Raw genomic sequence first — 57,671 nt, 5'->3', positions numbered from 1 at the left:
TGTGCGATGTCAAGTGTGTCACTTGGTGTTTGTTCCACCGGCTCATCGATTGAGTGCGGAGCGTGAAAAAGCGTTCTATGATTTACATGAAAATAATCCTCATGATTTAGGATATCGTCGTTTTTTATCTCGGCTCTGTGAACCGATGTTAGAAAGACTAAATCCTCAATCTGTTGGGTTGGATTTTGGTTGTGGTCCGGGGCCAACATTATCACTTATGTTGGCAGAGGCGGGGCACAGCGTTGCGTTGTATGATCATTTTTTTTATCCAAAGCAAGAGGTGCTTCATACGCGCTATGATTTTATGACTGCCAGCGAAGTGATTGAGCATTTGCATGATCCTCACACTATCTGGCAACAATGGCTGAATTTAGTTAAGCCAGGAGGCTGGATTGGTCTCATGACCAAACTGGTAAAAAACGTGGATGCGTTTGCTGGGTGGCACTACAAAAATGATCTCACCCATGTGAGTTTTTTTAGTCGTGAAACCTTTCAGTTTTTGGCTGAGCGGGATAAGCTCGAACTTGAATTTATCGGTAGTGATGTAATTTTACTGAGGAACCCCCAGTAATGTCTCGAGAAAAGAAAACCAAAACAGGTATTAACGGTGACCTCGTTTTTGCTCGTAAACATAATCGTACGAATGCAGAAATGGAAGGCCGTGAACGTAAGAAACAGAAAAAACGTAAAGGACTAAAAAGTGGTAGTCGCCATTCTGATGGCAGCTCTGCTAGCCAAGGAGCGGGGACTCAAGCGCGAGATCCTCGTTTAGGTAGTAAGAAAAAAATCCCATTGGTGGTGGAAACCAATAAAAAAGCCAGCAAACAGGCTCGCCGTTTGGACGCAGAGCAAGAACTGAAGCAGTTAGAGAACGATGCTCAGCTGAATGTTTTGCTTGATCGCTTGGATAATGGTGAAAAGCTTGGTGCAGGCTTACAAAAGTATGTCGATGAAAAACTGGATCGAATTGAGACCTTAATGACTCAACTTGGCTTATTGGTTGAAGAAACGGAGGAGGAGGTTGAACCGGTGGCAGTACCAACGAAATCAGAGCGACGTAAACCAACCTCAGATGACGATTTACTGGCTCAATTTGAAACCTTGGACCTAGACGACTACAAAGGATAGGGCAAACTCATGAATGGGACTTTACTAGCCGTTATTGGCGCTACGATTATTTTCGCTCTGGCAAGTTATGCTGCTTACTTATTGTGGAAGTTGAGAAGGCAAACTCAACTGCAGCAGCAACACCAGACATTAGCCATAGAAAAACGTAACGCAAATATTTTTGAGAGCGTAAATACGCTCTGTTTGGCTGGTATTCAAGGCCAATGTGATTTGTCTGAAATCGCCATTCGTGTGTACTGCATTATGGATTATGTTCAAGGTGAAGCGCGGGTGGATTTTGAACAAAGCTACCCAGCGATCACCGAGCTGTATCATATTGTCAAAGATATGCCACGCGGAGAAGCTCGGCAGAATATGCTTAAGCAAGAGCGGATGCGACAAAATTTGACTCGGCAAAAAGCAGAAGTTCGTTTAAATGATGCGATTGTTTCCGAGCTTACATTACTCCGACAACATATTCAGCCATTGAATCAGCAAATCCATATTCAAATGCTTTAGCGGCGGTTTGCGCTCAAGAAGAAGTGATCCGGCTAGCAATTTAGAATATTTTATCCGCAAATTGTCTTTTGCCACCCGACCTTATTCGGGTCGTGTGGCAAACTATCGCGTTACAAATTCATCACGGGAAGAGTCACTATGTTGTCGAAAGTCGTACCCAGTCAGCAAATCGTATGGGATCAAGCCATTTTAGACAAGTACAACTATTCAGGGCCTCGTTACACTTCCTATCCGACGGCGGTGGAATTCCATGAAGCCTTTACCATTGCCGAGTATGATATGGCGTGTACCCGTTATCCAGAACGACCGCTTTCGCTGTATATTCATATCCCATTTTGCCATAAGCTTTGTTATTACTGCGGCTGTAATAAAATTATTACTCGTCACTCTCACAAAGCCGATGAGTATCTTGATGTCCTTGAGCATGAAATTCGCCAACGGGCTTCACTATTACAAAATCGTCAAGTTTCTCAATTGCACTTTGGTGGTGGTACACCTACTTTTTTGACGCATAAGCAAATTAGTCGCCTAATGAGTTTGCTACGCGAAGAGTTTCAGTTTCAGGTTGATGCTGAGATTAGCATTGAGGTTGACCCACGCGAAATTGAGCTTTCCATCTTGGATCATCTTTATAGTGAGGGGTTTAATCGGGTTAGTATTGGGGTTCAAGACTTCAATAAAGAAGTACAGCAGTTAGTTAATCGTGAACAAGATGAGCAATTTATTGTTGATTTAGTCGCGCGAGCTAAGCGGCTGGGCTTTCGCTCAACCAACCTAGATTTGATTTATGGCTTACCTAAACAAACAGTATCCAGTTTTCATCAAACATTAACACAAGTGCTACAGATGAAACCGGGGCGGTTATCCGTTTTTAACTATGCTCACATGCCACAGTTGTTTGCTGCACAACGAAAAATCAAGCAAGAAGAATTGCCTGCTGCCGAAGAGAAAATGGCAATTTTACAAGATAGTATTAATACCTTAACCACCGCCGGTTATCAGTTTATTGGTATGGATCATTTTGCGCTACCTGATGATGAATTAGCGATAGCCCAGCGTGAGGGGGTTTTGCATCGAAATTTTCAAGGTTATACCACACAAGGAAATTGTGACTTAGTTGGATTTGGTGTATCGGCGATTTCGATGATTGGGGATGTGTATGCACAGAACCAAAAAGAGCTAAAGCGTTATTACCGCCAAGTTAACGAAATGCGGCACGCATTATGGAAAGGCGTATCTCTTGACCGTGATGACTTGGTGAGAAGAGAAGTTATCAAACAGTTAATTTGCAATTTTAAACTTGATAAAGCCATAATCGAAAAACAGTTTTCGATTCAGTTTGACCATTATTTCCAACTTGATTTATCGTTACTGCAAACCTTTATTGATGATCAATTAGTGGTGGTCGATAACCAATCGATCCAAGTGACGTTACGAGGTCGATTACTGATTCGAAATATCTGTATGTGTTTTGATAAGTATCTCCGTCAGCGTGCGCGTCAGCAACAGTTCTCTCGTGTCATTTAATCTGCGCCATTCCTCCCTAGCTGGCTTCAGCTAGGAAGGCGTAACTTTTATTTATTGCTCATGCAGGATAAGAGAGTGTTGATTATTCTTTTGCTTAGTAAACAGTGATAAAGCCTTCCGTGCTACATCGTGGGCGGCTTGTGGACGATTTTGTTGATCTAAAACTTCAGCTAAATAAGCGTAATCAGATGCGTCAGGGCGAATCGATAACGCTTTTTCCAGATGTTGCTGAGCGTCTTGCCACTGTTGAGAGCGTAACAAAAGCTGACCTAAGGCACTATGCAGATCCGGATTGTTGCTATCTTGACGTAACTGCTGCTGTAGAAAAGCAGTGATTGGGTGATGATCTGGAATATTTAACTGCGGAAGCAGGGCGTATAGCTCAGGTGATGGCTGTTTTTTTAGTCCTTCTTTGATAAGAGTGAATGCTTGATGATCCGCTTTACGCTTCATCAGCTGTTGAGCTAATGTCGCCACCATTGCTGGCTGGTTTTTGAGTTTTTTAGGTAGCCCTGACCAGTACGTTAATAAACCCTCGCTGCCTTTTTCGCTCGCAACCGTCGTGAGTATGCCTTGCTGAGCGGTTAAAGTGAGTTGCTCTGCCTCTGAACGGGTAAGCAATTGTGCTTTGACCAGCTTAGGAAGTAAATCGAGCAGCGGTTGCCATTGTTCGAGCGCGAGATAAACTTGCTTCAGTAGTTTTATAATCATCAGATGGTCAGGATGGTCACGATGTAACTGGGTGAGAGTATCAAGAGCAGCAGACCAGTTTTTTTCGCTCAGTTGTTGCTTAGCTCGAGTTAATTCCACCGCTAAAGCCGCGTCTTTTTGTTGAGCGGCTAAAGCCAGATAATGATCGCGTTGTTTGGTCTTACCCATCCCGTGAGCGGCTTCGGCGGCAATGAGATAACAGAGTTGTGGCATATCATGGTAGTTAGCCCAACGAGTGACTTTACGTTCAGCTTGTTTCCAATCGCCTTCTAATAATTTAACAATGCCTTCATTAGTATAACGTCGTGAATGACGCTGTTTGCGAACACTGAACCAGTTCCAAGTCGTACTACTGGCGCGCAGTAGTTTTTTAATAAGATACTCGAGGAAAAACAACCCAGCGAGGGTGGCTATCATCAAAATAACGAGTGTCGTAACACTCATTTCTAGGGTTTTGTTGGCAATGGAAATCAATACGTACCCTTGTTGACCGGCATACTGAGTTCCTGCAAATAATCCCAACCCCAATACGATAAAGAGAAATAGTAGGCGAATCATTGGGCTTTCTCCTCCGTGGTGATGGATGAGACTGAACGACGTAAGCGTTCTTGAATGATATCCGTAAGCGGTTGTTGACTTGTGAGCGTTTGTGGATAAGTCACGGTAATCGTTTTTTCTGACAGTTGAGCCAGAGTACGATTGAATGCGTTGACCTGATTGTCTTGTAAATTAAAAAAGGTTTCAGACCACTGTTTTGCAGAGATGAGCGAGGTGTGGTAGATCGTGGTCTGCTCGTCGTAGACGGCTTTGATGGCGGTTTCTAATTTTGCTTTTAGGTTTTCGCGTAAATAAAAGTGTTGTTCAGGCGACAATAATGGAACGGCTTGTCCATCTCGAGTGCGGAACGTAATAAAATTATCACTAAATGCTTTAAGTGAGGCCATTAAGTTACTTTGCCAGTCGCCAAGATTGTCTGAAACCGTGACTGGTTCAGTTTGTGTCGCTTCGGGCAGAATTGCATTCGCTAATGGCAGTTGCTCTACCACTTGCTGCAAACTGAGCAGGGTTAAGACTAACCCTTCTTTATCAAGTAAAGGAATCGCTTTGAGGGTCGTAATGTCATGGGCCATCGCTTTACGTAGTGGCGCTAAGCTGGGATCATTGAGCTGCGCAATTCGTTGATCGGCGCTTTCCATCAACAGTGTGGCACTTTCAATATCTTGCTCTAAGAATAATTTACGGCCAGCTAATTTTACTAAATAATCCGCTTCTGCGAGCAGCCAATCGTTAGGGCGGCGTCCTTTAATATCAGCAATGGCTAATTGTAAGCTTTCGATACTTTTGTGTTGCTGGTTGAGTTCTACTTCTGAGCGAGTGGCGATCTCTGTGGCAGCGTTTATGGCGGCATTTTTGATGGTATCTAGTTCAGTGTGTAAGCCCTGGCGTGTTTGATTAAGCTCAGCGCGTAGCGCACTTAATTGGGTTTGATACAAGGCCTGTTGTTGCTGAAAGTGTAAGGTGAGTCCGGCACTAAATAAAATGGTTAACACGATGGCGATGGTGGCTAATTTCGTTCCTCGCTGAGTGGTGGGTTTTATTTCCGTAGGCTGAACGGTTGTGTTCGATTTCGAGTGTGATGATGAAGCGGAAGACGCCATTTTTTTCCGTTCCTTGTGGTTATGTGTGCCCTGAGGTGTGACATCAGAGGAAGCTGAGGCATTGGGTTCTAAATTGTCAGGTTCCTGCTGTGGATTGTTTTTTTTATCTGTCATGGCTAGAGTCCTGTGTTAAGGCTGGAGAGCCGCCACGAGGTCGTGGTTTGCTGCACTTCCTGTTATCACAATATGTTGAAAGCCGAGAGTGATTGCTTCACGGCCAATGCGTTCACTGGGAACCAGTAGCCGCAGTTGACAGGCCCAAGCTTGCGCGTGAGCGGTCAATTGCGACATGAAAAATGTTAGTTGGTGGAGACTGGTTATAATTAAGGTATCCACGTTTACTTGCTGCCAACGTTGTAACATTGGCTGCCAATCAAATGGCAGTTCAACACGACGATAGACTTCACGACACCAGACTTGTGCGCTTCGTTGGGTGAGCGTCTGTGAAATGAGTTCTCGTCCACCATTTCCCCGCAGAATGACCATTCGTTTTTGGTGGACTTCCTGTAAAACCGGAAGTTCCAATAAATGCTCACTGTCGCTGATCTCTGGGTAGTGTACTGGTTGTTGGCATGCCTTGCTTAAAACTTGTGCGGTTTTTTGACCAATGGCAAGATAAATCGCATTAGTTGGCCAAGGTAGCCCTTGTGCTTGAAGCCCTTGCTGAGTCAGACTGACGGCTGATTGGCTGACAGCCATGATGAGGTCGTATTGAGCCAGTTCGACACAGAGTTGCGTCAATTCTCTACCTGCGGTAATGGTGATGAGTGGATGATGAAGTGCCTTATATCCACGCTCTGTTAAGCGGTGACAAAGTTCAATACCGTCTTCGCCGGGACGTGTAACGAGTATGGCCATGGTTTACTGGTGCTCAGAATACAACTTAGTTAAGATTTCTCTCGCTCCTTGTTCAAGCAGTTGATTAGCGAGTTGAATACCTAGCTGCTCGGCGTGCTGACGATCACCCCGAATTTCTCCTCGGATGATGTGCGAACCATCTGGTTCACCGACTAACGCTCGCAGCCAAATTTGCTTACCTTCCAAGACGGTATAACTACCAATAGGCACTTGACAGCCACCCTGCAAGGTTAAATTCATCGCGCGTTCGCAGCGGACGCGATCCGCCGTATCTAGGTGATTAAGTGGCTCAAGCAGTGTGAGTAGGCGTCGATCATTTAAGCGACATTCAATACCAACCGCTCCTTGACCAACGGCTGGCAGCGATTGTTCGGGTTCAAGAAAGCTAGCGATCCGATCTTCGAGCTTCAAGCGTTTAAGCCCTGCGGCGGCTAGTACGATAGCATCAAATTCTCCGGCATCCAGCTTTGCTAAGCGAGTACCGACATTACCGCGCAATTGTTTGATGGTAATATCTGGGCGAGCTTCTTTGATTTGGCATTGGCGGCGTAAGCTACAAGTACCTACAATTGCACCATGAGGAAGCTCATCAAGAGAAACATAGCGGTTCGAGACGAAAGCATCTCGAGGATCGTCACGTTCACAAATTGTCACTAAACCTAAGCCATCGGGAAAGTCGACCGGGACATCTTTCATCGAGTGAACGGCTAAATCGGCCCTGTTTTCCAGTATAGCTAGTTCTAACTCTTTGACAAAAAGCCCTTTTCCTCCGACTTTAGCCAGGGGAGTATCGAGTAACACATCGCCTCGGGTGACCATGGTTACTAGTTCCACTTCCAACCCCGGATGCGCTGCTTGTAAAGCATCTTTGACAAAATGTGCTTGCCATAAAGCCAGTGGGCTTTGGCGGGTAGCAATACGAATCGGCGTAGTGGTCATAATCATCCCATAAAAACAGTCAACAATAACAGTATCCTAACATTGTGGACGAGAAAGTCTTACTACTAGATAGTCAGTCGGCGTTTTTGTGATTAAATTGAACTGAATTGACTAAAAGAATGTGATTAATCTCTCGTTTGTTCGCGGACTGACTAGGAGAAAACGCGTCTTCTCGCACACACTGATGGCCTATTTTATTTGGAGCAGAACGCTGGCAATATAGAAGAGAAATGGTCGTGAACCGCACGACTATGCAGCGAAAGTTAGCTAACATGCTGATTTCTTCACGATGGTACAACTTTAGTCGAGTGATAAAGGGAGATAGCTTTACCCAGTCCGATTAAAGTGTTAAATTGATCACGTTTTGTTGGCGCTTTCGCGTAAAACATAACCAAAGCGCGCATTAATGTTTCAACCAAGGAACCAACCTTGCAGGCTTACACCACGACCTTAATTCAACGACTGGATAATCTCAACCGGCAACGAACTGAACGGGCGCTGGCGCTTATGGATTTACAAGGTCAACGTGTTTTTCAATTAATTCCTGCATTGCTGCATTACAACCATCCGTTAATTCCTGGCTATTTAGACCAGCAAGTTCCCCATGGTATCGACAATTTTGAGATGAATGCGGTTCAGCAGCAATTAGTCGAAGATACCGAACTGGCGTTAGGTCAGCCGCTTCATGCTCCTAAACAACCGATGATTTTAGGGCTTTACACGATGGGGAGTACCTCATCCATCGGGCAAAGTTCATCCAGTGACTTAGACATTTGGGTCTGTGTATCGGCGTCGATGGATTGTGATGATCGAGAAAGTTTAAGCAATAAGTGCTTGCTCATTACTGATTGGGCGAAAAATCAAGGCGTGGAAGCGAACTTTTTTATCATGGACGAGCAGCGTTTTCGGCATAACCGTTCTGATAAAATGACCGGTGAAAACTGTGGTTCCTCACAACATTTGCTGTTATTAGATGAATTTTATCGTTCGGCAGTTCGGCTAGCCGGTAAACGGTTGCTGTGGCAAATTGTCCCGCCAGAGATGGAAGAGTGTTACGAAGAATATGTCGAGCAGCTTTGTGCTAACCAATATATTGATTGTTCAGAGTGGATCGATTTTGGTCGCTTAAACCGTATCCCTGCCGAAGAGTATTTTGGTGCTAATTTATGGCAACTGTATAAAAGTATTGATTCACCGTATAAATCCGTACTTAAAGCCACGCTGTTGGAGGCTTATTCATGGGAGTATCCTCATACGCAACTGCTCAGTATTGATACCAAGCGCCGCTTTTTTGCTCATGAGCCTGATTTGTATGGGATGGATGCCTACTATTTGATGCTTAAAAAAGTGACGCGCTATCTCCTTCAGATCGGTGATCATACTCGACTCGATTTAGTTCGACGTTGTTTTTACTTGAAAACTCATGAAAAGCTCTCACGCGAAGCGCAAGTCGATTCGGTTGCGTGGCGACGGGAAGCTTTGCAACATATGGTGCAAGAGTGGCAATGGGACACGGCAACCCTGCAAGAATTAGATAACCGTCGGCATTGGAAAGTGGAGCAAGTAAAAATCGTTCACCATGCTTTACTTGATGCGTTAATGCTCAGTTATCGTAATTTGATTCAATTTGCCCGTCGTCATGACATTACTTCGGCAATCAGTCCGCAGGATATTTCGATTTTAGCGCGTAAGCTGTATGCCGCATTTGAAGTTTTACCGGGTAAAGTGACCTTATTAAACCCCCAAATTTCGCCAGATTTACATGAAACTGACTTAACATTTATCGAAGTCCCAACGGGGCGAATAAATCCTTCCGGTTGGTATTTGTATAAACAACCACCAATTGCACAACGCATGATGGGGCAGCGTTATTTAGAACATAATGAATATTTAAGTAAACTGGTCGCTTGGGCTTTTTTTAATGGATTAATTACCGAGTCAACCAATTTGCATTCGGTCGTTCGTTGTGCTCAGTTGGATCTTGATAAGTTTTATCAAATGGTGAGCGATTTACGCAATACTTTTTCTCTGCATAAACGACGCCCTACAATGGCGGCATTGGCTAGCCCATGTGAAATCAGCCAACTGGCAATGTTTATCAATTTTGAAAGTGATCCCACGGTGCAACTTGCTGGTAAATCGTTAAAAGTCGATTTAAAAACGTTGGATATTTTTAGTTTCGGCTCTCAACAGCAGTGCTTAGTGGGTAGTGTTGATTTGGTTTATCGCAACTCATGGCAAGAAGTACGTACACTGCATTTTAAAGGAGAAACGGCGATCCTTGATGCCCTAAAAACGATATTGGGTAAAATGCATCAAGATGCACTTCCTCCTGAATCGGTCGATGTTTTTTGCTACAGTAAAAATTTACGTGGTGTGATGCGTAATTTGATTTATCAATTGTTGGCAGAATGTATCGATCTGCGTCTTAAACCGGTGGAACAAGAAAAACGTCGTCGATTTAAAGCGTTACGTCTCGGAAAACAGATGTATGGATTGTTTTTTGAACGACGCGGTGTGTCTGTTCAACGGTTAGAAAACTCGGTTGATTTCTATCGCAGTATCTCCAGTAATAAGTTGAAAGGGTCACCGTTGCTGATGCTAGATAGAGAGCAGGATTATCAGCTTCCAGAGGTCGTCGATGGATTTGCCAGTGAAGGGTTAGTACAGTTCTTTTTTGAAGACACCGAAAAAGGATTTAATATTTATGTGCTAGATGAAGCCAATCGGATCGAAGTTTACCATCAGTATAATGGTGAAAAAGATGAGATGATTGCCAGTGTTAATAGCTTTTATACTTCAGTTCGCGATGATAATAAAATTGCCTCGAAATTAATTAATTTTAACTTACCCCAATATTATCAGATCATTCATCCCGAGGAAGGAGAAAGCTACGTGGTACCTTATCGTAACGACTCGGTACTCTATTCTCGGCCCTCTAAAGCGGTTCATGGTTATTGATGAAACATGGTTACTGATGAAAAGAGCATCGAAATGCTCCTTCGCAACGCAGTGATGATTAGTCAAATTGATCATGTAACGAGCATAATCTAAGCCCAATCAATTGGTTCTCCGGCGTGTTTTTCACATTCTTGTTTGACCATGTCCAATAGTTCGATACCTGTTTTCGAGCAAAGCCAGTGCTCGTTTTGCCACTGAAAATGAAATCCACCAGATTTTGATGCCAGCCAAATTTCTTTCATCGGTTCTTGGCGGTTGATAATAATTTGGCTACGGTCATCAAACTCTAACGTCATCACGTTACCAGATGTCTCATAATCAATATCAGCTCCTGTCTCATCAATCAGTTGTTCAATGAGTTGCATTTGAGTTTCCGCTTGCTGATGAAATTCAGTTTCGTTCATCGTATCTATCCTATTGCTTTTCTTTATTGTGGTGCGATTATAGGAGGCATTGATTCAATAATCACGATATGCAAAATGAAAAAGTCTGTCACCGCACTGTTTTTGTTGTCTGTACTCGCATTAGCGGGGTGTGGACAAACTGGCCCATTGTACCTGCCTGATGATACTCAGCAGAGTGAACAAAGTCAGTAGACTTAAGCAATTAGATTAAGGGAAAGAATTTTGGATTACTTCAATTATCAGGACGATGGTCAACTGTGGGCAGAAAATGTGGCTTTGTCACATTTGGCTGAGCAATACGGCACGCCACTGTATGTTTATTCTAGAGCGACACTGGAGCGTCATTGGCGAGCCTTTGATCATGCGTTGGCTGGGCATCCTCACCTTATATGTTACGCGGTTAAGGCAAACTCTAATTTAGGGGTGCTTAATACTTTGGCTCGGTTGGGATCGGGATTTGATATCGTTTCTGGTGGTGAACTGGAGCGTGTTATTGCTGCAGGGGGCGATCCCAGTAAGGTGGTCTTCTCTGGGGTTGGTAAAACAGCACAAGAGATGAAACGGGCATTAACGCTGAAGATAAAATGCTTTAATGTTGAGTCGGAACCGGAGCTTGAGCGGCTTAATCAGGTTGCTGGTGAGTTAGGCGTAACCGCGCCGGTTTCTCTACGTATTAATCCTGATGTCGATGCAAAAACCCACCCTTATATTTCCACCGGATTACGTGACAATAAATTTGGTATCGCCTTTGAGCGTGCACCTGAAGTTTACCGTTTAGCACAGCGCTTACCGAATATTGAAGTGCGTGGAATCGACTGCCATATCGGTTCACAGTTGACGGAAATAACCCCTTTTATTGATGCGACGGATCGTTTACTGGCTTTAATTGATTCATTGCAGGCCGAAGGTATTACGATTGGGCACCTTGATGTAGGTGGGGGGCTTGGTGTGGTTTATCGTGATGAGCATCCTCCTCAGCCTTCAGATTATGCTAAAGCACTGTTGGCGCGTTTAGCCAATCATCAGCATTTAGAGTTGATCTTTGAACCTGGACGCGCAATTGCTGCCAATGCCGGTGTTTTGTTGACACGGGTTGAATTTCTTAAACATACCGAACATAAAAACTTTGCCATTATTGATGCGGCGATGAATGATTTAATGCGGCCAGCTTTGTATCAAGCTTGGCAAAATATCGTGCCTGTTGTCCCGCGTTCAGGGGATGCGATCAAGTATGATTTGGTTGGCCCTGTATGTGAAACGGGTGATTTCTTAGGGAAAGATCGTGCCTTAGTGCTAGCGAATGGCGATCTATTAGCGGTACGATCGGCAGGGGCTTACGGCTTTGCAATGTCGTCTAACTACAATACCCGCACTCGCGCGGCAGAGGTTATGGTGGATGGCGACAAAACCTACCTCGTTCGTCAGCGGGAACCTCTTTCCAGCCTGTGGGCCTTGGAAAGTCTTTTGCCAGAGTAAAGTGATTTCTTATGCATTTCCATTTTTCTAAAATGCACGGTTTGGGTAATGATTTTATGGTCGTTGATTGTATTACCCAGAACGTTTTCTTTTCCCCCGATTTGATTCGGCGTTTAGCGAATCGGCATACTGGTGTTGGTTTTGACCAATTGTTGGTGGTGGAAGCACCGTATGATCCAGAAACCGATTTTCATTACCGCATTTTTAATGCCGACGGTAGTGAAGTTGAGCAGTGTGGCAACGGTGCGCGTTGTTTTGCTCGTTTTGTACGCATGAAAGGATTGACCAATAAGTACCAACTGAGTGTGAGTACCAAAAAAGGTAAAATGGTGCTTTCCATCGAAGAGGATGATCAAATTACCGTCAATATGGGGGTGCCAGAGTTTGAGCCGAATAAAATACCATTTCGTGCTAAACAGGCAGAAAAAACCTATATCATGCGTGTTGATGAGCAAACTTTGTTTTGTGGAGCCGTTAGTATGGGGAACCCGCATGTGGTAACGATCGTTGAGGATGTAGCAACAGCAGCAGTACAAACGTTAGGCCCGTTGCTGGAAGCTCATGAACGCTTTCCTGAGCGAGTGAATGCGGGTTTTATGCAAGTGATTGATCGGCAAAAAATTAAACTCCGTGTCTATGAGCGAGGTTCCGGTGAAACTCAAGCTTGTGGTAGTGGTGCTTGTGCGGCTGTCGCGGTGGGGGTTACTCAAGGGCTTTTGGATCCAACGGTGACGGTTCAATTACCGGGAGGATGCTTAGATGTGCGTTGGCAAGGGCCGGGGCAACCTTTGTATATGACCGGGCCTGCCACTCATGTATTTGATGGTCAATTATCTTGTTAAATTAAGGATGTGTTTTGTTACAACAACAGGCTGATGCCCTGACCGCTGAAGTGGTCGCTGAGTATTTACGCGATCACCCAGATTTTTTTCTCCATTATCCTCAGTTGGTTGAGTCATTTTCATTGCCTCGTTCCGATGCAGGAACGATCTCTCTCGTTCATATACAAATGGCGCGGCAGCGACAACGTATTGAAGAGTTAGAAGAAGAGATCACCACCTTAATGTCGTTGGCGGCGAACAATGATCGAACCTTTCATGAATTTATGGCGTTGCAAGAAACATTGCTGCAATGTCGTTCGTTGCGCCAAGTTTTTCAAGCCATTGAAGGTACGGCAAAGCGTCTAGGGTTAACGGCCTATGTCCGTTTGATTGGCTCACCGATGAATGAGTATGCCATCACCCAAGAGCAATGGCAGCGCTTTGCCACTAATCACTTCAATGGTAAATCGGCTTATTTAGGGCGTTTACGGCAGGCTGATCGTCATCAGTTGTTTGGTGAACAGAGTTTGACGCCGGAAATGGGGTCTTACGTCGTTCTGGCGCTAGGTTCTTCGCAATCTCAAGGAATTTTAGCCTTCGCAAGTACGGATGGTGGGCATTTTCAACCCTGTATGGATACCTTATTTTTGCGCCATTTAGCTTTAGTGCTGACTCATTTAATCGATTTACTCCCTTGGCAATATAGTGAACATGAACGAATCCATTCCCCCTCTGCCTAGTGGATTAACTCAGCCTTTACTGCGTTTCTATGAATATTTACGTAGTGAGAAGGGGCTAAGTATTCACACTCAACGTAACTATCGGCAGCAGTTGCATGCGATGGCGACGCATCTCAATCAAATGGGAATTACTCGATGGCAACAAGTGGATGCCGCTTGGGTTCGCCAGCTTGCCAGCAAAGGTATGCGCGAGGGGATGAAAGCCAGTAGCCTAGCAACGCGTCTTTCTTCTTTGCGTAGCTTTTTCGATTTTCTGATTTTACGCGGAGAGTTAGCAGCCAATCCTGCTAAAGGTGTTTCTGCACCAAGAAAACAACGCCCGTTACCGAAGAATTTAGATGTCGATGAAATGGCTCAACTGTTAGAGGTGGATGCCGATGATCCACTATCGATTCGTGATCGCGCCATTATGGAATTGATGTATGGCGCAGGTTTGCGGCTGGCTGAATTGGTAGGAATTAATGTAAAAGACATCAGTTTCAGTCGAGGTGAAATTCGTGTGATTGGAAAAGGCAACAAAGAGCGTAAAGCTCCGTTTTCTGGACAGGCAAAAGAGTGGGTCAGTAAATGGTTAAAAGTTCGCCCTAGCTTGCTCAAAGGAGATGAACCCGCACTATTTATTTCCAAGTTAGGCGTACGTATTTCTCATCGTAATGTACAAAAACGCTTGGCAGAATGGGGACAAAAACAGTCCGTTGCCAGCCATATCAGCCCGCATAAATTGCGCCACTCCTTTGCTACCCATATGTTGGAATCAAGCAATAACCTACGTGCGGTTCAGGAATTACTGGGGCATGAGAATATTTCAACCACACAAATTTATACCCATCTTGATTTTCAGCATCTCGCGCAGGTGTATGATCAAGCTCACCCTCGAGCCCGAAAAAAAACCAAGGAGTAGAGATGCATTTCTATCGTCAGTTACAACCGATTCAAGCGATGACGTTTGACTTGGACGACACGCTATACGATAACTATCCGGTCATTCGCCATTTAGAGCAACAAATTGCTCAGTGGCTTTATCAGCATCATCCCGTGACAGCCAGTCAACCGATGACATGGTGGAATCAATTAAAGTGGCAATTGGCTGACCATGATCCTTGGTTAAGTCATGACGTGACCCGATGGCGTTTTGAACAGATCAAACAAGGCCTACAGAAGTTAGGTTATTCACCGAATCAAGCAAAGCAAGCGGCACAAGAGGCGATCGAAGAAGTTTTACGACTCAGAAATTTAGTTACCGTGCCCCCACTTACTCACCAAGTCTTACGGTTACTTGCGCAGCAGGTGCCTTTGCTGGCAATTACCAATGGTAATGTGGATGTTGAACAGATAGGTCTGAGTGATTATTTTCAATTAGTGCTCAAGGCTGGGCCTGATGGACGTGCAAAACCCTATCCGGATCTCTTTTCGAAAGCGAGTCAGTATCTTCAACTTCCTGCCTCAGCTATTCTACATGTCGGCGATCATCTCGTGACCGATGTACAAGGTGCCAAGAATAACGGATTCCAAGCCTGTTGGTATAACGACCGAGGCCACACATTAGTTGCAAATCGTGATGCGAAAGTTTTACCGGATGTTGAGATAACCGATCTTTCACAACTTAAGGTATTGGTTTGCTGAATAAAAATTGTGACTGTATCAGATAATCATTAACCTGATTTTCAGATGGTATACGGTTTGATACCTATGCATAAGGCAGTGTTGCAAAATGAGTTACAGGAAGTATGTTTACGACGTCTTTATTCCTTTCTGAACATCAGTCGTTCAATGATATTCCATTAGAATTTATCTCGTCTGATCCCAGTAATCGATTAATTCAACTGATTTCCAGCCAGTCAACGGAATATGTACAGACGCTGGCAGATCAGTTGCTAACGCGATATCCAGATGCTCACTTGATCGGTTTTAGTGCTAACCAAATGGTCGATCACGGTGAAATTTGTCATACCGGTACACTGATCATTATCAGTCATTTTCATCACAGCCAGTTAACCAGTACCGCGCAAGTTCGCACCCTGTCAGGCAAAAAAGATGTTGAGCAGTTACTTGATCAGCTTGCTTTACAAGCCGATACCCAATGTTTGCTCTGTTTTGTCGCACAAATGGATGAACAGGAGCACTTTCGAGCGTTTAATTATTTAGCGCCTGGCATTCAGGTTGCTGGAGGGGCCGCGACAGAAACACCTTATGGGACATGGGTATTACATGGTCGGCAATTGTACGATGATGCCATGGTCTGTGTCGCGTTTCATGGGGAATGCTTAAAAGTTAAAACCGGAGCCTACACCGAATGGAACCCACTTGGCCGTAGTTTTCGTGTCACAGCAGCTGAAGGCAATAGGGTATGTCGCTTGGATGATATGCCGATCCGTCAAGTGTACAACCGTTACTTAGGCGATCATCAGCAGGTACCGCTAGAGATGTTACATAATTTTCCGCTGATCAAAGGTGAGTTAGCATTACAAGATGTTTATGTGCCTCAGTATGAAGATGAGCGGGGATTGGTGTTTAATAAAGCCTTATCTGTCGGCGATGAAGTTCGTTTTTGTTTTGATCATCCGTCCTTAACGCTTGAACAGGTGCAGTTAGGTGCCGAGCAACTACGCCTTTTTCAACCTGAACAGATTTTTATTTATAACTGCACTTCTCGGTTAGATTTTATTGAAGACAACCAAGAGTTTTTACCATTTCAACGGGTTGCATTAACCTCTGGCGGATATTGTGCAGGGGAGTTGTGGCATGATGGTCAATTACAGCGAGTGTTGCACCACAGTATGACCTATTTTGCTATTCGTGAAGGCGAGCCGAGCCAAGAAGCAATACCTCCCTTGAATTGTGCACGACATGATGAGTTAGCGCCTTTATTTAGTCTGATTCGTAATGCGTTGGATGATTTAGATGAAATGAACCGCGATTTATCGTTGAAAATTCAAGATCAAGCTTCTCTGCTAACCGCTACTTATCGGGTTGATCGCAGGACGGGGCTACCGAATCGAGTGGTATTACGTGAAAAATTATTACGTATGGCAACCAATGAATATTTACTGGCATTGAAGTTAACTAATTTCAATCAAATTAATGAAAAATATGGTTATCAGGTTGGCGATCAATTATTACTGGATTTAACTGGTCACTTTCAACGTTACCTCGCTGAACATCTTCCGGAGAAAAGCGCTTTATATGCAATCGGCGTTGGAGAGTGGGCCGCGATGCTGACTGTCGACGTTGACGAAGAAGCCATCCATCGCACTTTCTCTCAATTTGTCGAACAGCTTGAACATGTCAACTTTGAGCCGTTTGGTTTACCTGAAATTGATTACGTGTCGGTTTCTTTGTGTGCTGGATTAGTCAGTCGCAAAGAGTTCCCAGAACAGGATGCGGATGATTTATTGCTCCGTGCCATTGAGGCAAGACGCTATGCTTTTCGTCGTAATCGTCACTTTTGTAGTGCGACCCGGTTACGCACTCATGAGCAATTGCGCCAACAGCGGCTCAGCTGGTTATCTTGTGTTAGCCGAGCGGTGTTGGATGACAAGGTACTCGTTTATGCACAGCCAATTGTCCATGCTCAATCTCATCAATTGGCTTCTTATGAATGTTTAGTGCGGATTGAAGATGAGGGAGAGATTGTTTTACCTGGACGATTTTTACCCATCATTGAAGGCAGCCATCTCTATACGCGCTTAAGTCGGCAGATGATTCATCGAACTTTTGAGTTGATGCGTCACCGTCATGAAGATTTTTCCATTAATCTATCGGCACAAGATTTAATGAGTGATCGCACATTACAACGTCTTGAAACAGCGATTCAATCTTTGGCTAATCCCGCTCGAGTCGGGCTTGAAGTGCTTGAGAATGAACAAATCAAAGATTATGGACATATGATTGAAGTGTGTGAGCATTTTCGTCGTTTAGGGGTGAGAATTATCGTTGACGATTTTGGTAGTGGTTATTCAAACATTGATGAAATCATTAAGCTTGAGCCTCAGGTGATTAAACTAGATGGCAGTTTAATTCGTAATATCGACCAAGATATGAAACAACGCAAAATAGCTCAGCAACTGGTGAAGTTATGCCAGGTGTTAAACGCTAAAACCGTGGCTGAGTTTGTACATAACGAGACGGTATGCCAGATCAGTCAAGATATGGGCATCGATTATTTGCAAGGCTTTTACCTAGGCCAGCCACAGAGTTTATGTTCTTTACTGAACATTCCGCGTCAAGCCAGGTAATCAACCAGTGCGTGCCCGCTTTTATCCGCTTGCAGAGTACGCATAAAACGATTAAGAAAATGATTCAGCCGTTGTGCATTTTCTGCTTCATTGAGTGAGTCGAGTAACGCAGCTCCCACTTCTAAGGTACATAAATGTCCGTTTTGTTGGTGGCGTCTTAATTGGTAACATGACTCGTTTGGCGTAGTAATGTAGACATGAGGGATGGTTAACCAAGGGCTTTTACGTAACATTTTTTTCGCTTCCTGCCATGTTCCATCAAGCAAGATAAAATGCATTTTTTTGCCCTTTATTTTCGCGTTTTGTAGTGGCTGAGCGACAGGAAGGCTTTGTGCACTTGGGTAAACCAGTACCGAATGATAATTCGGGTCGGCAATGCGCTGTAATAATGCGCGGGGGGGTGAGGTTCGTCGCCAAGTAAAAGTGGTGCAGTGGGGCAGCGCTTTGACCAGCCATTGGCCAGTATTCGTCTCACGCAGGAACTCATTTTCATGCGTGAGTAATGAAAGGTGCAACTCACTGGATAGTCGGGGGATGGCTGCACACAAGCATTGGTGGGTTAAACCGCAACCAGAACACGCTGACATTAAAGTTTTACTCCTGTGCGTGGCGATAAGCCGTCAGAAAATAGGCTGACACCGCTAATGTCACTGGCGTGAGCGGTTTTTGATTTTTTGCTTGTCACCGGATAACTGATCCCGTTGTATTGCAGTTGGTGGATGGTGATCGTTTGCTTTGTACTGATTGGGAGCATTAGATCTTGCCAGCCATACTGTGAACGTTTTCCTAATCGAAAAGGTGTCTGAACGCCATTGATACGGCTGTTAAAATACCATTCACCGTGCTTTTGTTCGAAAATAAGCAAAGTGCACTGTGTGTGTTGACACCAATCGAGTTGCACTAGAAGTTCTGGGTGCTGATTACCATTCAAGTCGTATTTTAACCAGCGGTAATGGATTTGTGCGGGATCGGTTTTATGCAGCGCAAAGTATCGGCGTACCGCTTGGTCAACCTCTTCGTCATATTCATCTCGGGAAGGGATGTTGTGCACGGTTTGATCAAGCGGCGGCTTTTCGGTGCTGGGGCGAGGACTTATCGGCTTTGCTTGAAAAAGAGTCAGGCCACCATTGCGGATTGGATAGACTACATTGCCTATTTTTTCCTTATCGGCATGGAGTTGATAACCACGACGGCTAAATACTCGTTCCGAGAGTAAATACTGTTGCTGGTGCAAGGTCATCACGACTTGAATTTGATCAGGATTAAGCTGTTGCCAGAATCCTTTTTCAACCAGTTCGCGTTCGCCATTTAAATAGCGGTAGCGAGTGGTTGCGCTATGATCGGGATTGAGTTCCAACGTTACGCCAAAACCTTGCTGCTCTGTTGCATTGGCAAAGTAGGTGCCTACCCACTCTTGTGTCGTATCCAGATTGCTGAGCACGGCGCAGCCTTGGTAAGTTTCCTCTTTGAGAGTGAGAGTTGAACGCCAACTGTATAAATTATCACTCATGCTATCGGTGCATGTTTTTTGCTCTAAGGTGAGAGCCCCCTGCTCAAACTGATAAATACGACGGCTAGCGGATAACTGACTACTCTGAATGGTCAATAACTGTTTATCACTACCTAATGGCTGAAATTCCAACCCTTGAGCAGAAAATTGAACAGACCAAAATGGTTCTGTACCAAATGCCCGAGTTGGATTGGTGGGATGCTGGCAACGTTGAGTATTTTCTGCGCTTAATTGGTTGATTTGCTGCACGACAAAGCGAGCGAGGTAGTCGGCATTGAATCCCGTTTGGCTCGGTGGTACAAGGTAGCCAATCATTTCACCATAAAGGATTTGATAAGGAGACTGATTTAGCTTTTGTGCTGGCACGCTAAGTTCGGGAGGTAACTCTAACCAATATTGTTGGTTACTCCCACAGGGAGTAAAAGAGCGGACTTCTGGCCCTATAACCACTTCACCTCGCATAATAAAACTTTGTGCAACGACCGTCGCCGGATTATCTAACGTGGCATTCACAGGCGTTATCGCTTGCTCGGTAGGCTGGGATGACGAACACGCTTGTACAGCGAGTAGGGCTAGGATGACCGCTGGAATTCTCAGCTGCTTCATGGTTTCTCTTCCTCGTAAAAAACGCAACCAACGTTGATGCATTATGGCATATCGTGGCTTTAAAACTGAACCTAAGGGAAGCGCTATTGACACTTTACAGACAGAAAAATGGTTACTTGGGAAGACATTCGCAATTATTGCACTGGGATACACCGCTCGGGGCGGCAATATACAGGCTCAACCTCGCCCCACCGCTAAGCTTTATGATGGGTGCGAGTGTTGAATAACGTTTACTTATGCGGGCGATTTCGACAATTGAAGGTGATTTTGTAGGTAGTGGGCAACGGCATCATCGGCGTTGCTACCAATGACTTCGTTATTGGGCAGCGCTCGTAGGACTTTTTCGTGTGCGGTCTGCATGACGAGCCCTTTGCCAGCCATGGTTAGCATCTCGACATCGTTCATGCCATCACCAAATGCGATACAGTTGGCCAGTGATAATCCAAGCGATTTTGCCACAACGTGTAACGCTTCCCCTTTTGATACCCCCGCAGCCATAATTTCTAGGCACCATGGCGTGGAAAAAGCGACGTTAACTTGTCCAGCAAAGCGTTGGTTTATCAGCGTTTCCAGTTGAACCAGCTGTTCGTGATCTTTACTTTGGTTAGTAAAGAAAATTTTTGCTACTCCGTCAGTGGGAGCATGATCGACATCGAAAACCTGATAGGTAAAACCGGAATCTTTGTGGAAGTGACGGAGTGCTTCATCTTCCCGATTCAGTAACCATTGATCATGGCGATATAGATGAATGTAGAGAGAATCATCGCTTTTGACTTGGTCAATGATGGCCTGAACGAGTTCAGCTGGTACACTTTTGCTGTACATTTCTTGGTTGTTTTTATCATGGACACGCGCCCCGTTGGCGGTGATCATATACGCTGGAATACCAGCAATTTCTCGAATACCCGCCACATCGACGTGGTGACGCCCGGTTGCAAACACAAAAGTAAAACCTTGTTGATGAAGATCCTTGAGTATCTGTTTTGAAAACGCGCTTAATTGATGGTTGGGTGCTAATAATGTGCCATCCAGATCGGAAGCTACAATTCGAAATGGAACCGTTTTTTGTTCAGTGGTCATATAACCCTCATTGTCGCAGGAAAGGTCGCCAAGTAAACGATCTTGGCCCGGTAGTGTAAGTGATAATCCGCTAGAAAAAGAGGGAAAAACTCCTCAGGTTGGCTTTCCTCTATTTCGATGGGGGCGAATTAAAATGATCCAATAGCGCCTCTAATGCTTGATTACGGTAGTGATCCTGCTCAAACAATAACTCATGTTTTGCGCCATCAATACGCTGCATACGAGCGTTTGGGTTGGTGCGTGCCAGTTGAGTGATAAAACGGGTTTGCGAGGCGTTGCTGACAATCGTATCGCATTCTGCTTGCAGCAGTAAGAGTGGAATCGTCAATTGACGCGTGTATTGCCGACACCGACGTGTCGTTTTTAGCGCTTGCCATACCCAGCGAGTACTTGGCCCTCCCAATTTCAGTTCCGGCTTTTCCTCATATAAGGCTCGAAACCATTGATAACGGATTGCACTGTGGGTGAGCGGGTTAATCGCGAACGGTTTGGCATAGTAAGGGCCATAACCAGGAGCATAATGAGGCGTCCGGTAGCGGTAAGTCAGCATACGGGCGAGGGGCTCAGCAACGGCACGTAACTGCCAAGGCATATGGATACCAAACATTGGAGCGCTTAGCGTGACAGCATTGAATGGATGCGTTGGATAAGTTTGTAGATACCGAGTGGCAATTGCTCCGCCCATCGAATGGGCTAATAGAAACCGTTGTGTATAGCGTTGTAAGTTGAAATGAGATACTAACGCCGCTAAATCACTGACATAGTCATCAAAAGAGTGAACATGGCCAATTTCTCTATCATCAAGCAGTCGATCAGATAAGCCTTGGCCTCGGTGGTCAAAAGAGTAAATGTCATAACCTTGATGGAAAAGATCGTAAAATAGCTCCTGATACTTCCACACCGATTCAAGTCGTCCATTGACGACCACGATCGCTTTCGTGTGCTGTGATGAGGTCATCGAGCACCAATACAGGTTAATATTATCCTGAGTTTGGTAGTGTGCTTGGTGGCAAGCCTGTTCCCACCATGGTGCGATATGCTGCTGCATCAAGTGCGGAAAATAGGATTCTTGACTGTATGTGTGCAACATGACTTCGTCTGATCTTTGCCTAAGTTTCAAGGTCCAGCGTGATGCTGAGCTTGGCTAGCATAAGCGAGTGGCTGAAAATTGCAATGGTTCGGGTCAATAGGCTTTAGTACTGGCAAGATCGCCCAGCTATATCAATAGACGCGAACAACAGGTAAAAAAATAACCAGAGTTTAGTTCAGGGTTATGAGACCAGTAAGGTATGATAGCGTGGCGAAATATTTGAGAGGTAGTGATATAAAACAATCATGTGTGAGGCGGAAATGTATACCACCTATGTAGCAAGGCAACCAATTTTTAATGCTAAAAAGCATACTCTTGGTTATGAGCTATTGTTTCGTGATGGAGAGCAAAATGCGTTTCCTCGCCAAATGGATTCTGATCGAGCCACTTATCGCTTAATCGTGGAAAATTTTTTGAGTATAGGTACTAATCCGTCGATAGAGTATTCTCGTTGCTTTATTAACTTTCCTTATAAAAGTTTGCTACGTCGTTTACCGCTGACTTTACCTAAAGAGCAGATTGTTGTTGAAGTCCTTGAAACTTGTCCACCAACTGATGAATTGTTTGCGGCGATTCTAGACTTAAGTCAACGGGGCTACCTGATTGCATTAGATGACTTTGTTTACAGCGCGGAATGGGAGCGTTTTTTACCTTATGTGCATATTGTCAAATTGGACGTGATTGACATGGGGATTGAGCAAGCATGTCGTGTTGTCGAGCAGCGATTGGCGGCGGGAAGCAAGCGGCGATTTTTAGCTGAGAAAGTAGAAACACAAGAACAGTTTGATCTGGCTCGCCGTGCGGGATTCAGCTTCTTTCAGGGGTACTTTTTTAGTAAACCGCAAGTGATAAAGCAGCGCTACCTTAGCCCAGAACAGCTCATCTCGATGCGGCTGTTTCAGGAGGTTTGTCGACCTTCAGTTGATTTTGAACGAGTTGAGCAGATCATTTCACAAGACTTGGCGCTCTCTTATAAGTTGCTGCATTTTGTTAATCGGCTTTCACCTCGCTTGGCGGTTCCTATCGCGTCTTTTCGTCAAGCTTTAGTGTACCTTGGACACGATCAATTAAAGACATTTGTCGCTTTGACGGTTGCGTCTTATGTTTCAGTCAAAAAACCGCAAGAACTTTATCATTTATCGCTACAACGGGCGCAATTTTGTCAGCGAATGTCGAAGCGAAAACCGTTTGATAAATACCAAGATCAGGCCTTTTTAATCGGTTTGTTTTCAGTACTGGATGCCTTGTTTGATACTCCACTAGACCATTTGCTTGAGCAGTTACCGGTGACTCAAGCGATTAAACAAGCGCTGAATAAGCGAGAAGGTCCATTTGGTCAATTGCTTAACCTTGAGGAATGTTTTGAACAAGCGGATTGGCAGGGAATAGAAAGCCATTGCACTACCTTAGGCATTGCAATGGCGGATGTGACGCAAGAACTGAAAGCGGCTCAACTGTGGAGCCAAAAAGTGAGACGTTGTTAACCGAAAAGGTTGGCGGTAAGTGTTTGTCTTTGGGGAGCTCAAACCGCCAGCCAAAATTTTAAGTTATAGGGTTATGGATTTATTGCAGCCAAGCGTTCAGCATCCAAACCAATTTTTCTTGTTCACGAATATAATCGCCCATTTGAGCACTGGTTCCCTCATCACCCACTTCGGCGGCCAGCGATAAAATCGTACGCTGCTGAGCTATCAATGAACTAAATCCAGCTAATAACCCTTGCATGGTGCTTTGACCATCAGTGGCATTGGTGTGTTCTTTAATTTCTGTTGTCGTTAGGTAATCGCTAAAGCTGTGCAAAGGTTGCGCGCCCAAGGTTAGGATACGCTCTGCTAATTCATCAATTTTGACTTGCAAGTCAGTGTAAATTTCTTCGAATTTCGCATGCAGTTCAAAGAATTCTTTACCTTTAATATTCCAGTGGTAGCCACGAGTATTCATATAAAATACTTGGTAATTAGCCAATAAACGATTTAACGATTGAGCGAGTTGTTGGCTTTGGGTGTTGTCTAGGCCGATCAGATTGGTTGTCATGTTCTCACCTCATGTAAGTGTTTATCAATTAAGTGGATTTATTTGAAATTTGGTAAACATCATATGCCTCTCATGGTCGTCTTGAAAGGTGATTCTATGCATCGTGTTGATAGGTAATAACGATTAATCTTCTTATTCTTGGTCGCTGAAAAACACGTTGCTTGTTTAGCGCGTCAATGCAAAATGGAGAAATTTACGTCCTTGATAGGTGAGTTCTCCTTGATCGCCGGGGTTTAAAGCATGGAAATAGTGAGGGCCAACTTGAAACTCTCTTTTCGGGCCCAATCCTTTTTGAACGTAAATCCAATATTCTTGATCTTCTTGATCGGGTAATGGGTGAGGGATGTCGATAATCTGCTTATCTAAAATAGTGACAAAGGCTTGGCGTTGCGGAGCATTTTCGCCTTGGATATGACGGCGATAAAAATGCAAAAATAGCCATAATCCGCTAATGAATAAAGCGATTAAGCTAATCAATAGTAATAATAGTGGTGACATAACTCACTCCAAAGTGGAAACATTAATAAATCGTTAGTGATATCTTATGGGGAGTTGGCTGCAATAATCTGTATATGTTGGCATGATATGACGATATTTTTCGATTGATCTCACATTTCGCTGTCGATATTGAGGTTTAATTGACAAGAATGTAGCACTTATCTTGATGAGTAAGTGACAATATGGTGTAGATAGCGTGAGTGGCTATGCAAGGAGGCCGTTATGTCAGAGATAGAACAAGTTGTATTACGAACGCGAAGATTAGAAACCTTGCTTCGTCAGCAATATCATGCGCAAGGTAAGGGATTACATCAATTGATCTCAAGCTGTGAAGAGCGCTTACCGCATGATGTGATTGCAAGGCTCAGATATATAGCGACCATTCGCAATAAAATTGTGCATGAAGATCACTATCAATTAGAGGATAGAAAAGCTTTTTTTACTGTGTGCGGTGAGTGCGAAAAAGTCTTAACCCCTCGCAGTAGTCGCTTTGTATGGCGAGCTGCATTGGCTTTAGTCACGTTAATGACGTTAGCAGCCATGCTCTTTTATTATATTCACTGGGATGAAGTCTCAAAATATCTTCCTAGCTCGTTATAACGCTAGCGATATTCAACGTAATGAGCAGCAATAAAGATTGAGCAAAGGTGCTTATCAATAAACAAAAAAGACGCATTTGCGTCTTTTTTGTTTATTGATAACGAATTAGTAAAGTAACGGCAGTGTCATTAAGCCAACGATGACTGCAATCATTACCAATCCCTGTTTTTGAGATGAAGAAATCATAACACTGCTCCTCTGTTTGTCTCATCCTATGTTTTTAGAATAGCACCACTTTACAGCCTTGATCAAGTGGATCTATCTTAAGCCTTTAAAAAAAGCACTTTGTAGTGTGGTATCTGGATTTTTTTGCAGATTAAACCATGAATTATGAGCTGTTTATCTCTTGTTCTTTTCGTATGACATTAATGCAAATATAAATTAAATAGTTGATATTTATCGGATTATTTTTGTTGATTTAATGTTCTAATGTTAGGTTTGTTTGGGTTTTATGGCTTGCTTGGGCTAGATTGTCATTTTTTGGTGAATTCTCGTTTTTTAAGAAAAGAATAGAACAGGACAGCAGAGAGCATGGTTTGATCTGAACTCAGAATCGTTGATTTACTTTTAACTGTTATTTTTATTGATTAGATATCTTATAGGTTGCTTTAAACTTATGTAAATTTGCTTTATCATTTTAAGTAGTTGTTTTTATATGTTTTTTAATCTTGATTCTTGTGTTTTAATTTTTGATTTTATACTTTTTGTTTGATTTATAGATATTTAAAATGATGTTTTTAATCATTTGGTGGCCCTATCGCCTTTTTGATGGGGGACTTTGATAGAAAGCGAACATAGCACTATCGAACGGTATGGATTCGCAATCAAGATCCAATTTTTGCAGTTGGTTTCTGGACTTCATTGGTGACAAGCCTACACTGGCGGCAGATTTCACAAGAGGTATCGACATGTGGAGCTGGATTTCTGTCGGATTATCGGGATTCATCAGCATTTCTGCGTTTGAAAACCATAATCTTAAGCAAGCATTACTGTTTAAAAATATAACGCCAGTATTATTACTGGCGATGCTTGTTGAGCAAGCTGGTGATTGGTCCTCGCCAAGCATATGGGTGGCGATCGGGTTATTGGTTGCGATGTTTGCTGACAGTTTACATCTTCTTGGTAAGTGGCCGAAATTTTGCTTTTTTGCATTTGTTGCGGCACAGCTCTGTTACAGCAGAGCATTTTGGGTTCAGCTTTCTGGAACCATCGTTTGGTGGTTACCTGCATTGTTACTTGCAACCAGCATCGTGGCTTTTTTCTTATTATTACCCCAGTTAGATACCTTGATTTTCCCCGTTACGATTATGGGGATTATTCTCGTTCAGCTGGCTTGGGCTTCTGGAGATGTGTGGTTAAAGTCACCTTCATGGGGCTCGCTGGTTGGTTTTGTTGGTAGCTTGATTTTTATCTTATCGGCAGTATTACTGGCTATTCATGATTATCGGCATGCTCTACCTTGGGGGCAGTATTGGATTTCAGGTAGCTATTTATTGGCTCAAGCACTGATTGTTGCCTCGGTACTTTAATTGGCTAGATGGACAAACTAGCCACATCATTATTAATGTGGCTGGTTACTTTGGTCAACTTGCTTACGCTTTATATTACTTCACTATGTTCGGTCGTCATTGCGTTACGGACGAACAGCCGGTAGCAGACTTGTCCTGCGTTCTTTTCTCGATATAAGTGCCAAGATTCAGGGAAGGTCGTGCTTGCTAATTCTTTTTCGCTTTCCACGTAAATCAGAGCTTGCTCAGCCAACCAACCTTTCTCTTCTAATAAATTGATGGTTTGGTGTAGCAATCCTTGTCGAAAAGGCGGATCAATAAATACTATATCGAACGGCTGCCCATCTTGTTGCAGGTAGGTCATCGCATCGGTATTGATAGCATGGATATTGGTCGCTTTTAAGGTTGCAATATTAGTTTTGAGTTGAGCATAAGCGGTGGCATTCAACTCAAGCAAGGTAACATGCTCGGCTTGTCGAGAAGCACATTCAAAGCCTAATCCTCCAGAGCCTGCAAAAATATCAAGACATTTCGCATGCGCAATATCTTGTGCTAACCAGTTAAACACAGTTTCTTTGACCCGATCAGTGGTGGGACGTAGTCCTTGGGCATCATGAACAGGAAGCTTTCGTCCTCGCCAAAGGCCACTAATGATACGAACATGGCCATTGGGGAAGTGTTTTTGTGATGAGGTTTGCTGGCGAGGTTTTCGCATAGATTTTTTGACCGCTAAATAAGTGTTATTATAGCCAATCTGCTGGTTTCTTAGCGAAAAGCAGAAAGCAGAATTTAATAGAATGATCAAGTGTACCAAGTGAATAGAAAAATTTTCACTGCTTTGTCATTTTTCTTTCTCTGATCCGCAATAATTCGGTTAGAGAGACATTATCGCTTAGTCAGACTCAGGATATTCCCAAATGACGGAAAAAAAGAAGCGTGGCTTATTGTCATGGCTCGGTTTTGGTGATGAACAGCCGAATCAAAATGGATCAACCTCATCAGAAACCGAAGCAACAGATGCGACCCAGTCAGATGAATTGATCGAAGCATCATTATCCACTGAGGTTGTCACTGAACCAAGTGAAGAACAGACTTTCTTAGCCGAAGCCGAAGCCGAAGCCGAAGCCGAAACGCCAAGTGCGCGTGTTCAAGAGCAAGAAAAACCCACAGAAAGCTTTTTTGTGCGCTTAAAGCGTAGCCTTAGCCGAACAAAAGCCAATATTGGGTCAGGTTTTTTTGGCTTGTTTAAAGGCAAAAAAATTGATGATGAATTATTCGAAGAGTTAGAAGAGCAGCTCTTAATGGCGGATGTCGGGATGGAGACCACCCTAAAAATCATTGCCAACTTAACAGAAAAAGCCTCGCGTCAACAATTGCGTGATGGCGAAGCTCTTTACGCACTACTGAAGCAGGAAATGGCTGAGATCCTTACTCACGTTGATCAGCCGCTCGTTATTGACCAACAAGCAACGCCATATGTTATTTTAATGGTGGGTGTGAATGGGGTTGGGAAAACCACCACGATAGGTAAACTGGCAAAACAGTTTCAAGCTCAAGGTAAGAAAGTCATGCTGGCGGCTGGGGATACTTTCCGTGCGGCCGCAGTTGAACAATTACAAGTGTGGGGAGAGCGTAACCAAGTTCCCGTCATTGCACAACATACCGGAGCCGATAGTGCCTCGGTGATTTATGATGCCATTGAAGCGGCCAAAGCGCGTGGCGTGGATGTGGTGATAGCCGATACCGCTGGACGATTGCAAAATAAAGCGAACTTAATGGAAGAGCTGAAAAAAATTGTCCGAGTGATGAAGAAGATCGATCCTCAAGCGCCGCATGAAATTATGCTGACGTTGGATGCCGGAACCGGACAAAATGCAATTAGCCAAGCGAAGCTATTTAGTGACGCTGCACCGTTAACTGGGATTACGCTAACCAAATTAGACGGCACCGCAAAAGGCGGAGTGATCTTTGCGATTGCCGATCAGTTTACCATTCCTATCCGCTATATCGGTGTTGGTGAGGGAATTGATGACTTACGCCCATTCTCAACTGAAGAATTTATTGATGCTTTATTTAGTCGGGATGAATAATAGGTGGTGATACATTTTTCTTACTTGAAGATGCAGCGATGTTGGTTGCGTTCGTTTACCTCTATCACATAGGCTGTCTATGCTCATGGGGATAAACTTACTTGCCGCTTACCTGCAACGACAAGTGGTTTGGCTATCGTTTAAGCAATCACATTTAGCCTTGGCATGAGTTTGTTATGTGTTTAATAGGGGAATAGCGGGTGATTAAGTTTCAACAAGTCAGTAAAGCCTATCGAGGTGGCCGCCAAGCGCTTCAGAAAGTGGATTTTCATTTGCGTCGAGGAGAAATGGCTTTTTTAGGTGGCCATTCAGGCGCAGGAAAAAGCACGTTACTGAAATTGATCTGTGCTATCGAGCGGCCTACAGATGGTAAAGTCAGCTTCAATGGGCACGATATCACCCGCATCCCTAATAAAGATATTCCTTTTTTACGACGTAATATTGGTATTGTGTTTCAAGATCATCGACTACTTATGGATCGTCCTGTGTTCGATAATGTTGCATTGCCGATGCGAATCGAATCTATTTCAGAATATGAGGTAAAACGTCGAGTTTCGGCAGCACTAGATAAAACGGGTTTATTAGATAAAGCTCGTTGTTTACCCAGTCAACTCTCCGGTGGTGAGCAGCAACGTGTCGGTATTGCTCGTGCGGTTGTTAATCGACCGACGTTATTGTTAGCCGATGAGCCAACCGGAAATTTGGATCCCGAACTTTCTAATCGTATCTTACGATTATTTGAGGAGTTTAACCGAGCCGGGGTGACGATTTTACTCGCAACCCATGATATTCATTTGGTGCATTCGCGCCCTCAATATCGCCATATGGAACTCAACCAAGGCTTCTTGAGTGAGGTAGATGAATATGGTCATTAAAAAGAAAGTGAATAAACAACGTGGGCAGCAAAGAGTACAACGAGACTCCTTCTTTACGGTACAGATGAAGCAATCCAAAGCGGCCTTTTCTGCATTATGGCAACGTCCATTAGGAAATATTCTGACGTTAGCGGTCATTTCGATGGCGTTAACACTACCGGCAAGTTTATATTTACTCACCAAAAATATTGCCTCTGTTGCCGTTAATGTTGCAAGCCCATCACAAATTAACCTGTATATTCAAGAAGGAACTCCTGAGCCACGAATCATGGTGTTAAAAGACCAGATTGAGCGCCGTAGTGAAGTGGCAACGGTGGAATACATTTCGCCACAGCAAGGTCTTGCTGAACTCAGCCAATACGCAGGCTTTGATCAAGCGCTAAGCCTATTGGATGAATATGCCTTGCCAGCGGTCTTGGTGATCTCACCGAGTATTGACGATAATGAGATGATAAAACAACTTGCCCACACTCTGCGTGAAGAGGCAAATGTTACCGATGTCCGTTTAGATGAAGATTGGCTAGCCCGGTTAGATGCCATTCGACATCTGGTTTTGATTGTGGTGGTGAGCCTTTCATTATTAATGCTTTCATCTGTTTTTCTCATTGTTGGTAATACGTTACGTTTTAATGTGCAGGCCAATAAAGACGAAATTCAAACGATGAAACTGATTGGTGCAACCGACAGTTATATTTTACGCCCTTACCTGTATTCCGGAATGTGGTTAGGTTTGCTCGGCTCGTTTTTTGCGTGGCTAATGACGGCCTTAATTACGGTGGTGTTGAATGACGCGGTCTCTGCATTAGCAGCTTTATACGACAGTCGTTTTCGGATGATTGGCCTAAGCTGGGATGAGTCACTCCTGTTATTGATGGTAGGGACGTTTTTAGGCTGTATTGCGGCACAGATTTCAGCGAAACGGCATTTAAAAGAAATTGAACCTATTTAAGTTGTTGAGGTCTAGGGTCTGTTTATCTTTCGCGGTTAAAACACTTTTAGCCGAACCCTTCGGGCAGCGTTTGTAGCTCCTTTCTACGGCGTTATCGGCTTCTCAGGTAGAATAACTACATTTCAAAGCCTCTGCCTTGTATAAAGAAGCCACAAACTGCTGCAAAAATCAGCTCGAAAGATAAACAGACCTTAGTAATCTCGATAAATAAAGTAAATTTTTCTGTTCTCAATGCCTTCATTTTTTATTGGGCAAAGATATAATTATTGAGGCTAAGGTTTGTTTCTTGAGTGTGGCTTGTTAATGATCGGCAATCAACACTTGAAACCTGTTCATTTTCAGTTCAAGATTGATGGGTTAAAAATAACTCCAGATCAGAGATTGATGAGGATTTGAATGACTAACCAAGCGTATCCAATGGCTCTCGTTTCACAAGATAGCTTAGATAGCTATATCCGTTCAGTAAACAGTTACCCAATGTTGACTGCTGAAGAGGAACGTGAATTGGCGGAGCAATTACATTACTCAGGTGATCTTGAAGCGGCGAAAACGCTTATTTTATCGCATCTTCGATTTGTTGTTCATGTTGCTCGTGGCTATTCCGGCTATGGATTGCCGATGGCTGACCTTGTCCAAGAAGGAAATATCGGTTTAATGAAAGCGGTAAAACGCTTTAACCCAGAGGTTGGTGTTCGATTAGTTTCTTTTGCGGTTCATTGGATTAAAGCGGAAATCCATGAATATGTCTTGCGGAACTGGCGCATTGTCAAAATCGCGACAACGAAAGCACAACGTAAGCTGTTTTTTAACCTACGTAAGTCGAAAAAACGTTTAGGTTGGTTTAATAATGGTGAAGTCGAAACGGTTGCGCGAGAGTTGGGTGTTGAGCCGTCAGAAGTTCGTGAAATGGAGTCTCGGTTAGCAGCTCAAGATCCAACATTTGAATTTTCTGCTGAAGATGATGACAACCCAAATGCTTATACCGCACCGATGCTGTATTTAGAAGATAAGCAATCGGATATTGCTGACAATATTGAAGCCCAAAATTGGGAAAGTCATACCAATCAGCGTTTAAGTTTGGCTCTTGCAAGCTTAGATGAACGAAGCCAGCATATTGTACGTTCTCGTTGGTTAGATGATCAAAAAGCGACATTACAAGAGCTTGCCGATTTATACCAAGTTTCAGCGGAACGTATTCGTCAGCTAGAAAAAAATGCCATGAAAAAGCTCAAAGATGCGGTAGGCGAGTTGTAATTTAAATACCGCCGCTCCATATTTAAGAAGCCGGGATCCAGTGATCCCGGTTTTTTTTGTTTTCGATCTTAGTGCCGGATCATTCGGCGATTTTTCTGTGGATAACTCTGTGACAAAATTATTTGCTAACTGTCATCAAACAGGGTAAATAAAGGGTTGAACGCTGTTTTTTATTTGGGGATATGTTTTTTTACACACAGTAAAGTAAAGATCATTACAAGATGTTGTGGATCTAAATTTATCAATATACCTTATCAACGCAATTCACAGAATTATCCACAAATGATGAAAAAGCATTCAGCAGTGGATAACCTTAATCTCTCTGTGTACTTGTTCCGTGTGAGTTAGGTTACAATGTGCGCTATAAAATCAAGCCTCAACGAGAACAGTTATGGACCAGTTTCAGCATATTGATGTCATGTCTGCCCAATCATTATTGACCGAGTTAACAGCAAAACTAGTGGATATTCGAGACGCACAATCTTTTGCTCTTGCTCATCCACCTCAAGCTTTTCATTTAACTAACGATTCTATGATTCATTTTATGAATGACACCGATTTTGAACAGCCTATTTTGGTGCTGTGTTATCATGGTGTCAGCAGCCAAGGTGCCGCACAATATCTGATTAACCAAGGTTTTGAGCAGGTATATAGTATTGATGGTGGATTTGAAGCTTGGCAACGGGCCGGTTTACCGATAGAAACGAGTTAAGCGACGATGATAAAATTGATCACCCTAAATAACCCTCGAATGGCACAGTCTTTTATTGACTATATGGCTTCACGTCAGATTGAAGTGCAGATGGAAGTCGAAGAGGGGGAGCTATTTTCTTTATGGCTGATGGATGAGCAACATTGGACAGAAACGGAAAGTGAATTAAAACAGTTTTTGCGTTGTCCGCAAGATAGCAAATATCAAGCGGCGTCTTGGGATGTGGCAGAGACGCGTAAGCCGCACTTTTATTATGCTTCTCCTAGCCTTTTTTCGTTAATAAAAGCGAAAGCAGGCCCCATCACTTTGCTGGTGATGCTGGTGTGTGTCGCTAACTTTACTCTACAACAGTTTGGTTGGGCTCAGCAGGTATTTGCTGCTTTACATTTTCCGGCAGTTGCCGATCAGAAATGGCAACTATGGCGTTGGTTTAGCCATGCGCTACTGCATTTTTCTGTTATACATATTACCTTTAATTTATTGTGGTGGTGGCAATTAGGGGGAGATATTGAAAAGCGGTTAGGCAGTGGTAAGGTATTACAAATCTTTTTGATCTCAGCAGCACTCTCGGGTGCCGGGCAATATTGGGTTGAAGGCGCGAACTTTGGCGGCTTATCCGGCGTCGTTTATGCCTTAGTGGGTTATTTATGGATTGTAGGCTGGCGGGTTCCTGAGTTGGGATTAACTATGCCTAAACCGTTGATTGGATTTATGTTGGTTTGGTTAATTCTAGGTTTTGTTCAGCCGTTTATGGCGATCGCAAACAGTGCACATCTTGCTGGGCTGATCTGTGGTTTGTTATTGGGTTGGTTAGATATCGGACGACTGAAAAAAACAAATCAAAAGCATCAATAGAATGCTTTTGATTAAGAGCAGTCTTGGACATTTATTGATAAATATACTTCGTGAACAGTAAGTCAGCAATGAGCATGCGCCCCGTTTCTGGCAATAAAATATCATTTAATTGCTCAACTAAAGTTTTACGTAAGTTTTCTCGCCCAGCCAGTGACTTTATCGCTTCTTCCGTTTGTTTTCCAAGCATCTCAACCACGGCATCTCGTATTAAAGGCTGGTGCAATTCGATCAGCGGCAGATCGGCATTATTCGCGACCATAATATCAATCCTGACTTGAATATAGCCCAACTGTTTACCTTTAGTGTAAAAGTTAGTGGTAAGATCGGGTTCAAGAGTAAAGTAAGCCAACTGTGGTTTATTTTCTTCAGTTGCTTGGCTTGGGTAAGCGGTTAGCAGGCCAAAGGCGAGCATTGTTGGAACTAAATAACGTTTAAGCATATTTGTGCCTGTTCTTTGTTCTGTTCACGATATTCGAATCGCCTGAGTCTTGTTACAATAGTGCATCTGATGGTAAAGAAATGCTTAACTAGAGCTTACACACGAGTCGTGTTGCTGTATTCAAGCGTTATTGTATGATGGTTAAGCATTATATTGAATAATAGTATGAAGAGAATAACTCCGCTCTATCTTTCTGCGTTACAGCAAGTAAATTGGCAAATACCAGCAGAATTTAGCTATCCAAGCGAGTTGGCTAGGTCTTGGTTGCTCGAGCAAGGTTCATTATCGCGTTTGATGAGTCAACACTGTCAAACATTACAAGTTAATCTTTGTGAGCATCACTGGGCTGATCCCAAACAGTTGGCGATCGATGAAATTGCCTTGTTATCGCAAGAGCGTTGTTTATTACGGCAAGTCATCTTATCTGGCGACAGCCATCCTTGGGTGCTTGGTCGAACCTTGATTCCTCAAGCCTCATTACACGATCAACCGATAGATCTGACCTTGCAGGGTAATATTCCACTTGGTTTAACGGTTTTTAGGTGTGAAAACGTTAACCGCGATGCACTGCAAGTGGGATGGGCAAAAACGTCACAGGGGCAACTACTTGCTCGACGTTCACGTTTATGGATGAATGATAAACCCATGTTAGTTGCAGAATTATTTCTTCCGGATTGTCCTGTGTACACTAAGGAGAGTGTGTAAATGACAGTAGCAAAAGCGCGTGCTTATTGGCAGTTAATGCGCATGAATCGGCCGATTGGCTCATTACTTTTATTATGGCCAACCGTATGGGCGCTGATCCTTGCTGCACAAGGAATACCCGATCTCAAAGTGTTGCTGGTCTTTATTGTGGGAGTCTTTGCGATGCGATCTGCGGGATGCGTGATTAATGATTTTGCTGACCGTCATGTGGACGGGCACGTTAAGCGCACTGCTCAACGTCCATTGCCTTCTGGCATGGTAACAGCACAAGAAGCGATTATTCTTTTTGTTACCTTAGTTTTGTTCTCATTTTTATTGGTGCTAACCATGAATCCACTGACCATCAAGCTCTCTTTTGCTGGGGTGGTGTTAGCCTTTATTTATCCGTTTATGAAACGTTACACACATCTCCCGCAGTTTTTTTTGGGGTTAGCGTTTAGCTGGTCTATTCCGATGGCATGGGCTGCACAAGCCAATGAATTACCGATGGTGGTGTGGTTTTTGTTTGCGATCAATGTTATTTGGACCATTGCTTATGATACCCAGTATGCCATGGTCGACCGAGATGATGATTTAATCATTGGGGTTAAATCGACCGCTATTTTATTTGGTCGTTTTGATAAAATGATTATCGGAACTTTACAGCTTTTGACCGTATTATTATTGATGCTGCTTGGCTACGGTTATCAGTTAGGATCGAGTTATTATTGGGCTATCTTAATTGCTTGTGGCTTATTTGTTCACCAGCAACATCTCATTCGACATCGTGAGCGTATGCCTTGTTTTCAAGCTTTTCTTAATAATAATTACGTTGGTATGGTGGTTGCTGTTGGTTTATTTCTCTCTTTCCTATAATGGTTTATCTTGTAGAGCCATCAGGCATCCTTAATGGATGCCTGATGGCTTTTGCGCTTGCTAGCTGCTGCGCCATAACAGTATTGCTGGTATAACCTGGCTACCATTCCACTTGATAGATGCTTTCTTGGATGGTAAGTCGAACCTCCGGATAAAGCATGGCATACAGCGCTTGTGCCAAGGATTGGGTTTTTTCTAAATGACAATCGCCATTGCTCTCTAAATAACCTTGTTTGGTTAAGGTGACAAACAGCGCTGAGAAGACGCCTTTATCAAAAAACTCTGGCGCATTAATGCCATGTAATCGGCCTAGACGCTGAGCGATTTCTTGGCTCTTACTTTCTAACTCTGCCTTATCCAGTTCAGGATTAGCCACCAGCAGATTTAAAGCAATCGCATAGCGCTGTAAGGTTTCTAGAATAGTTCGACCAAGTAACATCAATACCTGCGTTTGTGCTTGGTTAATTGTGACGTTACCATCATGTTGGGTGAGCATTTGCTGTGCTTCTAATTCTGCCAGGTAGTGCTCAACAACTTGGGGGAGTTCTTCTTCCTTATAGCTCAAAAAGAGTTCTTGTTTGAGAAATGGATATACCTGTGCGACATGCTGCTGGATTGCCGCGACCGACATCTGCTGTTGACGAATCAACATCTGAGCAATTAATGATGGGAGCGCAAGTAGATGAATAATATTGTTGCGATAATAGGTCATCAAAATGGATTGATTACGATCGAGGGAAATAATATCCCCCATGGTATCGGTTTCCACTAAAAACTTATCTAAAGACTCAGCATGTAAAACTAATTGTTCTGCACTTTCATTTGGTACGGTGAAGGTATTGGAATACGGTACATTGCGCAGCAGCGACAAGTAACATTCAATTTGCTTGACTAAATTATCCCGAGCGAGCGCACGTTGACGTGAAGCGAGTAATGCAGTTGCGCATAATGTCATCGCATTGGCCGCCGCTGCATCGTTAATATGGGTCATCATTTTGGTGGCCAACTCATTGACCACAGAAGTCATCCATTGTGGTTTACTGGCTCCCATTGGGTCGATCGCTTGGGTCCATTCTGGTACGTGTTCATTTAGAAATTGATTAAGTGGAATCGGTTCCCCAAAGTTTACGTAGCCTTGTCCAAAATTGCGTAGTTTGCGCAAGGTACGAAAAACGAGCCCAGCATTTTCTTTTTCTTTACGCTTACCTCGTAGTTCTTTCGCATAAGTACTGACTTCCATAACATGCTCATAACCAATATACACGGGCACCAGGGTTACTGGACGATTAAGTCCGCGCAACATCGCTTGAATGGTCATCGCGAGCATACCCGTTTTCGCCTGGAGCAAACGCCCCGTTCTTGAGCGTCCTCCTTCACTAAAATATTCCACGGAATAGCCTTTAGCGAACAGTTCTGCTAAATATTCTCGGAAAATGGTGGAATAAAGTTTATTTCCTTTAAAACTGCGACGAATAAAAAAGGCACCGCCACGGCGGAAAATTAAGCCAGCTGGAAAGAAATTTAAGTTAATACCTGCGGCGATATGGGGCGGCACCATGCCTTCGTGATACAGCACATAAGAGAGTAATAGATAATCCATGTGGCTCCGATGGCAAGGAACATAGACAATTTCATGTCCATCTTGTGCGAGCTTCCGAACGCTAGCGGCATTATTTATATTTAAACCTTGATAAATTCGGTTCCATAACCAACCCAGAATACGATCGCCTTTTTTGATTAAGGAGTAGGAGAAATCAGCCGCAATTTCATCAAGGATGTTGTGTGCTTCTTTACGTGCTTTTTCAAGCGAAATATTTTTACTATTCGCTTCATCAGCAATGGCTTTCTCAATCGCCGGAGAGTGCATTAATCGTGTAAATAATTGGTGACGCTGAGGAAGGTTTGGCCCTGATGCTGCAAGTTTTTGACGAGAAAAATGGATTCGTGCGACGCGGGCTAATTTGTGGGCAATTGAACTATCGGTGCCATGGGCATCAGCCATATAACGTAGCGAAACGACAGGGCTAAAACGAACCAAACAATCTCGGCCAGACAACAGAACGGCTTTGGCTTTTTGTGGGCCGTTTAGCATTTGTAAGTACGGTTTCTCACGCCCTTCTTTACCTGGTTTTCTTCCCCATAAAACAGTCGCTGGGATCATCTGAACGTCCAGCTCAGAATCTAACTGATGTAGGCTAAGGAGTTCGGTAAAGGTTGAGATGGACTCACTAGGAACATGGTTATCATCTTGTAATAAGGTTGGACGTGAGGAGATAAAAACATAACGTTTTAGCTGGTGTCCATTGATAACGAGTGGCGTAAGCGGGTCGGGTAAACCTGCGCGCCGAGCGTGTGTTTGTAATGTCAGTAAATCAACATTAGAGCGAAACGGTAGCGCATAGACGACCGGCTTATTGAGGTCGATGCTAAGATCATCAATTGGATTTGACGGAATAGCTGTCCCCTTAACCAGTACCGAAAGCGGTAATTTAAGCAGGGAACGTGAAAATGAGTGTCCGGAAGACATAAGAGTTTAAGGCCTCGAGAATACATACAAAAACTTAAACGGCTTACTTTTGTTTCGTCGTTGCTCAAAAGGAAGATGCTTAAGTCGGAGTCTTTTTTGGATCGCAAGAATACCAGAAACTGGTCAAACCTTTTAATAATATTGCTCAACATAACGTCATTTTATCGATGTTATGATGAGTTATGCGGCCATCGTCGGAAAGCAAACCAATAGGTACTATACCCATGAGCCTGGTAGGAATGACTCAAAAACCAGTAATCTGGATTGCTTTTCCATTATTACTGGATATACTCACAGTTAACTGTATAAAAAGACAGGTGAGTTATGAAGCCGTTAACGCCACGCCAGCAACAAGTTTTCGATTTAATTAAAAGTAAAATTGAAGAAACAGGTATGCCACCGACTCGAGCGGAAATAGCTCGTGAACTCGGTTTTCGTTCTGCCAACGCAGCTGAAGAGCACCTAAAAGCGCTTGCTCGTAAACAAGTGATTGAGATTATTCCAGGTGCTTCGCGAGGCCTGCGAATTTTACTGGGAGCAAATGATGAAACTCAGGACGACGGGCTGCCGCTCATTGGCCGTGTTGCTGCGGGAGAGCCGATTCTCGCGCAAGAGCATGTCGAAGCTCACTACCAGGTCGATCCGAGCATGTTTCGTCCGCAGGCCGACTTCTTATTGCGTGTCCAAGGCGAAAGCATGAAGAATATTGGTATTATGGATGGTGATCTGCTTGCGGTGCATAAAACTCAAGATGTTCGCAATGGGCAAGTGGTAGTGGCTCGAGTTGAAGATGATGTCACTGTTAAACGGTTAGAACGTAAGGGTGCGAAAGTTTTTCTGCATGCAGAGAATGAAGCATTTGCACCGATTGAAGTTGATCTTACTTGTCAGGAATTAGCGATTGAGGGGGTGGCCGTCGGTATTATTCGCAATACCGATTGGATGTAGAATTCCTTCCAGTAAAGAATCTTGCTAATCTAACTGATATTCATTATCATCTTCTTTATGGCGTCATAAGGAAGATGGTTATGCCCTCAAAAAAGACAGATTCATCCGCTTATCATGTTCCCGTTCGGTTACTGCAGCCGCTTTGGTTACGTAGCCGAGAAAGCTTAGTTGATGATGGTTTAGTTTATGACCCCATGGCCACTAGCGCTTGTCAGCGTTGTCATTTAGCACCTGAGTGCTTTGCGGGTGATATACATCAAAAACAACTATTACACGTCACGTTAACGCGGCTGTGCGATCAACTGGTTCAGCAGTTCCTTAAACATTACCCAGAGGGTTGGGTCGTCAATGTTGGTGCAGGGCTCGATACTCGTTTCTACCGGATTGATAATGGTCGTTGCCATTGGTTAGAAGTGGATGTGACTGAACATCTTCTTTGGCGGCAAAAGCTTTTCCACCGCAGTGAACGTTATCAACACTGCTGTGGCAGCGTCGAGACCATTAATTGGCTGGAATGTTTACCGATCCCTGAATCTGCTCCTGTGTTTATCTTATGCGAGCAAGCTTTGTTAGATTGCAATGCACAACAAGTGGCGCATTTTATTCGCTCAATTGGCCTGCACTTCGCTCATGCGCAGGCTTGTATTATTTTAGCTGGGGATAAAACCGATACTCGTTTAGGGCAAAAAATGGGCTCAGGCAATTATCGACATGGTTTTTCTCACCCAGATCAGGCGGTATTACACTGTTTACCTTGGGCGAATCAGGTTACTCTGTTTTCTCCTCTGGATCGTGATTGTGGACGTTGGAAATTATGGCAACGCTTCATGAGCAAGTTTGGTTACGTAAAACAGCGCTTCACGCCTGTGGCTGCTCTCGTTTGCTGGTAGTACTTACACTGATAGTCGTTACATAGCTGTTAGGCAGAATTTTCGTTACACTGATGCCTTCATTTCTCGAGGGCTATGGCGTGCAATCCATCATTCAAACATTGTCTAATCGTTCTCTTCATCGGCAGGTTTTACTGCTGTCTATTCCGATGGTGTTGTCAAATATTACTGTTCCCTTATTGGGGGTGGTTGATGCGGCCGTGATTGGTCACTTACCACATGCTTGGTATCTAGGAGGCGTGGCCTTAGGAAGCACCTTGATCAGTGTGGCATTTTGGTTGCTGGGTTTTTTACGTATGTCGACGACGGGCTTAACCGCACAAGCCTATGGTGCGGATAATGCTCAGCAATTAGCGCGAGTTTGGTTACAAGGCATCCTTATGGCGTTAGGGTTTGCAACGCTATTTTTACTTTTTCATCGTGGGATCGCGGAGGCGATTTTTTCTATCAGTCAGGCCAGTGAACAAGTCAAAACCTATGCGATGCAGTATTTTGTTATTCGATCTTGGAGTGCCCCCGCGGCGTTAATCAATCTCGTATTGCTGGGATGGTTGTTGGGCACACAAAATGCTAAAGCTCCGATGTGGATGGTGATTATTACTAATCTTACCAATATTGGATTAGATATGTTTTTTGTGCTGGGATTAGGCTGGAAAGTACAAGGTGTTGCGGCGGCCTCGGTGATTGCTGATTATGTTGGCATGAGCTTTGGATTATTATGTGTGTGGCGGTACTGGTGTGCAAAATCGTTACCATCACCATGGTCTTTGTTGGCAGAAGCCTCACAGGGCATGAGCCGTTTTATTCGCCTAAATCGTGATATTTTCCTTCGTTCACTGTGCTTGCAAGCCGTATTTAGTTTTATGACCTTTCAAGGCGCAGCATTTGGTGATCAGGTTGTTGCGGCGAATGCGGTATTAATGAGTTTTCTAATGATGATCTCCTATGGCATGGACGGTTTTGCTTATGCAATAGAAGCTATGGTCGGCAAGGCGATCGGAGCCAATAGTCAGCAGCAACTCAAAGCCTCTATCATTGGTAGTACTTTCTGGAGTCTACTGATTTGTCTAGGTTTAACCGTGATGTTCTCGGTGGCAGGGACATGGCTGATTAGTCTCATCACCAGTATTGAAGACGTCCAGCAAACAGCTCAAGCTTTTCTTCCTTGGTTGGTGGCCATGCCGTTAATTTCCATGTGGTGCTTTTTATTGGATGGTATTTTTATTGGCGCAACGAAAGGGAAGGAAATGCGCAATAGTATGTTTATTGCTGCTTTGGGCTTTTTTATTTTCTTCACTCTGTTTTCTGCTTGGCAGAATCATGCTTTGTGGTTCTCCATGCTGGCTTTTATGGCATTACGTGGTATGACGTTAGGCTGGCGATTGATAGGGCTGTGGCGATACGGGCTATTTTTCGAAAAGGGATAAATGATGCTCCCCAAGCATGGTAAACGGTTGGGGAGCTTTTTTTTAAAAGAGTCGATTTAAGCCATTGAGCGCCGCGACGCGATACGCTTCTGCCATGGTTGGGTAGTTAAATGTGGTATTCACAAAATACTCAATGGTGTTCGCTGTTCCTTTTTGTTCCATAATTGCTTGGCCAATATGAATGATTTCAGCCGCACGTTCCCCGAATACGTGAATGCCTAAAATTTCCTTTGTCTCTCGATGGAACAAAATTTTTAGGCTTCCGATATCTTTTCCTGAAATTTGTGCTCTCGCAAGATGTTTAAACGACGAGCGGCCCACTTCATAAGGAACTTTCGCGGCCGTAAGTTCTTGCTCAGTTTTCCCCACCGAGCTGATTTCAGGAATGGTATAAATTCCGGTTGGAATATCTTCAATCAGTTTATTACTGGCTTGCCCTTGAGTAATGGCTTGGGCGGTAAAGCGGCCTTGATCATAGGCAGCGCTGGCAAGGCTTGGATAACCGATCACATCACCTACGGCATAAATATGTTCGATATCAGTTTGGTAGTTGTTGTTGACAGCCAACTGGCCGCGTGAGTCTGGGCTGAGTCCAACAGAAGAGAGATTGAGTTTATCGGTATTTCCCGTTCGTCCATTGGCATACAGTAGGCAATCTGCTTTCATTTTTTTGCCAGACTGCAAGTAAACAATAACCCCATCGTCGGTGCCTTCCACTTTTTGATAGGTTTCATCGTTACGGATCACGATACCACTATTCCAGAAGTGATAAGAGAGTGCATCTGAAATTTCATTATCCAAGAAGGCGAGTAAGCGATCCCGCGTGTTTACTAAATCGGTTTTAACCCCTAAGCCACGAAAAATAGAGGCGTATTCGCAGCCGATGACTCCTGCACCGTAAATAATAATATGTTTGGGGTCATGTTTAAGGTTGAGAATCGAATCACTGTCATAGATGCGAGGGTGACTAAAGTCGACATCACTTGGTTGATAAGGTCGAGAGCCTGTAGCGATCACAAACTTATCCGCTTGGTAATGTTCCACACTACCATCCTCTTTGCTAACCGCGACAGTTTGTGGGTCAACAAATTGAGCAGAGCCAAAAATAAGAGAACAGTGATTACGATCGTAAAAACCTTGGCGCAAACGAGTTTGCTTATCAATCACCGATTTTGCATGGTCGAGAATCGATGAGAAATTAGCGTAGAGGCTGGTGTTATTTTTACAAAATAGAGGGTTACGATTAAATTCAATAATTCGGCTAACAGCATGGCGTAGTGCTTTGGAGGGAATGGTTCCCCAGTGTGTACATCCTCCGCCAACACTGCTTTCTTTTTCGATAATGGCGACATTCATACCTGCTTTTGTTAAGCCCATGGCGGCTCCTTCTCCGCCTGGACCACTGCCGATTACGATGACGTCAAAGTGGTGATTCTGTGCCATAAAGTGTCCTTGTTATCCATGCTTTGTCTGACTGTAGCGAGATTGTAACGAATTAGTCAGTGAGGTAAATCTTGTTGCTTTCAGAGAGTGTTTAGGATCACGTACTTTCATGGTGTGGGACCGAGATTGATTGAATCATTGAATAGAAGATTGCTCCTAAGCAGAACGAGGTAATGAGAGAGTCGACAAGTCTTTGTCTTGCGTTATAGTATTGAGTCGATTTTCATTGATAGAACGGATCCAGTATGAAACCCACGGGAATTCGCGCACAACAAAAAGAAAAAACCCGCCGCTCATTGATTGATGCTGCTTTTCGTCAACTCAGTGCGGATCGCAGCTTTTCCAACTTGAGCCTACGTGAAGTTGCCCGTGAAGCGGGGATCGCCCCGACCTCGTTCTATCGCCACTTTAAAGATATGGATGAGCTAGGCTTAACCATGGTGGATGAAGGCGGGCTGTTATTACGACAGTTAATGCGTCAAGCCCGCCAGCGCATTGTTAAAGAAGGGAGTGTCATTCGAACCTCAGTTGAAACCTTTATGGAATTTATTGACAGCAGCCCCAATGTATTTCGTCTGTTGCTGCGTGAGCGTTCTGGTACATCCTTTGAGTTTCGTACCGCAGTGGTGCGTGAAATTGAACATTTTTCAGCAGAGTTAACCGAGTACTTAATTAATACAGGCATGTCACGTGAAGAGGCCATGGTGCAAGCTGAAGCATCAGTGACATTGGTATTTAGCTCCGGCGCTCAAGCTTTAGATTTAAATCGACAAGCGAGAGAGGAATTAGCTGAGCGATTAATAATGCAACTACGCATGATGGCAAAAGGGGCTCTCTGGTATCGGAAGGAACGGGAACGAAATCGATTAAAAGGTGGAATAGACTAATGACGAAAAAAACAAATAATCATTATCCAAGCTCTGAGCGTAAAACCTTGGTGTTAGCATTAATCTCGGGTATGTCCGGAGATGCCTTACTATCTTGGCTTACCATGAGTGAAGTCACATTCTCGATCTTTCCCTTGATCGCTTTAGTTTTATCGGTGCAGGCTCTCTATCAGCAGTATTTACGTCATCCTGTTGCCGAAGATATCCCGTTGGTGAGTCTGGCCTGTTTCTTTGTTGGAGCATTTGGCTATTCTGCGTTTATTAAGGCTCAATATCCTGATAGTGGTTCAAACTTACTTTCTCTTTTTATTGTCTTAGCCCTTTTATTGTGGATCGGTAAAAAGCTCGGATTTATTGGCCGTCGCCACTGAATAGCTTAAGCGAAATAATGTCAATCTTTCCAGAACAAGAAACGAGCCATTTGGCTCGTTTCTGCTGTTTATTGGTTGTCTTTACGCTTTACGCTCTAGCATCACGCCCACTTCCATGTGGTAGTTAAATCGAACTCTGAATTTTGCAACGTATTCTAAAATTCAAGATTGAATTTTAATTTATTGTTTTTATTTGAATTTTAATTGTTCATTGTCCAAAAGTATCTTTAGCCGTTCAATAAAAACTCGTCTTTTCTCGTACCCAGAAATGCAGAGGTTTTTGAACCATGACCAAGCGAATTAGCACCAACGACACGTTGCAATCACTGAAAGCACAAGGCAAAGAATACTTAGTTCCAGATAAGAAAATTGAAGGATTGAATATTCGTGTTCGCCCAACGGGTACAATGACTTGGATCTTTCGCTTTCAGGTCGGCAAAAAACACGAAAAAATCACTATGGGGCGGTATGTTAAGTTGAAACCGGAAACGGGGATGACATTAGAGCAGGCAAGAGTAGAAGCTGGCCGCTATCGGAGTTTGCTGGAGAACAACAAGAACCCAAAGGTTGAACTGGATAAAGAAAAACGCGCACAAGATGAGGCAAAGACCTTTAACGATGCATTTGAGAGTTTTGATGAGAAGCGTCTTTCTAAGCAATTACGAGGCGATCAGTCGAGAACCATTTACAATCGAGATATAAAGCCAATTATCGGTAATATTAAGCTGGCGGATTTAAGCATATATGATCTTAATAAGGTTTTTGATGCGAAGGTTGATAAAGAGGGTAAGCGTATGGCTGGTGCTATCGGTGCTTGCCATAAAGTCATCAATCAAGTGATTAACCATGCCTTAGCTCTTAATATGCTTGATTCTCATCCGGCACCACAACTAAAAGCAAAGGATGTTGGAGGGGGCTCTAAAGTAACAAAGCGAAACCTTAGCTTTTCTGAGTTGAAGATATTGTTAACTAGCTTAGGGGAGTGGCGCACAGCCCCTTCTAACGTCCGTTTAATACGTTTCTTGCTGGGATGTGGTCAACGTATCAGTGCTGTTCTAGAAATGCGTTGGGGTGAGCTAGATCTGGAAAACAAGGTCTGGACTCTACCAGCCAGCTCAGCAGAGCGACATACTAAAAGTCCGGATAGTCGCAAAGTACCGCTCAGTGATTATCTTGTTGAGTTATTGCAAGAGCAGCGTGAAAGTGTCCCAAGTAAATGGAAGTTTGTTTGGCCTCAACTCACTGTAGATAAAGCCCAAGAGCCTGCGGCAGTACGGGCATTGATCAAACGTAATTTACCAGCCGATCTAGAGCGTTTTTCACCCCATGACTTGCGTCGTACCTTTATCAGCCGTTGTAGTGAAATGGGGCTGGATATCGTGGCAATAGAAAAGATAGTCGGCCACCAGCTACCGGGTATGCTTAGAGTTTATAACCACCATGACTACCTTGATGAGCAACTAGTCGTTTTACAGGCGTGGGGCGATAAGCTTCAGGCTTTGACAGTTGAGAATATTGTTCCTTTATCAGCGACGAGATCGGCTTGATTTTTCGTCCAATGTGTAACGAAGATACAGACTCTTCTTAATGGTTCGAGGAACAGCATGAATTCTAGTTTTATGAGCCTATGTTACTTAGATTATAGAGAGTTGGTTAAATGTTCGAGCGCTTTCGTCAACATTAAGTTTCTCTCTTCAAGTGAGTCTACTTTATTACGTATTTCTTCCAATTGGTCTCTTTGCTGACGATATTTCGCCTTTAGCAAGCTGAAATTTTCGAGCTTTTCATTCAGTGAATAATTGTCTTTTTCTAGTCTTAGAATCTCTCTTCTAAATGCTGTTCGTAAGCGCATCATAAACACCGTATTCTAATCAACCTCAGCACACTATACGATCAAATCTCCAATCATAAGGAGATCTGAAATGGCAAAACGACGTACCGACCAAGAATGGCAAACCCTGTTTGAAAAATACCAATCCAGTCATTTATCCCAGCGTGTCTTCTGTGAGCGTAACGGGTTAAGTCTGTCTACTTTTTATGCCAAACGCCAGCAGTTACAAACCACGAAAACCACCAATATCGGTGGTTTTGTTAAAGCAGAAGTTATCGAAAAAACGACTCGCTACCAATTCACTCAAACCCCCGTCGCCAACATGACATTATTTATTAATGACGCTGAACTCAGCATTCCACAGGGGACACCTGCCTCGTATCTGGCAGAGTTAATCGGAGCACGGTCATGAAACGAATGTTGAACGCCCCGAATGTTTACCTGTATCGAGAGTTCGTGGATTTTAGAAAATCCATTAATGGCCTAGCGGCGATTATCGAGGCCGAAACCGATTTGCCGCTCGGTACAGGTGCGCTATTCCTGTTTACCAATAAACAACGCGACAAAGTCAAAGTGTTGTACTGGGATAAAACGGGCTTTGCCCTGTGGTACAAACGGCTCGAAAAAGCCAAATTCAAATGGCCCACTCAAGAGAAAAAGCAGGTCTACACCCTGACTCAATTTGACTTAGATAGACTGTTATCTGGCTTCACGATAATCGGCCATAAAACGATAAAAATAGACAACTTTACAATGAGTTAACTTCAATAAAAGTCAGTTATACCAAGCCTTGTCGTGGTATTTTTAGTATAATCAATGCCATGAAAAAGACGCCCGATATGAACCCAGAAAGCCAAGACATCGCCGAGCTTCAAGCTATGGTGAAAGCGTTGATGTCGGAGAAAAATGAGCTAAAAAAGAAGGAAGCGCAATGGCAACAAGAGCGCCAATCCTTAATTGAGCAGTTTAAGCTCGCCCTTGACCGCCAGTTCGCCAAACGCTCGGAAGCGTTAAAGCCATATAACGAAGCACAGGGTGACCTCTTTAATGAGGCAGAATGTGAAGCGGCGAAAGCGGAAGATGAGGTTATCACCACCACAACGACGACCATTAAACGTCGTGGTAAACGTCAACCGCTTCCTAAAGACTTGCCACGTGAAATCATCGAGCTTGACCTAGATGAGCACGACAAGCAGTGCTCATGCTGCCAACACGCTCTGCATAAAATCGGCGAAGACCGCAGTGAAAAGTTGGAGTTCACACCCGCTGTATTGAAAGTGTTGGAATATGTTCGTCCTAAATACGCCTGTCGTCAGTGTGAACAACAGGCTGAAAAAAGCCACATTCACCAACAACCCGCACCGATAAGCATCATCCCTAAAAGCTTCGCCACAGAAAGCTTGCTGGCCAATATCATCCTTGGCAAATACCAATACGCGATGCCACTTTATCGCCAAGAATCCCTATTTACCCAGTCAGGTATCGAGCTATCGAGAACCACCATGGCAAGGTGGGTAATCCAGGTGAGTGAAAAGTTCAAACCGCTTTATCAGGCACTGAAGGCTCACTTACTCGAACAAGTGGTGGTTCAGGCCGATGAAACACCGCTCAATGTACTTAAGGAAGACAAGCAATGTTATATGTGGTTGTACTGCTCGGGAGCTGACTCCCCTGAAGCCAAACTCCCTGACATGAAAAATATAATATCGTCTTGTTCGACTATCAAAACAGCCGTGCGAGAGCGTGTCCCGTGAACTTTTTGGGCGATTACTCAGGCTATCTACAAAGTGATGGCTACGCGGCTTATGACGGATTAACCAACATGGCCAATGTCGGTTGCTTCGCTCACGCACGTCGTAAGTTCATGGAGGCGAAAAAACTTCAGGGCAAAGGTAAAGCAGGTAAAGCGGATGTGGCGTTAGCCAAAATCCAAAAGCTATATGCACTGGAATCGCGATTAAAACTGGCTTCGGTCGAAGAGCGTTGGGCAGAAAGACAAGCGCAGGCTAAACCGATGTTGGATGACTTGTATGACTGGTTAACCACGCAGAAAATCATCGAATCGAGTCCTCTTGGTAAAGCCATCAAGTACACCTTGGGTCAGTGGTCTAAGCTGATACGCTATGTTGAAGATGGGCATTTATCTATCGACAACAACCGAGCGGAACGCGCAATCAAATCGCTGGTTATTGGCAGAAAAAATTGGTTATTCTCGACGAATCCGCTTGGTGCGGATGCGAGTGCTTTGCTGTATAGCATCATCGAGACGGCGAAAGCGAACGGACTGATACTCTACGATTACATGGTCAAATGTATGAGGGAACTGGCAAAGCCAGAGCCTGATATCAACTCACTTCTTCCTTGGAACTTTTCACACTAAAACGCCCCGTGGGATCATGGGGCGCTTACATTATATCGATGAGCAGTTGAAGGTTTTGGAGGTATGGGGCTGTAAGCTGCAATCGTTAGTTGTAGAACACGTTGTTTCATTGGGAAAAACAAAATCCGCTTGAGACATGGTAAGTCTGAGTTTGTGTAACTTTCTAGTAGGAAGTGTTACAGCCTAGTCTGCACGTACCAGGCTGTATCAGTTAATTATTTTTTGTAAGAGAAGTAAGTTTTAAAGATATCTAGTACAGCATCTGTATTGTCTGGCAATTTTACCGTTCCTGAATCTAAGTCGAAGTAGTGCTCCATGACTTTAATGTACGCATGACCAATTGCTTCAGTAAAAGCAAATGCCGTTGAGGCTGATACAACACCTCCTGCAATAGTGCCAGCTCCAGGGATAAACTTGAGAATAGTCGTAACAGTGGTCTTGGCTACTTGTGCTACTGTTGTTATTCCTAAGACTCCGACTATGATGCTTGATGAAGTTGAGGTGCTTGAATCAACTTCGAACTCACTGTTTATCTCATAGATTAACTTGCTTTGAATCGCAGCAATAAGTGGGGCGTCAGAGCCAGGAATGGGAGACGCTCCAACAGTTGCAGATGCTCCTGCCGCTATGTGAACCTTATTCTTTGAGCTGTCTATCATAGCGTCACGCCGCAGCTCGTTCTTTACCCGCTGTGCCTTTTTTAAGGCAGATGCTGCTGTTTTTTTCCCTGCTGGGATGCATTGAAGGCTAAGGTCTAGCAAGGTATCTAAGCCTTTTACTGGAACAATGAACTCATCACTTATTTCTTCAGGTACAGAATTTACTGCTACAAACCTATCAGATACGAATTGTTTATATTGAGAGTTAATCAAATTTTTGGCTTCATCAATAAACGGTTGCCGACTTTTCCCTATGACTTTCGTGAAAACAACGACCGCAGGAATGTTGTTATCTTTCAGAATACTAAGTAGTTCTAGATCTCTATCTTCAATTCGAGAGCTGGAGGCATCAATACAGAGCCATCCGAGATGTGGCAGATCTTCTAGAGAACTTGCATTTTTTAGAGCTTGATGGAGATCGCTCCGAAGCTGTTCTAAGGTCGCTTTGTAATCCTTTGACTCAATCCCTTTGGTGTCCCACAGAGTCATACCTTTACTGGGTACTTCTACTTTCTGCAAGTGTTGCGTGACGGGTTTACCTACTCCTGTTTTGACTATGTCTTCACCAAAGAAGGCATTTACAAGAGAACTTTTTCCGACGCCAGTTGCCCCCATAAGAATTATATTGAATTTGTCCTTCGATTCATTGACTTGTTCTTTGGCTTTTTCAGAATCAAACTCACCGGTTTGGGGGTCAAAACTATCGCCTAAGTAGTCCTCATAACTGATGCTCATTATCTATCCTCTTTAAACCCATCAAAAACATTACACTTAGTTGGTGTAATCTGTTTTATAGTGAATTTTTTCCTATAGCTACATAGCTTTATCCAAGTAATGTTAGCCATCGCTCATATTGAGAGGAAATTATTTAGTTGATAGGCTGAGTTTTGTACGGGTACATTCTAAGCTGGTCTATCTCTGCTGAGCAGCTAAAAGATCGAACTTGGTATACAAAATTATTTAGAGAAAGTTTGATATTTATAATTTTAGTAAAATCAGCAAGCCAGAATAATGGAAAACTTTTCATTTGGTGTGCGTTATTGTTAAACTTATGGAATATAGAAACTGATGGTTTTTCTATGACTTATGGATAGATCAAACGTAGAACAGCGACAAAAAATGGGAATCAATGGATCTAAAAAGCATGAAGGTTTGCTCCACTTGTTATTTGAATTGGATTGGGCTGTCGGGAGGATAGTGGCAACACTACTCAACGTTTGTCTGTTCATCGCTTTAGTAGGGATGGCGCTGATATCCCTATGGCTTGCGCTTATTAATATTTTCGAATACCAAGAAGGCTTGTCCGACATTTCAGATATCGAGGCCGTGTTCGTCATTTTAGCTTTAGTTCTTTTAAGGCGATATTTCATCTACACACGTCAAACTAGTGAGCGTTGGTGGAATATGTGGTCCATGCCTTTAATCTGGTATGGTAGATTTGTACTAGTCGCTTGGTTGGTCGTCAGTGTTGTTGCTTTGACTGATTTGCAAGAGGGGACTAAGCATTTAGACTTGGTACGCCTCCATGGTGAGAACTATATCCAGATGTTTGCATTTTCAGGCATTCTTTTAAGCCTATATATAGCCGTACCCAGCAAGGGTAAAAGGACAATGGTTTTTGACTCTCAAGATTTAAATGGAGACGATAGTATCGCCAAGAACAATGTGAATTCACAGGAGCAATCCCAAAAAACAAAATCGGATATTTAGAATGTTACGTAAAAATACTCTTATCATTGCTCTGAGTCTCTTATTAGTACCAGCAATCTCTTCAGCTAAATCTCCCCCATTCCCATTGGTAGATAGTTGCGCTGAGTTAGTCAACATATATGCGTCCAAGAATAAAAGGCATCTGCTAGCTGCTCAAACAACTTCGTTATCTGAAAGCTTAAGAGCTGGTTACTGTTTGGGTGTGATAGATCAGTACGCAAAAAGTCAGTATCGCTGTCGATCTGATTGGTTTACGCGAGCGGAATTTATTGCGAGATACGCTCTTGAGGAGAATCCACCATCTGAAAGAGACTTGTTAAGGTTGTCTTGTGAAATATGATGGATTGTCACCTCCTGACGCGATAAGATCGTTGTTTTCTGTTGAACTGTCCGAACACAAGTCATTTAAAGATCTAGTTTATCCTCTTGTAAGAAGTAAAGGTTTTCTTATCGTCCATAAAGAAAGCATGGGGATTGGTTCGGACAAACATCATTTGTTCATAGCACGGGAGAGCCTAAACAAGTTCCACAATGCAGTGTTGCTTCAAGGTTTTTTTGCTGATAGCAAACGTGTCAAGGCTATCTTTACCGATAGTTATAAACGGATGGAAGCAGCCGAGTTTTTAAACGTTACTTTAGTTGGTCGACAATCCATTATTGGCGTAGGCATCCATTCTGAAAAGCTGGATCAGTTTATTAATATAATGAAATCAGATGCTTCGTTGTCTGAAACTCTCTTACCTAATCCATTCCATGAACTCCCACAATTGTCAATTGGCAATGTCACGAGTGTCATGCAAACTTTGCTAGCTCAAAGTGCCATATTGACTAATGGCGAAACCATGATGTTGTATTATTTAAATGGCGATCTTCAAAAGGCTTATGAAGCCGCATCTTCACTTCAAACTGAACATCCTGTTTTATCCAAATATCAATCACTGATAACCCAAAAGTACCTTGAAGCTAATGAATTCGATAATTTATTGGATGATTTATTAAATTAGCTGTTGCGAGTGCAGTGCACTCAATCATTCTGTTCTCAGTTCATCAGGGAGAGCAAGAATGATATCTACAAAACAGCTTATTGATACATTCTGAGCTCATATTCCACTTTGTCAGGTTAAGCGTGCTTTCGAAATTGAAAGGTCACTTAAATCGGGGGCCTACTATCATAGTCTAGGAGGAAAGAAAGTTCGCTCTTTCCCGACCTTTATCAGGTTTAGACTAGGAAGAGGACTTCGATTGGTTTGGCAGGATAATTCTGATGGACTACACCCTAAAGCGATAACAACTAAGCAAGGATTTGAGCGAATAATCAAGCAAATTCATAAGTTTAGTTTTAATTAAGGAAATCAGAATATGACTAAGAAAATAACACCAAAAGACAACGCGTCTAACATCCCAAATGCAAATAAAGGTACTAATGGAACGAACCGTCAGTACGATCAGAATCAGGGTAATCGCGGTAAACAGTTAAACCCTAATCAGCAAGGGAAGAAATAAATGCCAGATCCAAGTGAAATGTCTCAAGAAGAGCTTGATATCTGGTCAGATATCAATAATCCCAATAACGATGCTGATATGGATGATTGGGCTGATGCCCACAACCCAAATAATGATGATTACTTGGGTTGTGGTGATTAAATAAAAACCAGCCATAGTCATTAATCATTTTGACTATGGCTGGTTTTATCTTTATAGGCCAGTTCTTTTATTTGAATGTTTACCGACGTGATGAATAACTTGAAGTTTGATTTTTACCGCCCCCGTACCCCACGCCGTACCCAGATAGATTTTTATTGAATCTAAAGTCAGTTAAACCCCTTATTTAATGCGCTCTAGCATCACACCTGCTTCTATGTGGTGGGTGTATGGGAATTGATCAAATAAAGCGAAACGAGTGATGTTATGAGTCGTTGACAAGATCTCTAGGTTCTCTTTTAGCGTTTCAGGGTTACAAGAAATGTAGAGAATCCGCTCGTAGCCTTGTACCATTTTACAAGTCTCTATATCCATTCCGGCACGTGGTGGGTCGACAAAAATGGTGTTACAGCGGTAACTTTTAAGATCAATCCCTGCATCTTTCAAGCGGTTAAATTCACGTTTACCTTCCATCGCTTGAGTAAACTCTTCAGCTGACATACGGATAATTTGTACATTATCTATTTTGTTTACTGCAATATTGTATTGTGCGGATTCGACTGATGGTTTGGCCAATTCTGTCGCTAAAACGCGGTCAAAGTTTTGTGCAAGCGCAAGAGAAAAATTACCATTACCACAATATAGCTCCAGTAAATCCCCTTGGCTGTCTTGCGTGCAGTCAACAGCCCATTCGAGCATCTTCTCGGCCACTTTTCCATTGGGCTGAGTAAAACTATTTTCGACTTGCTGATACAGGTAAGGTTGGCCGTTGACGTGTAGTTTTTCTATCACATACTCTCGGTTGAGTACGATTTTCATTTTGCGAGCGCGACCGATCAAATTAAGGTTGAACCCTTCATCATTCAATTGTTGCTTTAGCTTATTGGCTTCAATGGTCCATGCCTCGTCTAACTGACGGTGATAAAGCAGCGAAACTAACACTTCACCGCTGAGGGTGGATAAGAAATCCACTTGAAATAGTTTACGACGTAAGGTGTCGTTTTTTTTCATTGCATCAAGCAGTAAGGGCATCAAATCATTAATTAACCGACTGGCGGCGGGAAATTGATCAACGCGATACTTTTCCCGTGTGGTGGGGTTAAACATAATGTAATACATTTCGTCGCCTTCATGCCAAACGCGAAATTCTGCACGCATACGGTAATGTTGCTGAGGAGACTCAAAGACTTCCAGCTCAGGGACTTGGTAGGGCTGAAACATTTCCGTCAGACGGGTGATTTTCTCAGCCAATTGTGCTGAATAGTGTTCCGGATTTACGTCAAGCGTCGCCATGGTATTACCTTTCAATGGGTGCATGTATTTCAAGAGCGCAGATTTTATTCAATCTACAACACATGTCCAGTTTTGTACGAAATAGAAGGGAAATCAGGCTTAAATTACCCATAGTTCACTTTCTATACTAGACAATTGGAGTTTTGCTAAATACTATCCATGGAGCTGGTGACACTTGGCCGTCTAGGTTGCTAAATGTCTGAAAAGGGAATCTGGTGGAAATCCAGAACTGACGCGCAGCGGTAAGAGAGAACGAACGCTCAATCAAGACACTGCTTTTGGCGGGAAGTCGAGTTAGTAGGTTTTGCCCTTAAGTCCGAAGACCTGCCAGCAGCTGAGTTTAGCAGTGGTATCTCTGCTCAGTAGAATTTACGCGACTTAGGATAATAGAATGAGAAAAACGTTTCTTGCGATCACCTGTGCATCGCTGCTTTCACCTATTTTTTATTTACAAGCCCAAGAAGTTTCCGCAGATGAAACGGTTTTGGTGACCGCAAACCGCTTCAAGCAAATTGATGGTGCCGTTCTTGCACAAACCGTTACGATAACAAAAGAGGACATTAAACGTCTTCAAGTCAATAGCCTGTTTGATGTATTTCGTACACTACCGAGTGTTGAAGTTGCCCAGTACGGTGGACGTGGTCAATCCGCGTCTATCTACGTTCGAGGAGGTAGTTCATCCCAAGTTCTGGTTTTAGTCGATGGTATTCGTATGCCACGTGCAATGATGGGGGGTATCGATTTTAACCAATTTCCAATGAATTCTATTGAACGCATTGACTACATTCGTGGCGCGCGTGCCTCTATCTACGGTTCAGAGGCCATCTCTGGCGTAATTAACATTATTACTCGTGCGACTATTGATGACGATTCAAGCCGAGTGTCTATAGGTTATGGCTCAAATAATCATAAAAAGGGCACGTTTTTGGTCTCTAAGGCTGTGGGTGAGGGTAAGCACTTTAAGGGGGTCGTGGGGTACGAGAAAACCGATGGTTTTAACGTTAAGCCTCAAGTGGGATTGAATGACGGCGATGAACATGGTTTCGAAACGTTAAATTTTAAGTTGGGCTATCAACAAAACTTCTCTGATTATTTATCGGGTTATGTAGGTCTTAGCGCTTATAACAATGAGTATGATTACGACAACAGCAGTATTTGGAGTGGCCATGAGAAAAAAACTGGCGAAGTTGAGTATGTAGGAACGGACTTATCGCTAGAATACAACAAAGACGCTTACTCATCTGAATTAAAATTGGCTTATGGTCAACAAGACAACTATGACCATAAGTCAGGTCAAAGCAAATCTACCGGCGATCATGTTGCTATTGAACAGTTCAATGCAATTTGGTTGAACTCGTACAGCGTTAACGAGCAATTGAGTATTGGCGGTGGTTTGGACTACCGTACCGAGAAGTTAGCAAAAGGCTATATTGCGGCAAATAGTTGGGGACCGGCTCAAGACTATCATCCCCAAAAAAATCCAAGAACGAACTTTGGTGTGAGTGCTATTACCCAATACGTTTACGATGCATGGACGTTAGAACTCAGCGTACGTAATGACGAAAACAATCAGTTTGGTAACAACACCACATGGCAAACTGCTGCTGGTTGGAAGGTTTACGAAGGCTACGAATTAACCTTAAGCCATGGTACGGCTTTTCGTGCCCCGAGCTTTGTTGACTTATACTATCCAGGTTACGAAATGCCAAATCTAAAACCGGAAGAATCAGAAAACACGGAATTATCGTTATCTGGCCTAGTATCGATTGTTGATTGGACAGTAACGGGTTACTACAACCAAATCGAGAATATGCTGATTTGGAAAGGCGCTGGCATGCAAAACGTCGGTAAAGCACAGATCAAAGGTATAGAGCTAGAGGTGAAATTCGACACGAATATCGTCTCTCATGAGTTCTACTTAGATTATAAAGATCCTGTCGATAAGTCTGGTACAGAGAAGACCCAATTAGCATACCGATCTAAGCGTGGTGCTAAGTGGAATGCTTACGCAACATTTAACCAATGGACGTTGGGTTCGCAGTATCTTTACCAAGGTGAGCGCTTTAATGGCAGTACAAGATTATCGAGCTATAGTCTATGGAACTTTACCGCTTCTTACGCTGTGAATCCAAATTGGGATATTAATGCGAAGCTCAGTAACGCATTCGATAAAGATTACGAGATGTACTCAGATTATGCCACGCCAGGGCGTCAGTATTTTATCTCGACAGACTACCGCTTCTAATTGAGCCAAACAAGACCGCCACATCGGCGGTTTTTCTTTTTAAACTTGAAGTGAAGAGAGGAGCGATTGAGACATTAAAGATACCAAGCGAAAACATTGCCAAAACAAATCTAACCAGTATGATCGCCAAATCCTTAATTTGCAGGTAAGACTTGTGCGAGCATTAAGTAATAAAAAAGTCCTAGTGTTTGATTCTGGTGTGGGAGGGCTATCGGTTTTCCAAGAAATCCACCGGCTTTTGCCATGCGTGGATTACTTGTATCTATTAGACAACGAAGCTTATCCATATGGTGAGCTTGACCAAGCTGTACTGATCACTCGTGTTAATAAGCTGGTGGCAGCACTGGTAGAAGAGTATCAAGTCGACCTCGTGGTCATCGCCTGCAATACGGCGAGCACTATAGTACTTCCTTCCTTACGCGAGAAATTATCTATTCCCGTTGTTGGTGTTGTTCCTGCGATTAAACCTGCATCGCTTTTGGCATCACAAGGGGTGGGCCTGATCGCCACGCCGGCGACAGTAACACGCCAATATACTCACGAGTTAATACGAGACTTTGCACAAGGCAAACCAGTTGAGCTATTAGGCTCAACTCGCTTAGTGGATATGGCAGAAGAAAAATTACGAGGAAAGGCGCTTAATTTAAACGAATTAGCTACCATTTTAAGTCCATTAAAAGACAAAATAGATGTGGCTGTACTCGGATGCACACATTTTCCACTAATGAAAAATGAAATTCAAAGTGTACTCGGAGAGGGTGTTATGCTGATTGATTCTGGATCGGCTATTGCGCGTCGAGTTCAAAGTTTACTGGGTCTAGGAGTAGGAGAAAAAAGTGGGCAGTCTTACACTATCTTTTCAAGTGCGCCTCCTTGGCAAGAAGGCGCGTTGAATGAAAAGTTGAGAGAACTAGGGTTTTCTCCTATTCGTCCATTTCCTCTTCAGGGTGTTTAGGGTCATTTGCAATTCGAACCTTGAGTGTTCGTTGCATATAGTCTGTCTCATTAAGCGCATCTATAGTCGCTTGAGCTTGAGGGGCAGAAATAACAACAAATCCGAACCCTCTGCGTTTTCCTGTACGTTTATCTTTCATTAGGCGAACCGCAAAAACTTCACCGTATTTCGCAAAAAGCTCACGAACATGAGATTCATTCGCTTTATATGGCAGATTTCCTACGTACAAGGTTTTTGTTGCCTGTGATGAATCTTCTACAGAAGAAGGGCTGAGTACTCTTTGCTCTGTATTATTTAGGCGTAATAAAATAATAGCCGAAAACATGACACCTAGAACAAAACTCACAGATGAGTGAATTGTAAATAGAGAAAAAATGAATGCACCAATCGCAGCCAGTGCAGTGAGAGTTAATAATAATGATTTCTTTGAATTCATATCAAAATACTACTTATCAGAATAAAAGTAAGAGGCGTATCTAACATTAACAAAATAGACACATGAATATTACGTATATGTGTGGTCTTTTTCCAATCTATTGCTGTGACTCTCCTCAAATGTTCGAATTTTATTCAAAAATTAATGGGTTGATTTATTTTTAGGCAAACAAAAAAATGTTTGAAAAAAAAGCTTGTCATAACTAAATCAGTCCCTATAATGCGCCCTCACTGACACGGCAGACGCCGCAAGGCTTTAGGCAGTGTTGGTTGAGGGAAAGCTTCTAAAAAGAAAATTTGAAAAAGTGTTTGACTCTTCAAATTAACTCGTTAGAATTCACCTCCGCTTTGAAGCTCAATGAGCCTTCCAAGCAACGCTCTTTAACAATTTAAACCAATCAATCTGTGTGGGC

57 protein-coding genes, 1 pseudogene and 1 riboswitch (1 of these 59 running past the window's edge) are annotated in these 57,671 nt (G+C 43.4%); of the genes and pseudogenes, 39 read left to right on the top strand and 19 right to left on the bottom strand.

The genetic code is table 11. The features are described from left to right. The 4 genes from FKN05_RS15205 to hemN form a co-directional block, all read left to right on the top strand. Positions 1 to 571, top strand: the 3' portion of a protein-coding gene (locus FKN05_RS15205) for a class I SAM-dependent methyltransferase (RefSeq protein WP_161427562.1). It extends 68 nt beyond the left edge of the window; the window shows 571 of its 639 coding nt (coding positions 69-639); its start codon lies beyond the left edge, outside the window; the stop codon is at positions 569 to 571. Then, the gene (yihI, locus tag FKN05_RS15200) at positions 571 to 1,128 is read left to right on the top strand and encodes a Der GTPase-activating protein YihI (protein WP_161427561.1); all 558 of its coding nucleotides are present in this window, start codon (positions 571 to 573) and stop codon (positions 1,126 to 1,128) included. The genes FKN05_RS15205 and yihI overlap by 1 nt, the downstream gene beginning before the upstream one ends. Positions 1,129 to 1,137: 9 nt before the next feature. After that, a complete protein-coding gene (locus FKN05_RS15195) occupies positions 1,138 to 1,626 on the top strand; it encodes a DUF2489 domain-containing protein (RefSeq protein ID WP_099610344.1) in 489 nt (162 codons plus the stop codon). A 138-nt stretch (positions 1,627 to 1,764) separates the two neighbouring features. Continuing rightward, positions 1,765 to 3,153 carry an oxygen-independent coproporphyrinogen III oxidase gene (hemN, locus tag FKN05_RS15190; protein ID WP_099610345.1) on the top strand — a complete coding sequence of 463 codons (1,389 nt, stop codon included), beginning with the start codon at positions 1,765 to 1,767 and terminating at the stop codon, positions 3,151 to 3,153. Between the two features lie 51 nt (positions 3,154 to 3,204). On the opposite strand, the gene FKN05_RS15185 is transcribed toward hemN, so the two are convergent. Genes FKN05_RS15185 through hemC form a run of 4 tightly spaced genes read right to left on the bottom strand, consistent with a single transcriptional unit; the run spans position 3,205 to position 7,319 of the window. Next, entirely contained in the window at positions 3,205 to 4,422 is a 1,218-nt protein-coding gene (locus tag FKN05_RS15185; RefSeq protein WP_099610346.1) for a heme biosynthesis protein HemY, read from the bottom strand. Then, complete coding sequence (locus tag FKN05_RS15180) at positions 4,419 to 5,636, bottom strand: uroporphyrinogen-III C-methyltransferase (RefSeq protein WP_170887879.1); 1,218 nt, start codon at positions 5,634 to 5,636, stop codon at positions 4,419 to 4,421. The genes FKN05_RS15185 and FKN05_RS15180 overlap by 4 nt, the downstream gene beginning before the upstream one ends. 15 nt (positions 5,637 to 5,651) lie before the next feature. Beyond that, complete coding sequence (locus tag FKN05_RS15175) at positions 5,652 to 6,380, bottom strand: uroporphyrinogen-III synthase (protein ID WP_170887877.1); 729 nt, start codon at positions 6,378 to 6,380, stop codon at positions 5,652 to 5,654. 3 nt (positions 6,381 to 6,383) lie between these two features. Next, the gene (gene hemC, locus FKN05_RS15170; protein WP_099610392.1) at positions 6,384 to 7,319 is read right to left on the bottom strand and encodes a hydroxymethylbilane synthase; all 936 of its coding nucleotides are present in this window, start codon (positions 7,317 to 7,319) and stop codon (positions 6,384 to 6,386) included. A gap of 429 nt (positions 7,320 to 7,748) precedes the next feature. On the opposite strand from hemC, the gene FKN05_RS15165 reads away from it, so the two are divergent. Next, the gene (locus tag FKN05_RS15165) at positions 7,749 to 10,280 is read left to right on the top strand and encodes a class I adenylate cyclase (protein WP_170887875.1); all 2,532 of its coding nucleotides are present in this window, start codon (positions 7,749 to 7,751) and stop codon (positions 10,278 to 10,280) included. 89 nt (positions 10,281 to 10,369) lie between these two features. Here FKN05_RS15165 and cyaY read toward each other — a convergent pair whose 3' ends face one another. Next, positions 10,370 to 10,684: an iron donor protein CyaY gene (gene cyaY / locus FKN05_RS15160; protein WP_099610350.1), complete on the bottom strand. Its 315-nt coding sequence runs from the start codon at positions 10,682 to 10,684 to the stop codon at positions 10,370 to 10,372. Between the two features lie 75 nt (positions 10,685 to 10,759). Here cyaY and lptM point away from each other — a divergent pair, with 75 nt between their 5' ends. The 7 genes from lptM to FKN05_RS15125 all read left to right on the top strand — a co-directional run bounded on the left by lptM (position 10,760) and on the right by FKN05_RS15125 (position 17,956). Next, the gene (lptM, locus tag FKN05_RS16940; RefSeq protein WP_425445490.1) at positions 10,760 to 10,876 is read left to right on the top strand and encodes an LPS translocon maturation chaperone LptM; all 117 of its coding nucleotides are present in this window, start codon (positions 10,760 to 10,762) and stop codon (positions 10,874 to 10,876) included. A 30-nt stretch (positions 10,877 to 10,906) separates the two neighbouring features. Next, a complete protein-coding gene (gene lysA, locus FKN05_RS15150; RefSeq protein ID WP_099610352.1) occupies positions 10,907 to 12,160 on the top strand; it encodes a diaminopimelate decarboxylase in 1,254 nt (417 codons plus the stop codon). Between the two features lie 11 nt (positions 12,161 to 12,171). Beyond that, positions 12,172 to 13,002, top strand: a complete 831-nt coding sequence (gene dapF, locus FKN05_RS15145; protein ID WP_099610353.1) for a diaminopimelate epimerase — start codon at positions 12,172 to 12,174, stop codon at positions 13,000 to 13,002. A gap of 14 nt (positions 13,003 to 13,016) precedes the next feature. Next, complete coding sequence (locus tag FKN05_RS15140) at positions 13,017 to 13,721, top strand: DUF484 family protein (protein ID WP_170887873.1); 705 nt, start codon at positions 13,017 to 13,019, stop codon at positions 13,719 to 13,721. After that, the gene (gene xerC, locus FKN05_RS15135) at positions 13,693 to 14,622 is read left to right on the top strand and encodes a tyrosine recombinase XerC (protein ID WP_099610355.1); all 930 of its coding nucleotides are present in this window, start codon (positions 13,693 to 13,695) and stop codon (positions 14,620 to 14,622) included. The genes FKN05_RS15140 and xerC overlap by 29 nt, the downstream gene beginning before the upstream one ends. 2 nt (positions 14,623 to 14,624) lie before the next feature. Further along, positions 14,625 to 15,344 (top strand): 5-amino-6-(5-phospho-D-ribitylamino)uracil phosphatase YigB, encoded by a 720-nt coding sequence (gene yigB / locus FKN05_RS15130; RefSeq protein ID WP_170887871.1) that lies wholly within the window; start codon positions 14,625 to 14,627, stop codon positions 15,342 to 15,344. Positions 15,345 to 15,448: 104 nt separating this feature from the next. Next, positions 15,449 to 17,956: a bifunctional diguanylate cyclase/phosphodiesterase gene (locus FKN05_RS15125; protein ID WP_170887869.1), complete on the top strand. Its 2,508-nt coding sequence runs from the start codon at positions 15,449 to 15,451 to the stop codon at positions 17,954 to 17,956. Here FKN05_RS15125 and FKN05_RS15120 read toward each other — a convergent pair. The 4 genes from FKN05_RS15120 to FKN05_RS15105 all read right to left on the bottom strand — a co-directional run bounded on the left by FKN05_RS15120 (position 17,944) and on the right by FKN05_RS15105 (position 22,242). Beyond that, on the bottom strand, positions 17,944 to 18,543 hold the full coding sequence (locus FKN05_RS15120) for a tRNA-uridine aminocarboxypropyltransferase (protein WP_099610358.1): 600 nt from the start codon (positions 18,541 to 18,543) through the stop codon (positions 17,944 to 17,946). The genes FKN05_RS15125 and FKN05_RS15120 overlap by 13 nt on opposite strands. Next, positions 18,543 to 20,072, bottom strand: a complete 1,530-nt coding sequence (locus FKN05_RS15115) for a COG3650 family protein (RefSeq protein ID WP_170887867.1) — start codon at positions 20,070 to 20,072, stop codon at positions 18,543 to 18,545. The genes FKN05_RS15120 and FKN05_RS15115 overlap by 1 nt, the downstream gene beginning before the upstream one ends. A gap of 234 nt (positions 20,073 to 20,306) precedes the next feature. Further along, entirely contained in the window at positions 20,307 to 21,152 is an 846-nt protein-coding gene (locus tag FKN05_RS15110) for a Cof-type HAD-IIB family hydrolase (RefSeq protein ID WP_099610360.1), read from the bottom strand. 109 nt (positions 21,153 to 21,261) lie between these two features. Next, complete coding sequence (locus FKN05_RS15105) at positions 21,262 to 22,242, bottom strand: alpha/beta fold hydrolase (protein ID WP_099610361.1); 981 nt, start codon at positions 22,240 to 22,242, stop codon at positions 21,262 to 21,264. A 260-nt stretch (positions 22,243 to 22,502) separates the two neighbouring features. Here FKN05_RS15105 and cdgJ point away from each other — a divergent pair, with 260 nt between their 5' ends. Further along, positions 22,503 to 23,726, top strand: a complete 1,224-nt coding sequence (gene cdgJ, locus FKN05_RS15100; RefSeq protein WP_170887865.1) for a cyclic di-GMP phosphodiesterase CdgJ — start codon at positions 22,503 to 22,505, stop codon at positions 23,724 to 23,726. Between the two features lie 79 nt (positions 23,727 to 23,805). Here the strand turns inward: cdgJ and FKN05_RS15095 are convergent, their stop codons facing one another. Then, on the bottom strand, positions 23,806 to 24,276 hold the full coding sequence (locus FKN05_RS15095) for a Dps family protein (protein ID WP_099610362.1): 471 nt from the start codon (positions 24,274 to 24,276) through the stop codon (positions 23,806 to 23,808). A 165-nt stretch (positions 24,277 to 24,441) separates the two neighbouring features. After that, positions 24,442 to 24,774 carry a DUF2500 domain-containing protein gene (locus FKN05_RS15090; RefSeq protein ID WP_170887864.1) on the bottom strand — a complete coding sequence of 111 codons (333 nt, stop codon included), beginning with the start codon at positions 24,772 to 24,774 and terminating at the stop codon, positions 24,442 to 24,444. A 222-nt stretch (positions 24,775 to 24,996) separates the two neighbouring features. On the opposite strand from FKN05_RS15090, the gene FKN05_RS15085 reads away from it, so the two are divergent. Together FKN05_RS15085 and FKN05_RS15080 are read left to right on the top strand one after the other, a co-directional pair. Continuing rightward, positions 24,997 to 25,374 carry a DUF4145 domain-containing protein gene (locus FKN05_RS15085; protein WP_099610364.1) on the top strand — a complete coding sequence of 126 codons (378 nt, stop codon included), beginning with the start codon at positions 24,997 to 24,999 and terminating at the stop codon, positions 25,372 to 25,374. Between the two features lie 908 nt (positions 25,375 to 26,282). Continuing rightward, on the top strand, positions 26,283 to 26,903 hold the full coding sequence (locus tag FKN05_RS15080; protein WP_170887862.1) for a lysoplasmalogenase: 621 nt from the start codon (positions 26,283 to 26,285) through the stop codon (positions 26,901 to 26,903). Between the two features lie 70 nt (positions 26,904 to 26,973). On the opposite strand, the gene rsmD is transcribed toward FKN05_RS15080, so the two are convergent. Then, positions 26,974 to 27,597, bottom strand: a complete 624-nt coding sequence (gene rsmD, locus FKN05_RS15075; RefSeq protein ID WP_099610395.1) for a 16S rRNA (guanine(966)-N(2))-methyltransferase RsmD — start codon at positions 27,595 to 27,597, stop codon at positions 26,974 to 26,976. A gap of 202 nt (positions 27,598 to 27,799) precedes the next feature. Between rsmD and ftsY the strand changes: the two genes are divergently transcribed. The 6 genes from ftsY (at position 27,800) to glpG (ending at position 33,617) form a co-directional block, all read left to right on the top strand. Beyond that, complete coding sequence (gene ftsY, locus FKN05_RS15070) at positions 27,800 to 28,972, top strand: signal recognition particle-docking protein FtsY (protein ID WP_161428550.1); 1,173 nt, start codon at positions 27,800 to 27,802, stop codon at positions 28,970 to 28,972. Between the two features lie 200 nt (positions 28,973 to 29,172). After that, on the top strand, positions 29,173 to 29,847 hold the full coding sequence (gene ftsE / locus FKN05_RS15065) for a cell division ATP-binding protein FtsE (protein ID WP_099610368.1): 675 nt from the start codon (positions 29,173 to 29,175) through the stop codon (positions 29,845 to 29,847). Further along, positions 29,837 to 30,796, top strand: coding sequence for a permease-like cell division protein FtsX (ftsX, locus tag FKN05_RS15060; protein ID WP_099610396.1), 960 nt, complete (start codon positions 29,837 to 29,839; stop codon positions 30,794 to 30,796). Before ftsE ends, ftsX begins: the two co-directional genes overlap by 11 nt. A 396-nt stretch (positions 30,797 to 31,192) precedes the next feature. Then, a complete protein-coding gene (rpoH, locus tag FKN05_RS15055) occupies positions 31,193 to 32,050 on the top strand; it encodes an RNA polymerase sigma factor RpoH (RefSeq protein WP_099610369.1) in 858 nt (285 codons plus the stop codon). A gap of 391 nt (positions 32,051 to 32,441) precedes the next feature. Continuing rightward, complete coding sequence (gene glpE, locus FKN05_RS15050; protein ID WP_099610370.1) at positions 32,442 to 32,762, top strand: thiosulfate sulfurtransferase GlpE; 321 nt, start codon at positions 32,442 to 32,444, stop codon at positions 32,760 to 32,762. A gap of 6 nt (positions 32,763 to 32,768) precedes the next feature. Further along, entirely contained in the window at positions 32,769 to 33,617 is an 849-nt protein-coding gene (gene glpG / locus FKN05_RS15045) for a rhomboid family intramembrane serine protease GlpG (protein ID WP_099610371.1), read from the top strand. A gap of 31 nt (positions 33,618 to 33,648) precedes the next feature. On the opposite strand, the gene FKN05_RS15040 is transcribed toward glpG, so the two are convergent. Then, positions 33,649 to 34,056, bottom strand: a complete 408-nt coding sequence (locus tag FKN05_RS15040; RefSeq protein ID WP_099610372.1) for a flagellar basal body-associated protein FliL — start codon at positions 34,054 to 34,056, stop codon at positions 33,649 to 33,651. A 165-nt stretch (positions 34,057 to 34,221) separates the two neighbouring features. On the opposite strand from FKN05_RS15040, the gene FKN05_RS15035 reads away from it, so the two are divergent. Beyond that, positions 34,222 to 34,761 (top strand): chorismate lyase, encoded by a 540-nt coding sequence (locus tag FKN05_RS15035; protein ID WP_099610373.1) that lies wholly within the window; start codon positions 34,222 to 34,224, stop codon positions 34,759 to 34,761. Further along, the gene (gene ubiA, locus FKN05_RS15030; protein ID WP_099610374.1) at positions 34,762 to 35,616 is read left to right on the top strand and encodes a 4-hydroxybenzoate octaprenyltransferase; all 855 of its coding nucleotides are present in this window, start codon (positions 34,762 to 34,764) and stop codon (positions 35,614 to 35,616) included. Between the two features lie 100 nt (positions 35,617 to 35,716). On the opposite strand, the gene plsB is transcribed toward ubiA, so the two are convergent. Beyond that, positions 35,717 to 38,143 (bottom strand): glycerol-3-phosphate 1-O-acyltransferase PlsB, encoded by a 2,427-nt coding sequence (gene plsB, locus FKN05_RS15025; protein WP_099610375.1) that lies wholly within the window; start codon positions 38,141 to 38,143, stop codon positions 35,717 to 35,719. A 324-nt stretch (positions 38,144 to 38,467) separates the two neighbouring features. On the opposite strand from plsB, the gene lexA reads away from it, so the two are divergent. The 3 genes from lexA (at position 38,468) to dinF (ending at position 41,408) form a co-directional block, all read left to right on the top strand. Beyond that, positions 38,468 to 39,091 (top strand): transcriptional repressor LexA, encoded by a 624-nt coding sequence (lexA, locus tag FKN05_RS15020; RefSeq protein WP_099610376.1) that lies wholly within the window; start codon positions 38,468 to 38,470, stop codon positions 39,089 to 39,091. A gap of 74 nt (positions 39,092 to 39,165) precedes the next feature. Continuing rightward, a complete protein-coding gene (locus FKN05_RS15015) occupies positions 39,166 to 39,981 on the top strand; it encodes a class I SAM-dependent methyltransferase (RefSeq protein ID WP_099610377.1) in 816 nt (271 codons plus the stop codon). Between the two features lie 53 nt (positions 39,982 to 40,034). After that, on the top strand, positions 40,035 to 41,408 hold the full coding sequence (dinF, locus tag FKN05_RS15010; protein WP_170887860.1) for an MATE family efflux transporter DinF: 1,374 nt from the start codon (positions 40,035 to 40,037) through the stop codon (positions 41,406 to 41,408). Between the two features lie 42 nt (positions 41,409 to 41,450). On the opposite strand, the gene sthA is transcribed toward dinF, so the two are convergent. Further along, a complete protein-coding gene (gene sthA, locus FKN05_RS15005; RefSeq protein WP_099610379.1) occupies positions 41,451 to 42,851 on the bottom strand; it encodes a Si-specific NAD(P)(+) transhydrogenase in 1,401 nt (466 codons plus the stop codon). A 245-nt stretch (positions 42,852 to 43,096) separates the two neighbouring features. Between sthA and fabR the strand changes: the two genes are divergently transcribed. The 3 genes from fabR (at position 43,097) to FKN05_RS14990 (ending at position 45,656) form a co-directional block, all read left to right on the top strand. Then, the gene (fabR, locus tag FKN05_RS15000) at positions 43,097 to 43,738 is read left to right on the top strand and encodes an HTH-type transcriptional repressor FabR (RefSeq protein WP_099610380.1); all 642 of its coding nucleotides are present in this window, start codon (positions 43,097 to 43,099) and stop codon (positions 43,736 to 43,738) included. After that, positions 43,738 to 44,109 carry a YijD family membrane protein gene (locus FKN05_RS14995; RefSeq protein WP_170887858.1) on the top strand — a complete coding sequence of 124 codons (372 nt, stop codon included), beginning with the start codon at positions 43,738 to 43,740 and terminating at the stop codon, positions 44,107 to 44,109. Before fabR ends, FKN05_RS14995 begins: the two co-directional genes overlap by 1 nt. Positions 44,110 to 44,396: 287 nt before the next feature. Then, entirely contained in the window at positions 44,397 to 45,656 is a 1,260-nt protein-coding gene (locus tag FKN05_RS14990; RefSeq protein ID WP_170887856.1) for a tyrosine-type recombinase/integrase, read from the top strand. Between the two features lie 92 nt (positions 45,657 to 45,748). Here the strand turns inward: FKN05_RS14990 and FKN05_RS14985 are convergent, their stop codons facing one another. After that, positions 45,749 to 45,961 (bottom strand): hypothetical protein, encoded by a 213-nt coding sequence (locus FKN05_RS14985; protein ID WP_170887855.1) that lies wholly within the window; start codon positions 45,959 to 45,961, stop codon positions 45,749 to 45,751. Positions 45,962 to 46,031: 70 nt separating this feature from the next. Between FKN05_RS14985 and tnpA the strand changes: the two genes are divergently transcribed. The 3 genes and pseudogenes from tnpA (at position 46,032) to tnpC (ending at position 48,320) form a co-directional block, all read left to right on the top strand. Continuing rightward, positions 46,032 to 46,352, top strand: coding sequence for an IS66 family insertion sequence element accessory protein TnpA (tnpA, locus tag FKN05_RS14980; RefSeq protein ID WP_170887854.1), 321 nt, complete (start codon positions 46,032 to 46,034; stop codon positions 46,350 to 46,352). Then, entirely contained in the window at positions 46,349 to 46,702 is a 354-nt protein-coding gene (tnpB, locus tag FKN05_RS14975) for an IS66 family insertion sequence element accessory protein TnpB (RefSeq protein ID WP_170887853.1), read from the top strand. Before tnpA ends, tnpB begins: the two co-directional genes overlap by 4 nt. A 59-nt stretch (positions 46,703 to 46,761) precedes the next feature. After that, positions 46,762 to 48,320: pseudogene (tnpC, locus tag FKN05_RS14970) on the top strand (IS66 family transposase). Positions 48,321 to 48,535: 215 nt separating this feature from the next. Here the strand turns inward: tnpC and FKN05_RS14965 are convergent. After that, positions 48,536 to 49,714: a YcjF family protein gene (locus FKN05_RS14965; RefSeq protein ID WP_212752306.1), complete on the bottom strand. Its 1,179-nt coding sequence runs from the start codon at positions 49,712 to 49,714 to the stop codon at positions 48,536 to 48,538. A gap of 351 nt (positions 49,715 to 50,065) precedes the next feature. Here FKN05_RS14965 and FKN05_RS14960 point away from each other — a divergent pair, with 351 nt between their 5' ends. From FKN05_RS14960 to FKN05_RS14945, 5 genes are all read left to right on the top strand, one after another. Beyond that, the gene (locus FKN05_RS14960) at positions 50,066 to 50,689 is read left to right on the top strand and encodes a hypothetical protein (protein WP_170887852.1); all 624 of its coding nucleotides are present in this window, start codon (positions 50,066 to 50,068) and stop codon (positions 50,687 to 50,689) included. A gap of 329 nt (positions 50,690 to 51,018) precedes the next feature. After that, positions 51,019 to 51,693 carry a hypothetical protein gene (locus FKN05_RS14955; protein ID WP_170887851.1) on the top strand — a complete coding sequence of 225 codons (675 nt, stop codon included), beginning with the start codon at positions 51,019 to 51,021 and terminating at the stop codon, positions 51,691 to 51,693. A gap of 100 nt (positions 51,694 to 51,793) precedes the next feature. Further along, entirely contained in the window at positions 51,794 to 52,036 is a 243-nt protein-coding gene (locus FKN05_RS16935) for a ParE family toxin-like protein (protein ID WP_524540902.1), read from the top strand. 12 nt (positions 52,037 to 52,048) lie between these two features. After that, entirely contained in the window at positions 52,049 to 52,192 is a 144-nt protein-coding gene (locus FKN05_RS14950) for a hypothetical protein (protein ID WP_170887850.1), read from the top strand. Then, entirely contained in the window at positions 52,193 to 52,333 is a 141-nt protein-coding gene (locus FKN05_RS14945; protein ID WP_170887849.1) for a hypothetical protein, read from the top strand. A 180-nt stretch (positions 52,334 to 52,513) separates the two neighbouring features. Here the strand turns inward: FKN05_RS14945 and trmA are convergent, their stop codons facing one another. Continuing rightward, on the bottom strand, positions 52,514 to 53,623 hold the full coding sequence (gene trmA, locus FKN05_RS14940) for a tRNA (uridine(54)-C5)-methyltransferase TrmA (protein ID WP_170887848.1): 1,110 nt from the start codon (positions 53,621 to 53,623) through the stop codon (positions 52,514 to 52,516). Between the two features lie 149 nt (positions 53,624 to 53,772). Further along, a riboswitch (cobalamin riboswitch) is annotated at positions 53,773 to 53,969 on the top strand. A gap of 45 nt (positions 53,970 to 54,014) precedes the next feature. Between trmA and FKN05_RS14935 the strand changes: the two genes are divergently transcribed. Further along, a complete protein-coding gene (locus tag FKN05_RS14935; protein WP_170887847.1) occupies positions 54,015 to 55,868 on the top strand; it encodes a TonB-dependent receptor domain-containing protein in 1,854 nt (617 codons plus the stop codon). A gap of 154 nt (positions 55,869 to 56,022) precedes the next feature. After that, a complete protein-coding gene (gene murI / locus FKN05_RS14930; protein ID WP_170887846.1) occupies positions 56,023 to 56,823 on the top strand; it encodes a glutamate racemase in 801 nt (266 codons plus the stop codon). Here the strand turns inward: murI and FKN05_RS14925 are convergent. Further along, positions 56,792 to 57,259, bottom strand: coding sequence for an RNA recognition motif domain-containing protein (locus tag FKN05_RS14925; protein WP_170887845.1), 468 nt, complete (start codon positions 57,257 to 57,259; stop codon positions 56,792 to 56,794). The genes murI and FKN05_RS14925 overlap by 32 nt on opposite strands. Positions 57,260 to 57,671 lie beyond the last annotated feature (412 nt).

This window comes from Vibrio sp. 1-1(7) (assembly GCF_013048485.1).
GTDB classification, from domain to species: domain Bacteria; phylum Pseudomonadota; class Gammaproteobacteria; order Enterobacterales; family Vibrionaceae; genus Vibrio; species Vibrio fujianensis.
The sequence above is the reverse complement of the archived record's forward strand: the minus strand, read 5'-3'. Positions and strand labels throughout refer to the sequence as shown.

Coding starts and splice junctions, on each gene's coding strand:
- rpoH (WP_099610369.1), top strand. CDS start 31,193: ATGACTAACCAAGCGTATCCAATGGCTCTCGTTTCACAAGATAGCTTA.
- tnpB (WP_170887853.1), top strand. CDS start 46,349: ATGAAACGAATGTTGAACGCCCCGAATGTTTACCTGTATCGAGAGTTC.
- hemC (WP_099610392.1), bottom strand. CDS start 7,319: ATGACCACTACGCCGATTCGTATTGCTACCCGCCAAAGCCCACTGGCT.
- FKN05_RS15180 (WP_170887879.1), bottom strand. CDS start 5,636: ATGACAGATAAAAAAAACAATCCACAGCAGGAACCTGACAATTTAGAA.
- FKN05_RS15125 (WP_170887869.1), top strand. CDS start 15,449: ATGTTTACGACGTCTTTATTCCTTTCTGAACATCAGTCGTTCAATGAT.
- ubiA (WP_099610374.1), top strand. CDS start 34,762: ATGACAGTAGCAAAAGCGCGTGCTTATTGGCAGTTAATGCGCATGAAT.
- FKN05_RS14985 (WP_170887855.1), bottom strand. CDS start 45,961: ATGCGCTTACGAACAGCATTTAGAAGAGAGATTCTAAGACTAGAAAAA.
- FKN05_RS15090 (WP_170887864.1), bottom strand. CDS start 24,774: ATGTCACCACTATTATTACTATTGATTAGCTTAATCGCTTTATTCATT.
- ftsX (WP_099610396.1), top strand. CDS start 29,837: ATGGTCATTAAAAAGAAAGTGAATAAACAACGTGGGCAGCAAAGAGTA.
- FKN05_RS15115 (WP_170887867.1), bottom strand. CDS start 20,072: ATGAAGCAGCTGAGAATTCCAGCGGTCATCCTAGCCCTACTCGCTGTA.
- cyaY (WP_099610350.1), bottom strand. CDS start 10,684: ATGAACGAAACTGAATTTCATCAGCAAGCGGAAACTCAAATGCAACTC.
- lptM (WP_425445490.1), top strand. CDS start 10,760: ATGAAAAAGTCTGTCACCGCACTGTTTTTGTTGTCTGTACTCGCATTA.
- FKN05_RS14990 (WP_170887856.1), top strand. CDS start 44,397: ATGACCAAGCGAATTAGCACCAACGACACGTTGCAATCACTGAAAGCA.
- FKN05_RS15195 (WP_099610344.1), top strand. CDS start 1,138: ATGAATGGGACTTTACTAGCCGTTATTGGCGCTACGATTATTTTCGCT.
- FKN05_RS15015 (WP_099610377.1), top strand. CDS start 39,166: ATGGTTATGCCCTCAAAAAAGACAGATTCATCCGCTTATCATGTTCCC.
- glpG (WP_099610371.1), top strand. CDS start 32,769: ATGATAAAATTGATCACCCTAAATAACCCTCGAATGGCACAGTCTTTT.
- lexA (WP_099610376.1), top strand. CDS start 38,468: ATGAAGCCGTTAACGCCACGCCAGCAACAAGTTTTCGATTTAATTAAA.
- FKN05_RS14925 (WP_170887845.1), bottom strand. CDS start 57,259: ATGAATTCAAAGAAATCATTATTATTAACTCTCACTGCACTGGCTGCG.
- FKN05_RS14935 (WP_170887847.1), top strand. CDS start 54,015: ATGAGAAAAACGTTTCTTGCGATCACCTGTGCATCGCTGCTTTCACCT.
- dinF (WP_170887860.1), top strand. CDS start 40,035: ATGCCTTCATTTCTCGAGGGCTATGGCGTGCAATCCATCATTCAAACA.
- rsmD (WP_099610395.1), bottom strand. CDS start 27,597: ATGCGAAAACCTCGCCAGCAAACCTCATCACAAAAACACTTCCCCAAT.
- FKN05_RS15040 (WP_099610372.1), bottom strand. CDS start 34,056: ATGCTTAAACGTTATTTAGTTCCAACAATGCTCGCCTTTGGCCTGCTA.
- ftsY (WP_161428550.1), top strand. CDS start 27,800: ATGACGGAAAAAAAGAAGCGTGGCTTATTGTCATGGCTCGGTTTTGGT.
- tnpA (WP_170887854.1), top strand. CDS start 46,032: ATGGCAAAACGACGTACCGACCAAGAATGGCAAACCCTGTTTGAAAAA.
- glpE (WP_099610370.1), top strand. CDS start 32,442: ATGGACCAGTTTCAGCATATTGATGTCATGTCTGCCCAATCATTATTG.
- FKN05_RS15175 (WP_170887877.1), bottom strand. CDS start 6,380: ATGGCCATACTCGTTACACGTCCCGGCGAAGACGGTATTGAACTTTGT.
- FKN05_RS14950 (WP_170887850.1), top strand. CDS start 52,049: ATGACTAAGAAAATAACACCAAAAGACAACGCGTCTAACATCCCAAAT.
- plsB (WP_099610375.1), bottom strand. CDS start 38,143: ATGTCTTCCGGACACTCATTTTCACGTTCCCTGCTTAAATTACCGCTT.
- FKN05_RS14945 (WP_170887849.1), top strand. CDS start 52,193: ATGCCAGATCCAAGTGAAATGTCTCAAGAAGAGCTTGATATCTGGTCA.
- FKN05_RS14965 (WP_212752306.1), bottom strand. CDS start 49,714: ATGAGCATCAGTTATGAGGACTACTTAGGCGATAGTTTTGACCCCCAA.
- yihI (WP_161427561.1), top strand. CDS start 571: ATGTCTCGAGAAAAGAAAACCAAAACAGGTATTAACGGTGACCTCGTT.
- FKN05_RS15085 (WP_099610364.1), top strand. CDS start 24,997: ATGTCAGAGATAGAACAAGTTGTATTACGAACGCGAAGATTAGAAACC.
- FKN05_RS15120 (WP_099610358.1), bottom strand. CDS start 18,543: ATGTCAGCGTGTTCTGGTTGCGGTTTAACCCACCAATGCTTGTGTGCA.
- cdgJ (WP_170887865.1), top strand. CDS start 22,503: ATGTATACCACCTATGTAGCAAGGCAACCAATTTTTAATGCTAAAAAG.
- FKN05_RS15185 (WP_099610346.1), bottom strand. CDS start 4,422: ATGATTCGCCTACTATTTCTCTTTATCGTATTGGGGTTGGGATTATTT.
- xerC (WP_099610355.1), top strand. CDS start 13,693: ATGAACGAATCCATTCCCCCTCTGCCTAGTGGATTAACTCAGCCTTTA.
- FKN05_RS15110 (WP_099610360.1), bottom strand. CDS start 21,152: ATGACCACTGAACAAAAAACGGTTCCATTTCGAATTGTAGCTTCCGAT.
- FKN05_RS14995 (WP_170887858.1), top strand. CDS start 43,738: ATGACGAAAAAAACAAATAATCATTATCCAAGCTCTGAGCGTAAAACC.
- hemN (WP_099610345.1), top strand. CDS start 1,765: ATGTTGTCGAAAGTCGTACCCAGTCAGCAAATCGTATGGGATCAAGCC.
- yigB (WP_170887871.1), top strand. CDS start 14,625: ATGCATTTCTATCGTCAGTTACAACCGATTCAAGCGATGACGTTTGAC.
- fabR (WP_099610380.1), top strand. CDS start 43,097: ATGAAACCCACGGGAATTCGCGCACAACAAAAAGAAAAAACCCGCCGC.
- dapF (WP_099610353.1), top strand. CDS start 12,172: ATGCATTTCCATTTTTCTAAAATGCACGGTTTGGGTAATGATTTTATG.
- FKN05_RS14960 (WP_170887852.1), top strand. CDS start 50,066: ATGGATAGATCAAACGTAGAACAGCGACAAAAAATGGGAATCAATGGA.
- FKN05_RS15095 (WP_099610362.1), bottom strand. CDS start 24,276: ATGACAACCAATCTGATCGGCCTAGACAACACCCAAAGCCAACAACTC.
- sthA (WP_099610379.1), bottom strand. CDS start 42,851: ATGGCACAGAATCACCACTTTGACGTCATCGTAATCGGCAGTGGTCCA.
- FKN05_RS15035 (WP_099610373.1), top strand. CDS start 34,222: ATGAAGAGAATAACTCCGCTCTATCTTTCTGCGTTACAGCAAGTAAAT.
- FKN05_RS15080 (WP_170887862.1), top strand. CDS start 26,283: ATGTGGAGCTGGATTTCTGTCGGATTATCGGGATTCATCAGCATTTCT.
- trmA (WP_170887848.1), bottom strand. CDS start 53,623: ATGGCGACGCTTGACGTAAATCCGGAACACTATTCAGCACAATTGGCT.
- FKN05_RS15105 (WP_099610361.1), bottom strand. CDS start 22,242: ATGTTGCACACATACAGTCAAGAATCCTATTTTCCGCACTTGATGCAG.